Annotated in this window: 35 protein-coding genes and 1 tRNA gene; 22 read left to right on the top strand and 14 right to left on the bottom strand. The window is 67.2% G+C overall.

Annotation, left to right across the window (positions count from 1 at the left end):
* The coding region (locus tag AC6A67_RS07495; RefSeq protein ID WP_498035925.1) for a D-alanine--D-alanine ligase family protein at positions 1–729 on the bottom strand (729 nt) is incomplete at its 3' end.
* Between the two features lie 786 nt (positions 730–1,515).
* Between AC6A67_RS07495 and AC6A67_RS07490 the strand changes: the two genes are divergently transcribed.
* The 5 genes from AC6A67_RS07490 to AC6A67_RS07470 all read left to right on the top strand — a co-directional run bounded on the left by AC6A67_RS07490 (position 1,516) and on the right by AC6A67_RS07470 (position 8,616).
* Entirely contained in the window at positions 1,516–2,556 is a 1,041-nt protein-coding gene (locus AC6A67_RS07490; protein ID WP_498035924.1) for a PAS domain-containing protein, read from the top strand.
* Positions 2,557–3,129: 573 nt separating this feature from the next.
* Positions 3,130–3,984: a hypothetical protein gene (locus tag AC6A67_RS07485; protein ID WP_498035923.1), complete on the top strand. Its 855-nt coding sequence runs from the start codon at positions 3,130–3,132 to the stop codon at positions 3,982–3,984.
* Between the two features lie 11 nt (positions 3,985–3,995).
* Positions 3,996–6,140 (top strand): autotransporter family protein, encoded by a 2,145-nt coding sequence (locus tag AC6A67_RS07480; RefSeq protein WP_498035922.1) that lies wholly within the window; start codon positions 3,996–3,998, stop codon positions 6,138–6,140.
* Positions 6,141–6,274: 134 nt separating this feature from the next.
* Positions 6,275–7,384: an NADH:flavin oxidoreductase gene (locus AC6A67_RS07475; protein WP_498035921.1), complete on the top strand. Its 1,110-nt coding sequence runs from the start codon at positions 6,275–6,277 to the stop codon at positions 7,382–7,384.
* A 122-nt stretch (positions 7,385–7,506) separates the two neighbouring features.
* Positions 7,507–8,616: an NADH:flavin oxidoreductase gene (locus tag AC6A67_RS07470; protein ID WP_498035920.1), complete on the top strand. Its 1,110-nt coding sequence runs from the start codon at positions 7,507–7,509 to the stop codon at positions 8,614–8,616.
* A 141-nt stretch (positions 8,617–8,757) separates the two neighbouring features.
* On the opposite strand, the gene AC6A67_RS07465 is transcribed toward AC6A67_RS07470, so the two are convergent.
* A complete protein-coding gene (locus AC6A67_RS07465; protein WP_498035919.1) occupies positions 8,758–9,471 on the bottom strand; it encodes a winged helix-turn-helix transcriptional regulator in 714 nt (237 codons plus the stop codon).
* A 175-nt stretch (positions 9,472–9,646) separates the two neighbouring features.
* Between AC6A67_RS07465 and AC6A67_RS07460 the strand changes: the two genes are divergently transcribed.
* Both AC6A67_RS07460 and AC6A67_RS07455 read left to right on the top strand, forming a co-directional pair.
* Positions 9,647–10,027 carry a DUF1428 domain-containing protein gene (locus tag AC6A67_RS07460; protein WP_498035918.1) on the top strand — a complete coding sequence of 127 codons (381 nt, stop codon included), beginning with the start codon at positions 9,647–9,649 and terminating at the stop codon, positions 10,025–10,027.
* 10 nt (positions 10,028–10,037) lie between these two features.
* A complete protein-coding gene (locus AC6A67_RS07455) occupies positions 10,038–10,526 on the top strand; it encodes an SRPBCC domain-containing protein (protein ID WP_498035917.1) in 489 nt (162 codons plus the stop codon).
* 189 nt (positions 10,527–10,715) lie between these two features.
* On the opposite strand, the gene AC6A67_RS07450 is transcribed toward AC6A67_RS07455, so the two are convergent.
* Positions 10,716–12,353 (bottom strand): alpha/beta hydrolase, encoded by a 1,638-nt coding sequence (locus AC6A67_RS07450; protein WP_498035916.1) that lies wholly within the window; start codon positions 12,351–12,353, stop codon positions 10,716–10,718.
* Positions 12,354–12,719: 366 nt separating this feature from the next.
* On the opposite strand from AC6A67_RS07450, the gene cobS reads away from it, so the two are divergent.
* The gene (cobS, locus tag AC6A67_RS07445; RefSeq protein WP_498035915.1) at positions 12,720–13,499 is read left to right on the top strand and encodes an adenosylcobinamide-GDP ribazoletransferase; all 780 of its coding nucleotides are present in this window, start codon (positions 12,720–12,722) and stop codon (positions 13,497–13,499) included.
* Positions 13,499–14,104 carry a histidine phosphatase family protein gene (locus AC6A67_RS07440; protein WP_498035914.1) on the top strand — a complete coding sequence of 202 codons (606 nt, stop codon included), beginning with the start codon at positions 13,499–13,501 and terminating at the stop codon, positions 14,102–14,104. The genes cobS and AC6A67_RS07440 overlap by 1 nt, the downstream gene beginning before the upstream one ends.
* Before the next feature lie 150 nt (positions 14,105–14,254).
* Here AC6A67_RS07440 and AC6A67_RS07435 read toward each other — a convergent pair whose 3' ends face one another.
* The 4 genes from AC6A67_RS07435 to mnmA form a co-directional block, all read right to left on the bottom strand.
* Positions 14,255–15,865: a porin gene (locus AC6A67_RS07435; RefSeq protein ID WP_498035913.1), complete on the bottom strand. Its 1,611-nt coding sequence runs from the start codon at positions 15,863–15,865 to the stop codon at positions 14,255–14,257.
* Between the two features lie 1,350 nt (positions 15,866–17,215).
* A tRNA-Met gene (locus AC6A67_RS07430) sits at positions 17,216–17,292 on the bottom strand.
* A gap of 209 nt (positions 17,293–17,501) precedes the next feature.
* Positions 17,502–18,185: a class I SAM-dependent methyltransferase gene (locus tag AC6A67_RS07425; protein WP_498035912.1), complete on the bottom strand. Its 684-nt coding sequence runs from the start codon at positions 18,183–18,185 to the stop codon at positions 17,502–17,504.
* A gap of 22 nt (positions 18,186–18,207) precedes the next feature.
* On the bottom strand, positions 18,208–19,410 hold the full coding sequence (gene mnmA, locus AC6A67_RS07420) for a tRNA 2-thiouridine(34) synthase MnmA (RefSeq protein ID WP_498035911.1): 1,203 nt from the start codon (positions 19,408–19,410) through the stop codon (positions 18,208–18,210).
* A gap of 684 nt (positions 19,411–20,094) precedes the next feature.
* Between mnmA and sciP the strand changes: the two genes are divergently transcribed.
* The gene (gene sciP, locus AC6A67_RS07415) at positions 20,095–20,370 is read left to right on the top strand and encodes a CtrA inhibitor SciP (RefSeq protein WP_498035910.1); all 276 of its coding nucleotides are present in this window, start codon (positions 20,095–20,097) and stop codon (positions 20,368–20,370) included.
* 200 nt (positions 20,371–20,570) lie between these two features.
* Here the strand turns inward: sciP and AC6A67_RS07410 are convergent, their stop codons facing one another.
* The 3 genes from AC6A67_RS07410 to AC6A67_RS07400 form a co-directional block, all read right to left on the bottom strand.
* Positions 20,571–21,581, bottom strand: coding sequence for a class I SAM-dependent methyltransferase (locus tag AC6A67_RS07410; protein ID WP_498035909.1), 1,011 nt, complete (start codon positions 21,579–21,581; stop codon positions 20,571–20,573).
* Positions 21,578–22,555 (bottom strand): lysylphosphatidylglycerol synthase transmembrane domain-containing protein, encoded by a 978-nt coding sequence (locus tag AC6A67_RS07405; RefSeq protein ID WP_498035908.1) that lies wholly within the window; start codon positions 22,553–22,555, stop codon positions 21,578–21,580. The genes AC6A67_RS07410 and AC6A67_RS07405 overlap by 4 nt, the downstream gene beginning before the upstream one ends.
* 381 nt (positions 22,556–22,936) lie before the next feature.
* Positions 22,937–23,317, bottom strand: a complete 381-nt coding sequence (locus AC6A67_RS07400) for a flagellar export protein FliJ (protein WP_498035907.1) — start codon at positions 23,315–23,317, stop codon at positions 22,937–22,939.
* A gap of 554 nt (positions 23,318–23,871) precedes the next feature.
* Between AC6A67_RS07400 and ctrA the strand changes: the two genes are divergently transcribed.
* On the top strand, positions 23,872–24,570 hold the full coding sequence (ctrA, locus tag AC6A67_RS07395) for a response regulator transcription factor CtrA (protein ID WP_498035906.1): 699 nt from the start codon (positions 23,872–23,874) through the stop codon (positions 24,568–24,570).
* 145 nt (positions 24,571–24,715) lie between these two features.
* On the opposite strand, the gene chpT is transcribed toward ctrA, so the two are convergent.
* On the bottom strand, positions 24,716–25,351 hold the full coding sequence (gene chpT / locus AC6A67_RS07390) for a histidine phosphotransferase ChpT (protein ID WP_498035905.1): 636 nt from the start codon (positions 25,349–25,351) through the stop codon (positions 24,716–24,718).
* A 487-nt stretch (positions 25,352–25,838) separates the two neighbouring features.
* On the opposite strand from chpT, the gene AC6A67_RS07385 reads away from it, so the two are divergent.
* The 3 genes from AC6A67_RS07385 to AC6A67_RS07375 all read left to right on the top strand — a co-directional run bounded on the left by AC6A67_RS07385 (position 25,839) and on the right by AC6A67_RS07375 (position 29,265).
* The gene (locus tag AC6A67_RS07385) at positions 25,839–26,723 is read left to right on the top strand and encodes a 3'(2'),5'-bisphosphate nucleotidase CysQ family protein (RefSeq protein ID WP_498035904.1); all 885 of its coding nucleotides are present in this window, start codon (positions 25,839–25,841) and stop codon (positions 26,721–26,723) included.
* 322 nt (positions 26,724–27,045) lie between these two features.
* Positions 27,046–27,618 (top strand): DUF1134 domain-containing protein, encoded by a 573-nt coding sequence (locus AC6A67_RS07380; RefSeq protein ID WP_498035903.1) that lies wholly within the window; start codon positions 27,046–27,048, stop codon positions 27,616–27,618.
* 549 nt (positions 27,619–28,167) lie between these two features.
* The gene (locus tag AC6A67_RS07375) at positions 28,168–29,265 is read left to right on the top strand and encodes a hypothetical protein (RefSeq protein ID WP_498035902.1); all 1,098 of its coding nucleotides are present in this window, start codon (positions 28,168–28,170) and stop codon (positions 29,263–29,265) included.
* Between the two features lie 113 nt (positions 29,266–29,378).
* Here AC6A67_RS07375 and AC6A67_RS07370 read toward each other — a convergent pair whose 3' ends face one another.
* Positions 29,379–31,274 (bottom strand): acyl-CoA synthetase, encoded by a 1,896-nt coding sequence (locus AC6A67_RS07370; protein WP_498035901.1) that lies wholly within the window; start codon positions 31,272–31,274, stop codon positions 29,379–29,381.
* Between the two features lie 26 nt (positions 31,275–31,300).
* Between AC6A67_RS07370 and AC6A67_RS07365 the strand changes: the two genes are divergently transcribed.
* From AC6A67_RS07365 to AC6A67_RS07330, 8 genes are all read left to right on the top strand, one after another.
* Positions 31,301–32,245 (top strand): urease accessory protein UreE, encoded by a 945-nt coding sequence (locus AC6A67_RS07365; RefSeq protein WP_498035900.1) that lies wholly within the window; start codon positions 31,301–31,303, stop codon positions 32,243–32,245.
* Positions 32,246–32,759: 514 nt separating this feature from the next.
* Positions 32,760–36,068 carry a carboxyl transferase domain-containing protein gene (locus AC6A67_RS07360; RefSeq protein WP_498035899.1) on the top strand — a complete coding sequence of 1,103 codons (3,309 nt, stop codon included), beginning with the start codon at positions 32,760–32,762 and terminating at the stop codon, positions 36,066–36,068.
* 271 nt (positions 36,069–36,339) lie between these two features.
* Positions 36,340–36,489 (top strand): hypothetical protein, encoded by a 150-nt coding sequence (locus AC6A67_RS07355; protein WP_498035898.1) that lies wholly within the window; start codon positions 36,340–36,342, stop codon positions 36,487–36,489.
* A gap of 262 nt (positions 36,490–36,751) precedes the next feature.
* Positions 36,752–37,780, top strand: a complete 1,029-nt coding sequence (locus tag AC6A67_RS07350; protein WP_498035897.1) for an NUDIX hydrolase — start codon at positions 36,752–36,754, stop codon at positions 37,778–37,780.
* Positions 37,781–37,838: 58 nt separating this feature from the next.
* Positions 37,839–38,882, top strand: coding sequence for a quinolinate synthase NadA (nadA, locus tag AC6A67_RS07345; RefSeq protein ID WP_498035896.1), 1,044 nt, complete (start codon positions 37,839–37,841; stop codon positions 38,880–38,882).
* A 6-nt stretch (positions 38,883–38,888) separates the two neighbouring features.
* Positions 38,889–40,667 carry an L-aspartate oxidase gene (locus AC6A67_RS07340; protein WP_498035895.1) on the top strand — a complete coding sequence of 593 codons (1,779 nt, stop codon included), beginning with the start codon at positions 38,889–38,891 and terminating at the stop codon, positions 40,665–40,667.
* Positions 40,667–41,569, top strand: coding sequence for a carboxylating nicotinate-nucleotide diphosphorylase (gene nadC, locus AC6A67_RS07335; protein ID WP_498035894.1), 903 nt, complete (start codon positions 40,667–40,669; stop codon positions 41,567–41,569). The genes AC6A67_RS07340 and nadC overlap by 1 nt, the downstream gene beginning before the upstream one ends.
* 191 nt (positions 41,570–41,760) lie before the next feature.
* The gene (locus tag AC6A67_RS07330; RefSeq protein ID WP_498035893.1) at positions 41,761–42,639 is read left to right on the top strand and encodes an alpha/beta hydrolase; all 879 of its coding nucleotides are present in this window, start codon (positions 41,761–41,763) and stop codon (positions 42,637–42,639) included.
* Here the strand turns inward: AC6A67_RS07330 and dcm are convergent.
* Together dcm and AC6A67_RS07320 are read right to left on the bottom strand one after the other, a co-directional pair.
* Positions 42,617–43,855, bottom strand: a complete 1,239-nt coding sequence (gene dcm / locus AC6A67_RS07325; RefSeq protein WP_498035892.1) for a DNA (cytosine-5-)-methyltransferase — start codon at positions 43,853–43,855, stop codon at positions 42,617–42,619. The genes AC6A67_RS07330 and dcm overlap by 23 nt on opposite strands.
* Positions 43,856–43,956: 101 nt before the next feature.
* Positions 43,957–44,124 carry a hypothetical protein gene (locus AC6A67_RS07320; RefSeq protein WP_498035891.1) on the bottom strand — a complete coding sequence of 56 codons (168 nt, stop codon included), beginning with the start codon at positions 44,122–44,124 and terminating at the stop codon, positions 43,957–43,959.
* Positions 44,125–44,743 lie beyond the last annotated feature (619 nt).

Below are 44,743 nucleotides of genomic sequence, written 5' to 3'. Positions count from 1 at the left end.
ATAGGCGTCTTGCGCCCGGAACAGGCCGCAATTGGGATTGATCTCTAGAAAGAATATTTCTCCTTCTGCCGACAATCGAAAATCGCAGCGCGCATAGCCCTCCCCGTTCAGGGCGTGGAAAATGCGCGTCGCTGCGTGTCGTAGCGCCGCGTCCAGATCCACGTCACTGACAGCCACCTGCTCCATCTGGCTGAAAGTCTTCCATTTGAGATCGAACGTCTTGAACGAGGCGCCATCGGGAAAACGCACCTCCAGAGCCGGCAAGGACCAGGCGAGTTCATCATCATGTCGCGGCTCGGTCACCAACACGGTGAATTCGCGCCCCTCAATGAACTCTTCGACCAGCACGGCGCCATAAGCGTCGAGCATGCGCGTAACCTCGCGCTCCAGTTCAGCCGGGTTGGTGACCCTGGAATCCGGCGTCAGGCCAACGCTACTGTAGCCATGGGGATGTTTGACGATCAGGGGGTAGATGAAGGACGCCGCCGCCTGCATCGCGTCGCCCACGTTACTGGCCTCCACATGGGCAGGCACAGCGACCCCGACCGCATGGGCCGCCATTTTCATACCGCGCCGACCTGGGTCATAAAAATCGCTGCCGGCGCCGGTGAAGGGAGCATGGCAGCGCTCCAGCGTCTTCACCACCTCGACGCCAGCGATATCATCGTCCGCTGAGCCGTCGCACAGGTTGATGACCACATCAAATCCCTGACGCGCGATCGCCGCCACCTGCGAAACCGCCGTCGCCTTGTGAATGGCGACACAGGTCACATCGACGCCAGGCAGATGCGGCGCGACGACAGGCGGCGGATCCCAGGCTTTCATCGGCGACGCGGAATGATCATAAGAAGAATACAATACGGCGGCGGTACGTAGCGTCATGTCAGCGACATTCCAATTGACATCGTCCGGATAGAACGGGCCGCGTCGGAACAGAAAATCAGGCGCGGAACCATGTCAGCGCGCCGGCCCCGGCGGCCTGGCGACGGCATATGTCCCCGGTCGCAGCCGGCGGCCGACACACTGCCCTGTCGCCAGATACGGAAGCGCCACATGCGCCTCGCATCATTATTTCGGCGCAACGCATCAGGGCAATGCGTAGTATAGATCGTCCGATTTGCTGGGACGCCCGGGGTCGTCACCCGGTCGCGACGTCGCGCTTCAGCATGGAGCAGCACAGCGGCGCACAGCGGCCGCTCCCGGGGCCATCACGCGCCAGTCGTCATATTGCGCTGGCGCACAACAAGATGCCGGCGCCTATTCGCCATGCCTCCTGCCGGCGCCTTCCGCTTGCGTCCGCTGAGTCACCGCGCAGCCCTGGACGCCATGCACGGCCATGCGCAATTGTTTTAGTAATAGCAGTACATCTGACAATATATAGCACTATAAGCGCGAGCTTGACCATAAAGAGATTCAAGCAAGGTCTGGATACATCTTGAGCCAGCTGCCAAGTTGTCCTAGGATGTCTGGCCGCGTTGGGCGAAATGGGTGAAGGAGTACGGGGTGGGCGCCTTGATGAAGACAGTTGCGCTGTTTCCCGAGCCTGTGCGCGAGTCCAACGCGCCGTTGTCGGATGTGAACAAGGCGATGTTCGACGCCACGCCGGATTGCGTCAAGATCATCACGCCTGAAGGTCGCCTGCTGGCCATGAATCGCGCTGGACGGCTGGCGCTGGGCGTCGGCGTCGCGGCGCCGTTGGGCATGCTGTGGCTAGGACTGCTGCCCGAGTCGGTGCGTGCTGCGGGCGAAGTGGCCCTGGGCGACGCCGCCGCTGGCCAGTCCGCCCGCTTTGCCGGACAAAGCGTCACTGAAGCTGGCGTCACCTACTGGGACAATCTGCTGACGCCGGTCACCAACGACCAGGGCTGCGTCACCTCCATTGTCTGCGTCTCGCGGGATGTCACTGAGAAAGTGCGACTTGAGCGCGACATCGCCGCGGCCATGGCGCGGGAGCAGCTGATCAGTGGCGAGATGCAGCACCGCATCAAGAATCTGTTCGCCATTGTCTCCAGTCTGATCTCGATATCCGAGAAGGACGCGGCGCGGGCCGGCGCGCCAGAGAACGCCGTCAGCCTGTTGCGCGAGCGGCTCGGCGCGCTCATCCGCGCCGCCGACTGCGCTTTCACCGAACCGGAGGCGGCGCCTGCCTCCGACATGAGCCTGCCGCTGCACGCCCTGGTGGCGGCGGTGCTGCGGCCCTATGGCGAGCGATGCATCATTGTTGGCGACGTCTTGCACATCAATCGCCGCGACATGACCACGCTGGCCCTGTTCCTGCACGAACTCGCCACCAATTCGGTCAAGCATGGCGCGCTCGGGGCTGAAGCCGGCCAGGTGCGGGTGCACTGGGCGCAGGCGGGCGACGACCTGCAACTGTTCTGGCGCGAGAGCGGCGGTCCGGTGATTTCTGGACCGCCGACCCGGACGGGCTTCGGCGCCCAGATGATCGACCGGATTATCCAGGCGGCGCGCGGCGCCATAGCGCGCGACTGGCGCAGTGACGGCCTGAACGCCGAGATGCGCCTGCCCTGCCTGGCCCTCCCGGCTGCGGCCTGAACCTGGCGCTCCCCAGCGACCTCCCCGCCCGGCAAGGCGCATGCGCGCCGGTCTCCTGGTCCCTGCTCGCCCCCGTCGACTGACTTGACCAGTGGTGTGCAAGACCCGGCGCAGCCTTTGTGCAAGACCCGGCGCAGCCTCTGTGCAACGCCCGGCGAAGCCATTGTGCAAAACCCGGCGCCTCAGTTTGACCGTGCCGCGCCTCTTCCCCCTCGCCGCCCTGTGTCGCCCTGTGTCGCCCCGGCAGCCTGCGGCGACCCGCCGTCGTGGCGAACCGTGCGCCCTGACTGCGCCGAGCCGACGCACCGCGACGCAACCGCAAGCTTTACTATAAGTAATACGGAACTTACTTAAGACAAAAGTCCAGCAATCGCTATCTTAGCCATATATTTTGTTGTCAAAATACATCATTTCACCTGGAATAATGACTACAGCTTCGCTGTATCATCATTATACATTGGACATCCGGACATTTCGTCGCCGATTTTAGCGCAATGAACACCGCAACACGCGGCGCGCCAGGGCCAGACGCTGCGCCACACGCAACGCATCGTCCCTTCGGGAAACGACCATATGTCCGCTTGCTTTCTGCGCTACGCCACGCTGGCGACCGGCGCCCTGCTTCTCGCGGCCCCGGCATCGGCGGCCTGCATGAACACCGCCAACAACGTCGGCGCCACCGGCGGCTCGACCTGCACCGTCGCAGGCGGCGCCTATGCGCCCACCGTTGGCTGGACCACCTTCATGTCAGCCGGCGGTTACGCAGCAGGCAGCTATGGCGGCACGCTGAATGTGTCGGGCGATGCGACCATCGTTCTGACTCCGCAGTCGACCTACAACCCGTTCGCCACGGCTGGCGTCGGCGCCTCCGAGGTGACGACCAGCGGCCCGGCCACGGGAACCCCAAGCCAGATCAACGCCCAGAATATTACGCTGGATATGCGGGCCGGCCCGGCCAATGTGTCGAAGACCGGCATGGGTGCCTCGAGCGCTGGCATCATTCGCGCCAGGGACTACAGCGTCGACATTCTGGTCAACAACCAGTCGAACTCATTCTTCAATTTCCCATCATTCGGTCTTTATTCCTACACGCTGTATAATTACGGCATTCTCGCCGGGAATACGGTGGATGCTGGCGCGGGCTCTGCGGCGTCGCAGGCACATGCGTTTTCCTATGTCTATCTCGACAACGCCACGATCCGCATGGACACGAGCCCGTCGAGCAGCGTCGGCGCCCAGCTCAACATCAGCGCTGGCATTCGCGCCATCAAGGTTCAGGGCACATCCGGCTATGTCCAGATCGCCAACATGCTGGATATCGAAACCAGGGGCCAATACAGCCCCGGGGTCTATATTTCCGGCGGCGATAGCCAGGTGCACGTCGAGGACGCCGCATCGTCACCGCCGGCACGCTGTCGAATGCGCTGAAGCTCGGCAAGGTGCGCGATCTCGGTACGGGCTCGGCGCGGTTCTACTCAACCGGCGTCATGAACTTTGACACCACGGCCGCGCCGGACACACCCGCCATCCTCATGCTGGGCGACCGCACCATTCTCGACGCCAATGCCGCCGGCAGCTCCGGAGCGGTGGCCTCGGCGGCCATGGCCATCCAGTTCGGCAACCAGGACATCAGCGCCCGCACCCAGTCTGACGGCGCCGTCGCTCAGTTCAACAACACCAGTTTCAGCACGACCTCCACCACAGCTTCGCTGTTCCGCGTTGACGCCGGCCAGACCAACGCCACGCTCAGCCTGCGCGGCGCCGCCAGCGCCGCGATCGCCCCCGTCGATGGCTGGCTGTTCGAGGTGCAGGATGCATCCGCATGGCGAAACTGGGCGGCCTCGGCCACCTTTAATGTCAGCGAAGGCGCCCAGGTCACCGGCCTCACCACCCGTGGCGCCGCCGCCTCAGACCTGTATGTCAATCTCGATACCGGCGCACGCTGGACGCTGGCGCCGCGCGCTGGCTCCGTTGAGACCCGCTTCAACCAGCTGCAGCTAGCCGGCGGCGCCGTGCTCGAAGCGGGCGGCGATGGCAGCGGGCCGGCTGGCTTCATCGCCACCGGCGACGTGCTCAATGCCTCGGGCGTCGTCAATCTCGGCAATGGCCGGGCCGGCGACGTGCTGACCATCAATGGCAATTACACCGGCGGCGCCGGTTCCTTGCTCAATCTTGATGTGGCGCTGGGCGCTGACCCATCCGTCACCGACCTGTTGCATGTCACCGGCGCCACCGCCGGGGCCAGCAATGTGCGGGTGAGCAACGCCGGCGGCGCTGGCGCGCCCACGGTTGAAGGCATCCGCATCATCCAGGTCGATGGCGCCTCCGACGGCGTCTTCAGCCTGCTCAGCGATTACAGCCTGCTCGGCCAGCCCGCGGTGATCGCCGGCGCCTATTCCTATACGCTGCACAAGAATGGCGTCAGCACGCCGGACGACGGCCACTGGTATCTGCGCTCGACGCTGACGCCGACGCCGCCAGAGCCGCCAGAGCCGCCGACCCCGCCAGGTCCCAATCCTCCTGGCCCCAATCCACCTGGCCCCAATCCGGCGCCCATTCCGCCAGCGCCCACACCGATCTACCAGCCGGGCGCGCCGCTGTATGAGACCATGCCGCGTGTGGCGCTGGGGCTGATGGGGCTGCCGACCTTGCAGCAACGCGTCGGCAACCGCTTCTGGCACGATGGCGCGCTGGCGACCTCCGGGGCGGGCCAGCAAGGCGGCGCGGCCGCCGGCGCCACGGAGACGCGCGGCTTCTGGGGCCGCTTCGACGGCCAGATCAGCCGCGCCGCGTCAGGCCATTCCACCAGCGGCGCCCGTGTCGACCAGCGCCAGTGGCGGGCGGAGACCGGCCTCGATTTCCTCGCCTTCAGCGGCCCTGCGGGCACGCTGGTCGGCGGCGTCAATCTGCACTACGGCCAGGTGTTCGCCGACATCGCCTCGCCCTTCGGACGCGGCCAGAACCACACCACCGGCTATGGCCTTGGCGCCACGGCCACATGGTATGGCGCCAATGGCTTCTACGCTGACGCCCAGGGTCGCCTCGCCTGGCTCGACACCGATCTGACCTCGCACACGCTGGGCCGCAAGATGGCGGATGGCGTCAAGGGCTTCGGCCATGCGCTCAGCCTCGAGCTTGGCCAGCGCCTGCGCCTGTCGCAGTACCTGACGCTGGTTCCGCAGGCGCAACTGACCTGGACCGGCGTGCGCTACGACCGCTTCGTCGATCCTTATGGCGCTGGCGTCAGCGCCGGCGACGCCCAGAGCCTGCAGGGCCGCCTTGGCCTCGCGCTGCAGCATGAGCGCCCGTGGCTCGACGCCTCAGGCGCCGCCAGGCGGGCCAGCTTCTATGGCGTGGTCAATCTGCACCACGAGTTCCTCGCTGGCGTGACGGTCAATCTCGCCGGCGCGCGCCTGCGCAATGAAGAGGCGCGCACCTGGGCCAGCGTCGGCCTCGGCGGCTCCTACAATATCAATGGCGACGCCTTCTCGCTCTATGGCGAGATCCTCACCGCGACCAATCTCTCCGGTCACGGCTACAGCTACCGCCTCGGCGGCAAGCTCGGCATGCGCGTGCGCTGGTAAGCCGCCTGACCAGCCCCCGATGGGTCATGCTCATCGGGGGCTGGTATTATGCGTCAGCGCCGATTGCGCCCTCCCCGGCTTTGCGCCAGAACCATCGCAATGATGGGATGGATAAACGCAAGCAAGGATGGGGCATGACAGACGCTGCAGCGATGACGGACGCTCACGCCAGACAATTCACCGACACGGTTACGCTGCCGCGCGGCGCGGCCATGCAGAACCGCTTCATGCTGGCGCCGCTGACCAATATGCAGAGCAACCAGGATGGCTCGCTGGGCGATGACGAGCTGCAATGGCTGACCCGCCGCGCCGCTGGCGGTTTTGGCCTGACCATGACCTGCGCCGCCTTTGTCACCATGGGCGGCAAGGGCGCCCTTGGCCAGCTCGGCGTCCATGACGACGCCATGATCCCAGGGCTTGCACGCCTCGCCGACGGCATCCACGCCGCCGGCAGCCTCTCGTCGCTGCAGATCGGCCATTCAGGGCATCGCTCCGTCGCCAAGCTTGGCGGCGAACCGGTCGGCCCCGTGGCCATCGAGGACAGCGGCGCCCGCGCCCTCAGCACCGACGAGATCAGGCAGCTGCGCGACGACTTCGTCGCCGCCGCCGTGCGCGCCGAGAAGGCTGGCTTCCAGGGCGTCGAGCTGCATTCGGCCCATGGCTATCTGCTGTGCCAGTTCCTCGACAGCGCCAATAACCGCACCGACGGATATGGCGGCTCGCTCGAGGACCGCATGCGCTTCCTCAATGAGATCATCGACGGCATCCGCGCCAGCACCGGCGGCGCCTTCCAGCTCGGCGTGCGGTTGTCGCCCGAACGCTATGGCATCAGCATGGACGACGCCCGCGCCACGGCCAGCGCGCTGATGACCTCGGGCAAGCTCGACTATCTCGACATGTCGCTGTGGAGCGTATTCAAGGAGCCGGAAGACAAGGCTTACGCGGGCAAACGCCTGATCGATCTGTTCACCGATCTGCCGCGTGGAAACACCCCGCTTGGCGTCGCCGGCAAGATCATGGACGCCGCCACCGCGCAGGCCTGCCTCGACGCCGGGGCCGATTTCGTGCTGATCGGACGCGGGGCCATCCTGCACGCCGATTTCCCGCAGCAGGCGATCGCCAGCCCGGACTTCGCCGCCCTTGCCCTGCCGGCGCCGCGCGCCCATCTGGAAGCGGAGGCCGTGGGTCCGCGCTTCATGAATTATCTGGCCAAGGGCTGGCCAGGCTTCGTCGAGGCCGCCTGAGATCGCGGCCAGAGCCCTCCGCTTTTGTGCCGGCGCCAGCGATTGGCGCCGCGCAATGCGCCCAGGATATTGTGGCCCAAATTATGGCGGCCAATGACATCAATCACGGGAAGGATATGCGCATGACAGGCGCCACTGCAGCGACCACTGACAGATCGCTGGCTGACACCCTGCCGCTGCCGCGCGGCGCGGCCATGAAGAACCGCTTCATGCTGGCCCCGCTCACCAATATGCAGAGCAATCCGGACGGCACCCTGCATGAGGATGAATACGCCTGGCTGGTGCGTCGCGCCGAGGGCGATTTCGGCCTGACCATGACCTGCGCCGCCCATATCCAGCGCGGCGGCCAGGGGTTCCCCGGTCAGCTGGGCATTTTCAGCGACGACCTGCTGCCAGGCCTCACCCGCCTCGCTGACGGCATCCGCGCCGCCGGCAGCCTGTCCTCGGTGCAACTGCAGCACTCCGGCCAGCGCGCCCAGCGCGAACTGGGCGGCGAGCCGGTGGCTCCCATCGCCATCGCCGAGACCGGGGCCCGCGCCCTCACCACCGATGAGGTGCGCCAGCTGCGCGACGATTTCGTCGCCGCCGCCGTCCGCGCCGAAAAGGCAGGCTTCGACGGCGTCGAGCTGCATGGCGCCCATGGCTATCTGCTGTGCCATTTCCTCGACGTCGCCAACCAGCGCGACGATGAATATGGCGGTTCGCTGGAGAACCGCGCCCGGCTGCTGCACGAGATCATCGACGGCGTCCGCGCCTCGACCAAAGCCGACTACCAGCTCGGCGTGCGACTGTCGCCGGAACGCTATGGCATCGATCTGGGCGAGGCCCGCACGCTCGCCGCCGCGCTGATGACCTCGGGCAAGATCGACTACCTCGACATGTCGCTGTGGAGCGTCTTCAAGGAGCCGGAGGACAAGACCTATGCCGGCAAGCGGCTGATCGATCTGTTCACCGATCTGCCGCGCGGGAACACGCCGCTCGGCGTCGCCGGCAAGATCATGGACGCCGCCACCGCCCAGGCCTGCCTCGACGCCGGCGCCGATTTCGTGCTGATCGGCCGCGGCGCCATCATTCACCACGACTTCCCGCGTCTGGCGATCAATGATCCGGCCTTTGCCTCGCTGCCGCTGCCGGTGTCGCGCGACCACCTCGCCAAGGAGGCGCTTGGGCCGAAGTTCATCGACTATATGGCCACCGGCTGGAAGGGCTTTGTCGAGGCAAAGGCGGCCTGACGCGCCCAGTCGCCGCACGGGCTTGACCAGAATCCGATGAGTCATGCTCATCGGATTCTGGCATAACGCCGCCCTCACCGCTGCCCAATACGCGCCCCGACGGAGCATCCGCCGGGGCGTCGTCGTCTGTACGCCCTGGCGTCAGGCCTCCGCGGTCGCCCCCTCTGGCAGGGCGCGCGGCGGCAGACTGAACAGGCCAGCGAAGCGAAGCGCCAGCGCCGGGTCGCCCTGCACCGTCAAACCTGCGGCTTCCGCCATCTCCAGCGTCGCGCCGCCATAGACCAGCGCCGCCAGCGCAGCGGGTGGGCCTGAGAAAACGACGTCGCCAGCGAGCGCGGCGCCCTGGGCCACGCGAAAGCCATCAGGACCGATGGTCCCAAGATAGGTGTCGGCGCCGAAGCGGAAACCGATGTTGAGCCGCAGATCGCCGATGCGCGCCGGCTGCAGCATGGCGCCGAATGACAGCAGCACCGAAACGCCGCTGATCGGCAGCGTCGGATCATGGGCTGGCGAGCGCGCCGCCCAGCGCCCCATGGCCTGGATCACCGCCTCGGCCTCATAGCCCCATTGTGTCAGCTCATAGACCTGCACGTCGGCCGGACGCGGCAGCCGCCGGCGCTGTAGCACCCCATGCGCCTCCAGCCCCGCCAGCCGCTGGGTCAGCACATTGGCGCTCAGCCCTGGCAGCGCCCCGCGCAATTCGCTGAAGCGGCGCGGCCCCAGCATCAGTTCGCGCACCACGAACAGCGACCAGCGTTCACCCAGCAGCTCAAGCGCATGCGCCATGCCGCAGGCGTCATCATAACTGCGCCGCACCGGGGTCACGTCCTTGTCAGTTATTTTTTCTAACTTCATAGTTGTTATTTATAACTTTTGCGCAGAAGCTGCAATGCAGCGTCCCCTGGCGCTGTTGGATGACGGCAGCGCCAGGAATGAGGACTGCGGCGCCGCCCGATTGTGTCGCGGTGCGCCATGCCACTGGGCCGGCGCCTAAGCCCGCCAAGTGATCCTATATGGAGGAGAGCCCCTGATGAGCTATATTGATGGCTTCGTGATCGCCGTGCCCACGGCCAATCGCGAGAAATTTCGCGCCCACGCCGCGCTGGCTGACGCAGCGTTTCTGGAGCTTGGCGCCTTGAGGGTGCTGGAATGCTGGGGCGATGATGTCCCGGAAGGCGTACAGACCGATTTCCGCCGCGCCGTGCAGGCGAAGGATGATGAGGCGGTGGTGTTCTCGTGGATCGAATGGCCGGACAAGGCGACGCGTGACGCCGCCATGACCCGGATGATGGATCCGGCCAATGCCGACGAACGCTTCGACCAGACCAAAAACCCGATGCCCTTCGACGGCAAGCGCATGATCTTCGGCGGCTTTGTGCCGGTGGTCAGCCTTGGCGCGGCGCCAAAGTGAGGCGGTGGCGATGAGCGATCAGGCAAAAACCGACGCAGCGCCGCAACGTGAGCTCAGCGTCACCCGCCAGATCAAGGCGCCGCCTGCGCTGGTCTGGCGCATCCTGACGGAGCGCCAGGCCGAATGGTTCTGCCCCAGGCCATGGCGCTTCGAGCTGGTGTCGCGCGACGCCCGCCCCGGCGGGCGCGAAGTCAGCATCATCCACGGGCCCGATGGCGAGGCCATGCATTCCGAGGGCTTGATCCTCGCCTGGGAGCCGGAACGCCGCTATGTGGCGACCGACGCCATCTCCGGCGATTTCTGGCCGCAGGAGCCATTCATGATCGGCTTCTTCACCATTGAGCCCGATGGCGCAGGCGGCGTGCATTACCGGGCCGGCGCCCGGCACTGGAGCGACGAGGCCATGCAGCGCCATCGCGAAATGGGCTTTGACGAAGGCTGGAACATCGTCGCCGACCAGCTCAAGGCGCTGTGCGAGAGCGAGGCCGGGGCGGCCTGACGCCAGAACCCGAAGAGCGTGAACTTATCGGGTTCTGGTCAAGCCCGTGCGGCGCCTGCACCTGTCAGGATACGGATGCGTCAGCATCGTCGCATCCTGCTATCGGCCGGCGCGGGGCCCATGGCGTTGCGGCGTCATGCCGTCGTGGGCGGCTGACGTTTCGTCGCCAACCTATTTGTCGTCGCCAGCCTATTTGTCGTCGCCCTCCTGGCGCTGGCGCAGGCGCTGCTTCAGCCGGTCGATGCGCGCCTTGTCCCAGCCTGGCTCGACGATCGCCTCCCACGCGTCGAGATAATGCTCCGGCGCATAGACATGGCCATAACCCATGGGCGTGGCCACGGCGGTGGCGAGGTCGAGGCCGAGGGCGAAGAAGGTCACCACCGGCGTCCATTGCAGCAGCGGCGACACGTCGGGGCCGCGCGGCGCCTTCATCCAGTCCGGTTCGCGCCAGAACGACGACGGCGCGAAGAAGGTGACGGCGTCGGAGGCATATTGCAGATAGACCGTGCGCATCGGCCCCCAATGGCTGCCCTGCTCCGCCAGCACATTGCGCTGGGCGGTGAAACGCACATGCGAGCCGTCGCGGAAGGTCGGCAACCATTCCGGCGAGCCAGGGTTGCGATTGTCAGTAATGCTGCGCCACACCCGACTGGGGAACGGCGCGCCGGCGAACATCGCCCCCTGATAGGGGTCGCCGATCACCTCAAACAGCTCCGCCGATTTCTCGCTGTTCATGGCGCCGAGGCTCAGGCCATGCAGATACAGTTTGGGCCGGGCGTCTTTTGGCAGCGTCGTCCAGTGGCCATAGACGGCGAGGAACAGCTCGCGCGCCATGTCGGCGGCGTAGCCTGGCTCCACCAGCAAAGACAGCCAGCTGGCCAGATAGCTATATTGCGCCGCCACGCTGGCGATGTCGCCATTCTCCAGGAACTCAACCGATTCAATGCCGCCCGGATCGACCCAGCCGGTGCCCGTCGGGGTGATGATCACCAGGGTCTTGCGCTCAAACGCCTTGATGCGCTTCAGCTCGGCCAGGGCCAGAGCGGCGCGCTGGCGCGGCGTGTCAGCGGCGCGCATGCCGACATAGACCCGCAACGGCTGCTTCACCGGGCCAGGAGCATATTCGGCAAGTTCCTTTTCATCCGGAGCGCCAATGGCGTAGCGCCGCCCCTGGGCGCCCAGCTCGTCCCATTTGATCAGCGATTGCGGCGAGCCTGAAGCCAGCGGATTGGTGGGCGCGGCCTTGTCCGGCGGGATCAGCGCATCCACCGCCCGGTACGACGAATCCATCATCTGCAGGCCGGCGCGCAACAAAACGCCCTCGAACACGCCCCAGAACAGGGCGATGGCGCAGGCCACCCCAATCACCGCGGCGATACGCGGCGGCACAACCCGCTGCAACCGCCGCGCCACTATTTGAAGCACGAGCCGGAACAGCCGCCCGAGCAGCAGCAGCACGGCGAACAGCACCAGCGTCGCCAGGCCCCATTCCAGCATATGGGCGCGCTCCAGCGCCGGCATCTCCATCAGCTGGCGCAGATTGTCCTGCCAGGCCCTTGCGTAATACATGGCGAACAGCGCGAGCGAAGCGGCGGCCAGCATGGCGACAAGGCGCGCGATGCGCAGGCCAGGCCGCGATCCGGCGGGCAGCTCCATGAAGCGCCACAGCCAGGCCAAAAACACGCCGACGCCATAGCCGATCGCCGCCGTGCCGCCCGACAGCGCCGCCTGGGTCTCCCAGGTGCGCGGCACAAGGCCCGGGGTCAGCGAGGCGGCCAGGGCCACGAGGGCGACAATGATCCCGACAGAAGACAGGGATGGCGACAACAGGCGAACGCCTTGCGCGCGTCCCATGGCTGGCGAATGCTCAGGCAAATCATGCTCCCCCTGGGGCCGGCGGCGCGAACGGCGCCGGACGGCCTCCAATGCAGACAAAGGTGGGGCGGCGCCCACCAGCGCGCCCCCCGGCGCATGTGGCAGTATTGCACCAGCCCCGCCCGCTTCGGAAGGGCGCATGACGCGCGCCGCCTCAGCCACAGGGGTTTTGCGAGATGAATAATGGGCAGGGCCGCCGGATGCGCCTGCATCAGCGCGCCTGCGCCAGAATGCGCGCAGGCTCCGGTTCAAGTTGCGCCGATGATGCTCTATGCCGGGCGATACGGCGCGCCGGTTCGGGCCGCCAGGGAGTTGATCATGCCGCCGCTGATCCGGGATATTCTGCACGATCTCATCCTCGCCACCTCGTTCCTGACCCGCGTGCCGGTGATGCAGGTCAGCCATGGCGACGGCAGCCTCGCCCGCTGCCTGCGGGTGATCCCGCTGATCGGCGCGCTGATCGGCGCGCTGGTGGGGGCGCTGTACTGGCTGCTGGCCAGCGCTGGCGTGCCGGCATTCGCCGCCGCCGCCATCGCCTTTTTCGCCAGCGCCATGCTCACCGGGGCGTTGCACGAGGACGGACTGGCGGATGTCGCCGACGGCCTGGGCGGCTATAGCCGCGAGCGCCGGCTGGAGATCATGAAAGACAGCCGTGTCGGCACATTTGGCGCGCTGGCGCTGGTGCTGGGCGCACTGATCAAGGTCAGCTGCCTCGCCGCCCTGCCGCTGTCGCTGGCGGTTCCGGCGCTGGCCGCCTGCGGCGCCCTCGGCCGCGCCCCCATGGCCGCCATCAGCCGCTGGACGCCAAACGCCCGCAGCAACGGCCTCGCCAGCGCCGCCGGTCCGCCAGACTGGCCTGTTGCGGTCACAGCAGGCCTGCTCGGCGCGGTGCTCGCGGCGCTGCTGTTGCCCCACGCCTTCCTGGCGCCGGCGCTCGCCGTCACCGCCGTGGCGGCGCTGGCGGTGCGCTGGCTGGCGCTGCGGCAGATCGGCGGCTACACCGGCGATGTGCTCGGCTGCGCTGAACAGATGGTCGAAATCGCTCTGCTCACGCTGTTCGCCGCCCTCGCCAGCCAGCTGCCATTGGGCGCCGCCTGATGTCCGCCGCCATCCGCCGCATGCATCTCGTTCGCCACGCGCCGGTCGATGGCCCGGCAGGGGTGATCCACGGCCCCCAGGCGCCGGCGGATGTCTCGAATACCGCGCTCATCGCCGCCACCAGCGCCGCCCTCGCAGCTTCCGCAGGGGCGACCATTTGGTGCAGCCCCGCCGCCCGCACCCGCCAGACGGCGGCGGCGCTTGGCTATGCGCCGCAGTTAGAGGCGCGCCTTGCCGAGCAGAATTTTGGCGACTGGACCGGCCGTCGGCACGCCGATCTGGCGACCGAACTGGGCGAGGCCTATGGCGCCTTCTGGGCCAACGCCGCCCGCAACGCCCCACCTCAAGGCGAAAGCTTCGCCGACCAGACGCGGCGCGTTGAGGCGTTTCTGCTTTCGCTGCCGCCGGGCGACCATGTGCTGGTCACCCACTCGGGCGCCATCCGCGCCGCCGTGGCGACGGCCCTGTCCATGGAGCTGGACGCCGCGCTGTCGCTGGTCATCGATCCGCTGTCGATCACCCTGCTGGAGCTGCTGCCTGGCGGCTGGCGCGTGGCCTATGTCAACCGGCTCGCGTTATGGACTCCGACGCCGGCGGCGCCATAAATCATCGCCGCCTGTCGGCGCCGCTGCACCCACCCACCCGAACCTGTCGACGCTCTGGCCTCACGAAAGCGCATGCGGCGCCTGAGCATGTCAGGATGCGGATGCGTCAGCATCCTGGCGCCTGGCTTCCTGGTATCCTGGCCCCTGGCATCAGAAGGTGCGGTCGATGCGCAGGCGGGTCACCCAATTGTCGTCATAGGAGGTGGTGCGACCGGTGGCGACGCCGCCCTTATTGGCGTCAAACACCCGCCCCTTGACGTCGATGCGCTGGTATAGCGCCTCGACGCCGATATCGAGATCCTTGACCGGCGACCACACCAGATTGGTCAGGCCGACGAACTGGTGAAAATTGCGGAAGGCGATGCTGGCGAATCCATTGGGGCCCGCCGCCACATTGCCGACCGGGCCGTTGACGCGCGCGCCCGACGGATAGCGCAGCTGGCCATAGCTGCCGACAAAGCCCGAGCGTAACTGCGGCGTCCAGTAATGCAGGAAGGCCACGGTGGTCGACCAGCTGGTGCTGAGCTGGATGGCGCCATTGACCGGATCGATATAGCCGTCGAGCTTGTAGGCGTTAAAGCGCGAACCGCCGCCAATCCCCGCCTGCAGCGCGCTGCCATGGCCGATCGGCGCCGACATGCCGGTATAGGACATCGCCCCCCGCGCATAAGCCGCCTGCAGCCACAGCGCGTCGCCTTTGGCGAGGAACGGCAGGTTGAACTTGACCCCGCCCTGCAGCGCCACGCCCCATTTGGCGTCCGGTCGCCGCGCCACGCCGCCATTGGGCAGGCCGCCCGTCATATTGCCCACCGATATCTGATGCGCCGCCACCGAGATCTGCGCCGAGCCCCAGGCCTGATCGACGCGCAGATTGGCGACAAAGTCCGGCACATTGAGCCGTTGCGCCACGTCGACATAGGTGAAGCCGCGCACACGGCCATCGGCGCCATAGGTGAACACCGGCGCGCCGAAGGTGCAGCCCACCACCGTGCCGTTGAGGCACAGGCCCGGATTGGCGACGCCGGCTTTGAGCCCGACGAAGGGGGCGACGCCGCCGGTGTCGGTGACCGCGCCAAAGAACAGCGGGTTGCGCCGGAAACTAGGGTCTTCCACCGACAGAGTGGCGCTAAAGCCTGGGCCGAATTTCGCCGTATAGGCGATGAGATTGGTGGAGGCGGCGTTTGAGGTGATCGAGAAATTCGTCAGCTCAATATCGGTCATGTAGAAATCGTAGAATGACGTCGCCCGACCTGCCGTCAATCCCGCGAACTGGATGAACGCCTTGTCGACCTCGACATATTTATAGGCGCGGTTGTAGGTGTCGACGCCGCTGGCGTTGAAGCCGAGCGGGCCATAATTGCGCAAGGTGCCCGAGGCGCCGTGCTGCTGGCCGGTGCGGCTGGCGATGTCGAACCGCACAAAGGTCCGCAATGTCCCCCAGGCCGTCGCCGTCCTCGCGTCAAGCTGAATGCGCCCGGCGGCGATGAAATTGGATTTATCCTGACCCGACAGGCTGCGATATTGGGCGTATTCATAGGCAAAGGACACACGCCCGCCGATGCGAATGCAGGTGTCTGTGCCGGGAATATAGAAGAAGCCCACGCCATGCGTGGCGCAAACCTTGACATATTCCACCGCCGTCGCCTGGGCCGCCGGCAAATCCGCCGCCATGACCAGGGTCGATGACAGGCCGACGCCTGCCCCACCAAGCACGGCCTGCCGCAGCCAGCCGCGCCGTCGCCCTCCAGCAAATTCCGACATATCCGCCCCCATGTCTCCTGCGTTCAGGATTCAAGACGCCTTCCATGCAACTTGCTTGATTCGATCATGCATTATTGAGCACGACGTTAAAGTATAATATAATATAGATATCACAGCCGCAGAAGGCATTTTTCATTTTGAACATTCTACTTTAAAACATTGAAACACTACTGAGCGCACGCATCCTTCCCCTGCGATGCGCCGCTATGCCACCCCTCGTCACCAATACCCCCGCCCACCACAGCGTCACCCATCTCTCAACCAATTCATGACCCCAGCCCCCACGACCCGCCCGTCATGCCCGTGCCCGTCACGGGCATCCACGTCTGCATCGCGACAACCGCACGCCAGGGAGCGCCACCACAATGACGGGCGCCATGCCCCGGGCAGCGACGCGACGCGTCGGGCGGGGATGCCCGTGACAGGCACGAGCATGACGGCGCCGGGCCCGCATCCTGACCAGGCGCCGCAGAGCCTCCACCTCTCGTCGCCCATCGCCGCCATTACCCCGCCCGCACACCACAGCGTCACCCAGCCCTCAACCATTTGACGACCGCAGCCCCCACGACCCGCCCGTCATGCCCGTGCTCGTCACGGGCATCCACGTCTGCATCGCGAGGACCGCACGCCAGCGAGCGCCACCACAATGACGGGCGCCATGCCCCGGGCAGCGACGCGACGCGTCGGGCGGGGATGCCCGTGACAGGCACGAGCATGACGGCGCCGGGCCCGCTTCCTGACCAGGCGCCGCAGAGCCTTCCCGCCCCTCGTCACCCATCGCCGCCATTACCCCCCGCCCACCACAGCGTCACCCAGTCCTCAACCATTTGACGACCGCAGCCCCCCCACGACCCGCCCGTCATGCCCGTGCTCGTCACGGGCATCCACGTCTTCATCGCGACAACCGCACGCCAGGGAGCGCCACCACAATGACGGGCGCCATGCCCCGGGCAGCGCCGCGACGCGTCGGGCGTGGATGCCCGTGACGAGCACGGGCATGACGGGCGCGACGAGAACGTGCGCGCCCGATGGGGGACGAGCGAGCGGGAACGGAGGCGCGAGGGAGCGGTGGCGTCTTTCGGCGCGCCGGGCGCGTGTGGCTGGCATGCTGACGCAGGCGTTTGCAATGCGTGCGATAAACGCGAAGGCGATCCAGACGCAAATGCGGCCAGGGAAGCCACGCTGACCATCAGGATGACCAGACACAGCGACAGCGCCTGCGACCACATCAGCCAGCGAAAGCCGTGCGCGCCAGCACGCCACGCGCATTAGGGCCGTCAGAACAGGCCTGACCGCCGCCGAACGCTACCGAGATCATAGGAGAGGAAAGCGCGTCTTGCGGGAGATGAATGGTAGCGAGGGAGGGACTCGAACCCCCGACACGCGGATTATGATTCCGCTGCTCTAACCAACTGAGCTACCCCGCCACATCGAACCAGCGTCGCCGCCGCCCGAAGACTGGGGCGGATATACGGGCCTCCTCGCCACCCTGTCAAGGCGCGGCGGCCCAGTTATCCTCACCCCGCGCCAATGGCTGCATCACGGCGTGCGGAGGAGGTCGAAACCCAGGACAACGTGGCGTCAGCGGCGCCCGCTCACCACGCCCGGCCGCCCTGTCCGCGCCTCAACCGCAGCCTCAGCCCGCCTTGCGCAGGCGCACCAGGGTGAAGAACCCCAGCGGCTTGAGCGGCCGCACCTCGGCGATGCTGAAATCACCGCGACGCTGCGCCCAGGCGGCGAGGCGCGACACCTTGAAGGCCGAGCTCCAGCCGACCTTGCTGACCAGCGGCGCCACCGCTTCCTCAACGCGCGCCTGCACCCCGCCATCGGCGCCAAAATGGTTCACCAGAATGATCTCGCCGCCGGGGCGCAGCACGCGGGCGAATTCGTCGAGGGCGCCCTCCGGATCGGGCACCAGGGTGATCATCATCTGGGCGCTGACCGCGTCAAAGGCGCCGTCGGGGAAACCGAGCCGGCAGCCATCCATCACCAGCACGCCCTTGACGTGCTCCAGCCCCTGCTCGCGCACCTTGCGCGCCGCCAGCCGCAGCATGTCCTCCGACAGATCGGTGGCGATGACGCTGCACTGGCGCGGATAATCTTCCAGCGACATGCCAGTGCCAGCGCCGACTTCCAGAATGGTGTCGCCGCAGGCGAGCCCTGCCTCAACCGCCGCCTTGCGTCCCGGCGCCGTCAGACGCCGGTAGGTCAGGTCATAAACCGGCGCCCAGCGGGCGTAGGCCTTTTTCATCGAGGACAGGTCTGGCTGGTCGAAGCCATGCTCCGACGCGCCGCCGCTCTTGCCTGAAGTCAGCGCCATTCACTCCCCCTCGTCCCAGTCGTCATTGCGCCGCCGGCAGCGCCGGCACGGCGGCCTGCCCACCCAGGCCGGCGAGCGCCTGGCGCGGCGCGCGGTCAATGACGCCGCCGCCAAGCACGCGTGCATCGCCGCCCGCCCCATCATAGATCACGCAGGCCTGGCCAGGGGCCACGCCTTCCTCGCCCACCGCCAGCTCAACTTCGGCGACGCCGTCGATGCAGCGCAGAACAGCCGGGGCCGGGGCGCGGGTCGAGCGCACCCGCACCGCCACCTCGAGGCCGTCTTCTGGCAGCGCCGTGAGCGGCTGGCCGCCAATCCACGACATGTCGCGCAATTTGATGCGCCGGGTCAGCAGCGCCTCGCGCGGCCCGACGATGACCTGGGCCTTCGCCGCATCCAGCGCCACCACATACAGCGGCTCGCCGCCTGACAGGCCGAGCCCGCGCCGCTGTCCCACGGTGAAACGGATAATGCCGTCATGGCGGCCCAGCACGCGGCCATCCACATGCACGATATCGCCAGCCACCGACGCCTCGGGCCGCAGCTTGCGGATCAGCTCGGCGTAGCCGCCATTGGGCACAAAGCAGATGTCCTGGCTGTCGCTCTTGTCGGCGACGGCGAGGCCATAGTGGCGCGCCAGCTCGCGCGTCTGCGCCTTGTTCATGCCGCCCAGCGGAAACCGCAGCATGTCGAGCTGCGGCTGGGTGGTGGCGTAAAGGAAATAGGTCTGGTCCTTGTCCGGATCCGCCGCCCGGAACAGGCCGCGATGGCCATCGGGCATCAGGCGGCTCGCCACATAATGGCCAGTGGCCAGCACATGCGCGCCAATCTCCACCGCCGTGCGCAGCAGATCAGCGAATTTGACCGTGCGGTTGCATTCGACACAGGGGATCGGCGTCTCGCCGGCCAGGTAGCTGTCGGCGAAGCGATCGATCACCGCCTCGCGAAAGCGGTCCTCATAGTCGAGCACATAATGCGGAATGCCGAGCCGGTCGGCGACGCGGCGAGCGTCGTGAATGTCCTGGCCGGCGCAGCAGGCGCCCTTGCGCTGCACGGCGGCGCCATGATCGTAGAGCTGCAAGGTGATGCCGGTGACGTCATAGCCCTGGTCCTTGAGCAGGGCCGCCACCACCGAGGAATCGACGCCCCCGGACATGGCGACGACGACGCGCGTATCGGCAGGCGCCAGCGGCAGATCGAGGCTGTTCAGCGGTGTGGCGGACATGGTTCCTGACTCTGCGCGATCCGGGCGACTGACCGTCGGGACGACGCCCGAACGGGCGCACGCCCGGTTGGTCTACTCTTCAAGACGGGCCGGGGCCAGCGACCCTGGCGACGGGACGACGCGACAGCCGCAACGCACAGCCAAAGGTCGCCTCAAGGCGCCCGCCAGGCCTCCTGCCAGGCCACCCGCCAAGCCACCCGCCAGACCGCGATCCATGGTCATGCCCATGCGAGGCCGGGATCGCCCGGCTGACGGCCGCGCCGGCTTGCCCGATGAAAATGGCGGCCGCGTGACGCTGCACGCCACGAAAGGTCAGGCGCGCCCGCCCTGCCGCAGCGTCGGCAATTGATAGCGGCTCCGGCCTTAAAACGCCACAGCCATCGCCGCCAGCGCCGGCGCGCCAGGGCATATGGCGTCACCGCAGCGCGCCGTGCGGCCCGCCAACTCTTACCGGGACGTTGCGTGCGCTTGCGCGCAACTGGCCGGCTTTGCCTCAGCTGTGTCGCTACGGCACGGACATGGGGCGTGGCGTGGGCGGCGCCAGCGCCCGCGACGCATCACGGTAAAGACGCCGTTTACTACGTTCAGAAGCGGGAAAAGCCGTTGATTTGCTTTAGGCAATTCTTAAAGCCACGCATGCCATTGTGCCTCATCGGCATGGATCATTGAGTGTATGAGCGTACCATGAGCGAAACCCACCGCCCGAGGGTCAAATACGTGATCGGGCCAGACGGCAGTCCGCTAACCATCGCAGACTTGCCGCCTCCGGACACCAGACGCTGGGTCATCCGCCGCAAGGCGGAAGTCGTGGCCGCCGTGCGCGGCGGCCTCCTGAGCCTTGAAGAGGCCTGCAACCGATATACGCTGACGGTCGAGGAATTCCTCAGCTGGCAGATGTCGATCGATCAGCATGGTCTGGCGGGACTGCGCACCACGCGCATCCAGCTCTACAGGCAATGAGCAGCCACAGCATCAGACCGGACCTCGCGTCCCGTCTGGTGCTGTCGCACATTTCAGGGCATGGCTGATCCCCAGACCTGCCCCGCAAGCGCGCCGCCCCGGCGCCGTGTCCGCCTCCAGGCCGCCGCAGGGCGGCTTTTTCTTTGGCGCCCGCCCCATGGCTGGCGGTCATCGCCCCCAGCCTCCTGCGACAATGCTGATCAGCCGGCAGGCGCCGCGCGCTTGCACAGCCACAGGCTGGTCTCCAGCGCCCCATCAGCGAGCGGCAGAAAACCTGTCGCCGCCGTCACCTCATCGGCGAGGCGAAGGTTGGCCCACTGGCTGGCGAACACCAGTTCATAGCCGCCGCCCTGCAACAGCGCGCCGACCACGCCCTGCTCATTATAGCCGCGCCAGGTCCAGCTGGCCGGATACGGCTCCGGCAGGAAAATATCGTGAATGTGGACGTAGACCCCCGCGGGCAGGCGCGGCAGCACGTCGAGAAACAGCACGTCGACATCGCTGCCAGGCATGGCGATGTGGCTGGAATCGATGAACAGGATGTCGCCAGCCTGCAAGTCCGCGAAAAGGGAACGATCGACGGTCTCGGCCAGCGCCGCCACATGGGTCACGCCGGTCTCGGCCAGCGTGGCGCGCGGCGAAGGATCAATGGCCAGCAGCCGTGACGGCGGCGCCTGCATGTCGGCGAGCGCCCGCGCCATGAAGCGCGTCGAATGGCCGGAGCCGATCTCGACGATGCGCTGCGGCCCGAGCCGCCGCACCATGGCGTATGCGACGGCGGCGTCGAGCCGCGGAAACCAGCTCTGGCCCCAGCGCAGCGAGGGCCCGGACGGCGGGATGGCGCGCAAGTCCTGTCGCAGGCGGACAATGTCGCCCAGCACCTCGCGCATGCGCGGAGCCGCCGCCGAGAAGATCGGCTCCAGCGCTGCATAGGCCGGGCGGGCGTCGGGACGGGCGTGGCGGTAAGGGATGAACCAGCCGCCCCCCGGCTTGCCGGCGAGCGCGCGCAGGCCGAGCTTCAGCCGGCGCCAGCGCTTGTCGAGATCCTGCCCGAACAGGGCGCGCAGCGGTCGCAACAATTGCCGCCCCGCCTGGGCGCGCCAGGCGGCGATCGCCGCGACGCTGGCGTCAGCGCCGCGCGCCACGTCGATACTGTCGGTCTCATGCGAAGCCGGCGGCGCGCCTTCGCCAGGTCGGTCCGGCCTGTTCAACCGGTCTTCCCGTCCGTGTCGCGACCGGCGGAGGCCAGCCGCTCCTGCATCACCTTCGACAGGCGCGAGCGCTCAAACAGCACCACCACGATCAGCGAGAAGGCCAGCGGGATCAGCAGATACAGCAGGCGGAACACCAGCAGCGCGGCGATGACGTCGGCTTTGGGCACGCCAGGCATGGCCATCAGGAACACCGCCTCGAGCACGCCAATGCCGCCGGGGGCGTTGGAGATCAGCGCGGCGCAGAATGAGGCGACGAACACCCCGAGCACGATGAAGAAGCCGGGGTTATGGGCGTCTGGCAGGGCGAAATAGATGATGCCGGCGGCGCCAATCAGCTCCAGCGGCGCGGCGAACAGCTGGCGGATGACGATCGGCATGCGCGGATAGACGATCGAGAAACTGCCGATCTGCAGCGGCCGGAATTCCTTCCACGAGCCATAAACGTAAAGCGCCACCAGCAGCAGCAGGAACACGCCGGCCCCAAAGGCCCAGCTCTGCGGCACGTCGAACAGGCGCTGGATGATATCTGGCTCGCCCACCAGCACGAGGCCGCCCAGCACCACCGCGCCAAAGCCAAAGGTGAAGGAGCACAAGGCGACAAGCACGCCGACCTCGGCGAGGCTCAGCCCCATGGCGCCATAAGCGCGCAGCCGCACCATGGCGCCGGAGAACACCGAGGCGCCAATATTGTGCGACAGGGCGTAAGTAGTGAACGACACCAGCGAGATCGCCGGCCACGGCAGATGCTTGCCAAGATGTAGCAGCGCGATGCGGTCGTACCAGGCCAGCGCGCCATAGGCGAGAATGGTGGCGGCGATCGCCCCCAGCCAGTTCTTCAGCGGAATGGCCCCGAGCGCGCCGGACACGTCGGCCAGCGACAGCCCGGACAGCTCGCGATACAGCAGCCAGCCAGAAAACACGACGGCGCAAAGGCCGATAACGGGCCAGATATAATCAGCGTATTTTTTCATCACCAAGCGGCCCGTGCGCGCGGATTGCCAGGGTGCTGCCTGTCGCAGGCGGTGCGCGTCGCCCTGGGTGTGCCCTGGCCGCGCCCGCGCCGCAAGTTGGCGATTAACCGCGCTGCCCCTGAAATAGGCGAGTTTCAGTGTGTCGCAAGGCAAAAATCGTGCGGAGGCGGACGCGGCGGCCACATCCGCTGTGACGGCGCCTGCGCAGCACGCGGGTCTGGACGCCCAGATGCGGCGAGCCCCGCGCTTGGAGCGCGGAGTTGTGGAGCGCGGGGCTATTACGACAGAATCGCATCGTGGCCGTTGCAAGGGACCACGGCGGCGAACCGCCCCGGCCTACCTGACCGCAGCCGGCTCAGCGCGCCAGAATGGTCAGCCTGATCAGGCGCCGATGCGGCTGGCGCGGGCCGGGCCGGGACGCCAGTCGTCGGCGCGTTCCCGGTCGTCCATGGCTTCGACGCCCTTCAGCTCCTCCAGCGCCTCGTCAAGCTCGGCGCGGGCGTCGTGCAGCTGGCCTTTCAGCTCGCCCGCCGAACGCAGCAAATTGTCCCGGCGTGAGCGGGAGGCTGCGGCATAGGTCGAATAGGCGAAGTGCTCCGGGTCGGTGATGCCGGTGCGGGCCTCTTCCTGTTCGATTTCCCGCTCAAGTTCGGTCGCCATGCGCTCGAACTCAGCAGCCATCATCTCAATCTGCATCACCCGACGGCGTTTGCCATCGGCCTGAAAGCGCTTGAGCCGCAGCAATGTATCCCGCGATTTCATGAGCGTTCGTGGCTCCCCGTCCAAGGCCGGCGACAACACGCCAGAACGCTCTGGCGACAGCCGTGCTGGCCTGCGCCAATATTCGTCTGGCCCGCAGGCCGGCATCCGGTCGCCTGGGGGTTGCGCCACCGGCGCCAAACCTGTGGCCACATTGCCTCGGGAAGGTTGAGCCTTCCTTACCGTTGTACACCCCTGTCCACACGGCGCCCGCAATTGGCGCCTGTTGGCAATGATTTGTTTACCATTGACCACCAGATTTGCAGATGTCGGCGACACACCGCCCTCAATGCAGAGGGGGAGTCGCCAGAATCACTTGCAACGATTCGTTAAACCAGTCCGTTAACGGCGGCGGCGGCGGGATAATCCAGCCTTCTCAACAGGATGGACACAATTCCGTCACCAATTGGGCGGCGGCTTGCCAGCCTGAATCAGATTTTGTTAACCGTTAACCGTTAGCGTTTCGAATCGGATCGACAGGGCAGTCAGCGCCGCTCATGGCGCGGTCTGCTATCGGGCGCTTATGCCTGTAACCGAGACGACGTTGGGGAGCCGAGATGCGCGTTCTGCTCATTGAAGACGACAGCGCGACTGCGCAGAGCATTGAGCTGATGCTCAAGTCCGAGAGCTTCAATGTCTATGTCACCGATCTCGGTGAGGAAGGCGTCGACCTCGGCAAGCTGTATGACTACGACATCATCCTGCTGGACCTGAACCTGCCGGACATGTCGGGCTATGAGGTGCTGCGCTCGCTGCGTGTCGCCAAGGTCAAAACGCCGATCCTGATCCTGTCCGGCCTTGCCGGCACGGAGGACAAGGTGCGCGGTCTCGGCTTCGGCGCCGACGACTATCTGACCAAGCCGTTCCACAAGGACGAGCTGATCGCCCGCATCCACGCCATCGTGCGGCGCTCGAAGGGCCACGCCCAGTCGGTGATCATCACCGGCGATCTGGTGGTCAATCTCGACGCCAAGACCGTTGAGGTCGGCGGCCAGCGCGTGCATCTGACCGGCAAGGAATATCAGATGCTCGAGCTGCTCAGCCTGCGCAAGGGCACCACGCTGACCAAGGAGATGTTCCTGAACCATCTCTACGGCGGCATGGATGAGCCGGAGCTGAAGATTATCGACGTGTTCATCTGCAAGCTGCGCAAGAAGCTGGCGAACGCCTCTTTCGGCAAAAACTACATCGAAACGGTGTGGGGTCGCGGCTATGTGCTGCGTGAGCCGGCTGGCGAGGAACGCATTTCCGCCTGAGCGAAGACACAGACGACGCGCCGCCGTGGCGGCGCTGGCATGGACGGCGCGGGAGACCGGAAGCGGCACGCTTCAGGCTCGCCGCGTTTTTCGTTTGGGGCGCAGCAGATGGCAGGGCGCGCCGCAGCGCGCCCTCACCAGATCGTCACACCGGCTGCACCGACATGGTCACCACATCGCCATCGATGGCGAAGTTGACGCCCATCTGGGCGGCGCGGGCGATCAGGCCAGTGTAATAGGGCTGGATGGCGTGGGCGTCGACGCTGCCGCTGGCTGGCGCGCCGGCGATCAGCTCCTCGGCATGGGGCGGGATGCGGGCGTTGCGGCCCTGGGCCCGCACCGTGAAGGAAGCGCCGCCATCGCCCACCTCCATGGTCAGCTGGCCGCCACGCGGAATGGCCGTGGCGGCGATCAGCAACACATTCAACATCAATTTTACGCGATTTTTCGGCAGCAGCAGCCGCGGCCCGGTCCACTCCAGCCGCGTCTTGTCGTCGGAAAAGAAATTGCGCGCCACCTGCTCGGCGTCGCCAGTGTCGATCTCCGCCCCGGCCGAGCCGGCGGCGCCAAAAGCGATGCGGCACAATTGCAGCCGGGCCGAGGCCTGGCGGGCGCTTTTGGCGATCAGCTCATGGGCGAACTCGCGCATGGAGGCGTCTTTCTCATCCTCCAGCACTTCCAGGCCGTTGACGATGGCGCCGACGGGGCTGATCACGTCATGGCACACACGGCTGCACAGCAAGGCGGCGAGATCGAGCGCATCAAGACTAACAGCGGTCATATCTATCTCCAGGCGACTGGCGGCGCCGGCGCTGAGGGGCGGAAAGGCAAAGCAGGCCACGCCCGCAAGAACCAGGCTTGTGGCGGCGGCACGGCCCGCCTGCTTACGGGCGATGCGGCGCCGGCGCAACTTCCCGCCGCCAAGGGCCCCACGGGAAAACAATAGCGCGGCGGTCACACGGAAAGCGCCTTATGATTGATGATCACAGCACATTAATGTGCGGGGCGGACGGCAGAAAGCGTCCCCAGACATCATCGAAGCGCCGGGTGGGATGCTGTGGCGCGGCGCCTGGACATTTTCCAGCTATGGCGCGCGCCGCCAGCAGGGCATTCCGCCAGCGCGCCAGCTCCCGTCGGGATCTCCTCATTTGGACCATGCGACTGACGCTCAGCGTCATGCTCTGGACGCTGGCCGAATTCGCGCACGTCCGTTGCGGGATGTGCTACAGGGCGGCGCCAGACTGGCGATCTGCACCAGGGACACTTCCATGACGTCAACAGGCAAACCGGCGGACGGCTTTATCGCGGCCAGCGCCAGAAGCGCGCAACCCGGGCCCGCCTCCGCCATGGATGCGGACGCCCGCGATGCGCTGGCGTTGAGCCTCGCAGCGATCGCCATCGACGCCGGCAGACTGGTGCGCGAGATCACCGCGCGGGGCGTCGTCGCCAGCCACAAGGCCGATGGCAGCGCCTGCACCGACGCCGATGTGGCGGCGGAGCAGCTGATCTTTTCGGCGCTCGCAGCCGCCTGGCCTGAGATTGCCCGTGTCGGCGAGGAAACCGCGCCCGCCCTGCACGGCCCGCTGCCGCGCCTGTTCTTTCTGGTCGATCCGATTGACGGCACCAGCGAATTTGTCGCCGGCGGCGATGGCTTCACGGTGAACATCGCCCTGATCGCCGACGGTGCGCCCATCGCCGGGGTGATCGTCGCCCCCGCCCAGGACCGCGTGTGGCTCGGCGGGGCCCGCGCCGTCATGGCTGAGGCCGTGTTCGCCACGCCATTTGACGCCCTCGCCTTTCGGCCATTGCAGACGCGGCGCGCGCCAGAGCATGGCCTGACGGCGCTGGCCAGCGCCCGCCATGGCGACGCCGAAACCGAACGCTGGCTGGCGACCCGCCCGGTCAGCGCCCGGCTGAACGCCTCCTCGTCCCTGAAGTTCTGCCGCATCGCCGCCGGCGAAGCCGATGTTTATCCGCGCTTTGGCCGCACCATGGAGTGGGACACCGCCGCCGGCCAGGCGGTGCTGGAGGCCGCCGGCGGCGTGGTGCTGACGCCGCAGGGGGCGCCCTTCCGCTATGGCAATAGCAATGGCGATTTCAGCAATAGCCCATTCATCGCCTGGGGAGATCCTGAAGCCGCGGCGCGCGGCTGACGCGCGGCCGACGCGCGGAGGCGCCCGGAGTTACCCCTGTCCAGAACCTCGCCATCGACGGACATATGCCTGCGTCTGCGCCAGCGCGCCTGATAGTTCAGGACGAAATATTCTCGCGCGGCAACCTTTTCTACGTAATTTGACCTGCACACTGGGCCTCGACGGACATGATTCGGCCAGGGAGCGTTGGCAGCATGCTGCATGGACGCCAGCGCCCTGCCCCGAACCGGTCCCACGGACGCGAGCGTCGCCAGGCTCTGCGTGGTCGCCCGTTTCGGGCGGCCCCGGGCGCGCGGCGCTGTCAAACCCGAGGCTAGAGTCTATGAAAGCATTTCTGAGAGTCCTGCTGGTCGCCATGACGGCGCTGCTCGCGGCGCCTGCCTTTGCCCAGGGCCCCCGGATCCAGCAGCATGAGACCTTCCGCCCGGAAGAACTGGTCGACGCCGGTCACAGCTTCTTCGGCTCGGTGTCCAAGGGCATCGCGCTGACCGTGCAGGAGGCTTTCCGTCGCTGGGGCGCCCCCAATGGCTATATTCTCGGCCAGGAAGGCTCGGGCGCCTTCATCGGCGGCCTGCGCTATGGCGAGGGCGTGCTCTACACCCGCAACGCGGGGCAGATGAAGGTGTTCTGGCAGGGGCCGACGGTGGGATTCGACATTGGCGGCGAAGGCGCCCGCACCATGATGCTGGTGTATAATCTGCCATCGACCCACGGCATTTTCACCCGCTTCCTTGGCCTCGACGGTTCGGCCTATTTCATCGGCGGCTTTGGCCTGACGGCGGCGGTGGCCGACAATATGGTGGTGGTGCCGATCCGCGCTGGCGTCGGCGCCCGGCTCGGCGTCAATATCGGCTATCTCAAATTCACCCCCACCGCGACCTGGAACCCCTTCTGAGCAATGCGAAGCGGCCTGGCGCTCCACGTCCTCCCTTCGGGCGCGGCGCCCCTCGTTGCCGATGTTTGCTTGCAAACCAGGCGGCATGCGGCCTGATGGCCCGGCGTCACCCGTCACGCCCGCCGCTGCGGCGCCTGCGACGGCGCCGCTAAACATGGCCTCGATATCGCTCTCGCTCGCGCCTCTTGGTAGCGCCATTTGATAGCGCCTGTCGCCGATCCCTTGGGAGCCCCATGCCAGGCCCTGGTCGCCGCCGCGACCATTGGCTGATGTACAGCGCCGACAGGGCGCTCTATGACGCCCGCAGAACAGGTCTGACCGCCGGGGGGCATGCTTCATGCGCCAGGGTCAACAGGCCAGTGCTTCTTGCCCAAGGCGCCTGCTGGCGTTGTCCGGTCGCTTTCAAACGGTTCGTCGCTCATGGATGAGGCCTTGATGGCAAACGACTGACGGCGCCCTCACGCTGCCGCGCATTGATCGCGCGCCCGCAATGTTGCGTTATGATCGTCACGGCTAACGGCAGGCGAGAATGCTCAGGGGGAGAGGCTGGTGGTTGAGCAGGCCATGTTCTTTGCGCTTGGATTTCTGGTGGCGGGCTTCATCGCGGTTTTGCTCACGCCAGCGCTGAACCAGCGCGCCGAGCGCCTCGCCAACCGCCGCATGCGGGCGCTGTTTCCAGTGTCGCTGGAAGAAATGGGCGCCGAGCGCGACCATTTGCGCGCCGAACACGCGGTGCGCGCCCGCAAGCTTGAGCGCAAGCAGGAGAAGCTGCAGGAAGAGAAAGCCGCCGCCCTGAGCGACGCAGGCAAGCAGCTGTCGTTCGCCAATGGCCTGAAGCGCCAGCTGGACGAGGCGAAGGAACGGCTCGCCTCAATCGAGGCCGCCCATGCCGATCTCAAGTCCGATTACGACCTGAGTTGCGCAGAACTGGCGTCGGTACAGAAGCAGCGCGACGCCGCCCGCCAGGAGGCCTCAGGGCTCAACGCTCGGCGTGAGCGGCTGGAGCGCGAACAGGCGGAGGCGACGCGGCGTATCGACCAACAGCGTGAGGCCATCGCCGAACTTGAAAACCGGCTCTCCGACGCCGAGGCGCTCAGAAAGGCCAACGAACGGCTGACGCACCAGCTTGGCGTCGAACGCGGCACCATCAGCACGTTGCAGGACGCCATCGCCGGCCACCGCGCCAATGCAGCTCGCGCCAGCGAACGCATCGCAATGCTGGAAAAGCGGCGCGATGAGGCGCGGGATATTGGCCGCGCCTCCGATCAGCTTGGATCGGAAATCCGCACATTGCGCGAGCGCCTTAATCGCTCGCAGGAGGAGAATGACGCGCTCAGGCTGCGGCTGGCGGCGGCGCTTGCCAAAGCCGGCGGGGCGCCGCAGCCGGCGCGCGACGCCAGGCAGGCCGCTGACCGCGACAGCTTCATCACCGACGCGCTTGCATTGCTGCAACAGGATCTGTTGCGCTGGGACGAGGCCGACGCCAGCGGTGAGGCGGCGCGCGCGTTGCGCGGACGCATCGTTGACCTCGCCGCCAATATCATGCGGCGATCAACAGCAGCCGAGGCCGGCCCGGCCATGGCGATGACAACGCATGTAACGTCAGCAAAAGGCGACCCGGCCACCGCAGCACGCGGCGCGGGCTGAGCCAGCGCCTCATGCCTGGCTGTGCAGATGCTGACGCATCCGCGACCCGCAAAGCTCAAGCGCCGCGCGAGCGTGAACAGACCCCGATGAGCCATGCTCATCGGGGTCTGGCATCAGTCCGCCACGATCTCATAACGCAATTGCAGCTTGTCGAGCTGGCCCGACAGTTCGGCGACGCGCGCCGGGTCGGCGCCAGCGAGACGCAGCGTCGCCAGCACGCCATGGCGCGGGTGCGGCGCAACCTCCACTGCGATGGCCGCATCGGCGCCCAACACCGCCTCGGCCATGCGACGCAGGGTGGTTTCGGCGGCGAGCAGACGCAATTGCGGCTTGAATATCTTGCCGACGGCAGTGATCGGCATTTGCGGCAGGATAAAAATCTCCGAGGGCACGGCGGCCCGCTCCGGGATCAGCCCGCGCACGAATTCGCGAATCTCCTCCGGATCAGCGTCGGCGCCAGCCTTGAGCTGCACGAAGCCCACGGGCATCTCGCCGGCGTAAGCGTCGGGCCGGCCGACAGCGGCGCCCGATTCCACCGCCGGGTGAGCATGCAGCGCCTCCTCGATCACCACCGGATCAATATTGTGGCCGCTGCGGATGATGATGTCCTTGGCGCGGCCGGTCAGCCAGACATAGCCATCCTCATCCATGCGCCCAAGGTCGCCGGTGTCGAGCCAGCGGCCGCCCTCGCTCCACGCCGGGCGCTGCTCGTTCCCGGCGGGCTGCACCCAGGCTTTGGCGTCCTGCTCCGGGTCAGTGTAGCCGCCAAACACCTGCGGGCCGCGCACCAGCACCACGCCAATCTCATTGGGGGCGCACACCCGCGCCACCTTGCCGTCAGCGATCTCGGCGACGATGACCTCCGAGAACGGCAGGCGGATGCCGATCGAACCTAGCCGGCACTCGCCAGCCCCCGGATTCATGGTGGCGAAGCCGTGGGTCTCGGTCATGCCCCAGCCTTCCATCATCGGCACGCCGAGCTTGCCGGTGACGGCGCGGGCCACTTCTGGCGCAATGCCGGAGCCGCCGCTCTGGGCGATGCGCAGGCTGCTGATGTCATGATCGCCCACCGGCACATTGAGCGCCGCGCCCCAGCTGGTCGGCACCATGCCAATGCCCGTCACCTCAAAGCGGGCGACATGGGCCCACAGATTCTGCACCACCAGCGGGTTGCGATAGCCGGCGGCGGTCATGATCACCACCGTCGCGCCCTGGGTCAGCGGCATCAGCCCGGCGCAGGTGGCGCCGCCGACATGGAATGGCGGCAGGCCATTGAGCAGCACCTGGCCCGGCGCCTGCTCCGGCATCACGCCGATGGCGTTGCTCCAGCTCTGGGCCAGCAGACCGCGCTGGGTGTGGCGCGCCAGCTTGGGGGCGCTGGTGGTGCCGCCGGTATGGAACAGTGACGCAGTGTCGTCGGGGCCGACCTGGCGCTCAAAATCGAGACCATCGCCATTGTGGCGCGCCATTTCGCTGTCGAAATGCAGCGCATCGACCCCGGCGCGGCTGGCCGGCCCGCCGATGCGCATCACCGCGGCGAGGCCAGGGATCTCGTGGCGCACCTGCTCCACCCGCTCCCACACCCCGGGCATCACCTCGGGGTCAGGGCCGATCAGCACCTTGCAGCGGGCGCTGCGCAGCAGGGCGACCAGATGCTCTTTCTCCAGCATGAAATTGATGGGATTGGCGATGCCCGCGACCTGGGCGGCGAAGATCGCCGTAAAGGTCTCGGGCCACACAGGCATCAGCAATGACACGGAATCGGTCGGGCCGACGCCAAGGGCGCGGAACATGTTGGCGGCCTGGTTCAGCTGGCGGCCAAATTCCGCATAGGTGATGTCGCGGGTCTCCTCATCGGGCCGACCTTCGCGCAACAGACGGAACGCCAGGCGTTCAGCGTTGCGGGCGCAGGCGTTTTGCAGCCGTTCGTAGACGCTGCGCTCCGGCACATGCGTCGTGAGCGGCGTGCGCTCGAGCTCTTCCACCTCGGCGAGATTGCGAAGCACCATGGGCGTCTCCCGGCATCATATTTGTTATGCGTTATTCGTTGACCGCCACAACAACAGGAGATGGGCCCGGAATCAAGCAGGCGCCACAAGCCACTGGCGCGTGGGCGCGGCGCGGCCTACTCTGCGCCGCGCTCGCGCGGCCGCGACAGACGTCGCCGGGACGTCAGCGTCAGCGCCGTCAAAAGCTCATCGTCAGGGGTTCAGGATCCGACATGCCACGCGCAACAGCAGTGACCCGTCGCGCCGCCGTCAAGGCAGAGCGCATCACCGACACCATCACCCTTGACCATCGCGCCCGGGCGCTCGGCGCCGGGACCATCGTCGCCGACAGCGGCGCCGCCATCGAGCTGGCGCTGGCCGCGCCGGCGCAGGTCAATGACGGCGACGCCCTGAAGCTGGAAGATGGCGCCCTGGTGCAGGTGCGCGCCGCCGCAGAAGCCGTGCTGGAGATCCGGGCGGAAAACCCGGCCCGCCTGCTGCGCGCCGCGCTGCTGGCGGGCGGCGCCCATGCCGAGGCGCAGGCCGAGGCCGACGTGCTGTATATCCAGGCTGATGAGGCGGTGGCGGAAGCCATCCGCGGCCTCGGCTGCTCGGTGACCGCGACGCAGCGCCCGTTCAGCCCCGAACGCCTCGCCGTGCACGATTGCTGCGGCCATGATCACGGCCACCATCACCACGCGCATGGACATGGACATGGACATGGGCATGGTCACGCACACGACCACGCGCATGATCATGCGGGGGAATGCGGCTGTGGCCATGCCCACAGTCATGGTCACAGCCATGACCATGCGCACGATCACGGGCATCATGGCCATGAGCACGCCCATGGTCACGCGGGCGAGCACGACCACGGCGCCGGCTGCGGCTGCGGCCATGATCATCACGCCCACCATGATCATGCGGACCACAAGCAGACGCATGGCCACGATCACGGCCACAAGCACGGCCATCACGGCCACGATCACTGAGGACCCTCCGGGGCGAACCGCCAGACCAGCTGCGCCGGGACCTTCGGGCTTCCCGGCGTCGTCGTGTCGGACCTCGTCACATGCGCTCGTGATGAGCCCTGCGCCTGTTGCGCAGCATTTGCACTTGATGAGCCCTGCGTCACAGGCATGATAGGCGGGCACGATCGCCGACCGCCCTGCGGCGCGGCGACGCCAAAACAATGAAGGCCGCGCGTCCGTTTGCGACAGCAGCAGGCCAATCTGGGAGCAACGACCGTGAGCCATACAAGGGCAGATCACGCCCCGCCGACAGGGCGCGCACAAAATCCGTCATTCATCGACCGGGCCCTGGCCGCCAGGCGGGCCAGGTCGGCCGTCTGCCCCTGCGGCGCCGCGTCCCGTGCGCCCGCCGTTCGCCTGACCCTCTGAGCGTCGCGACCGCTTACGCCCCTCCGCGCCCTCGCCGCGTGGCGCCCCCTGTTGTGACTGGCCTCCCCGTCGCCTGCGACGGCGCGCCAGCTGATCCGGAAAATCCATGATCTCCCGTTTGCTCATCGCCAATCGCGGCGAAATCGCCATTCGTATCGCCCGCGCCGCCAGCGAGCTTGGCGTGCACGCTGTCGCCATCTATTCCACCGATGAAGAGAACGCGCTGCATGTGCGCAAGGCCGATGAGGCGGTGGCGCTCGAAGGGCGCGGCGCCCGGGCCTATCTCGACATTGCGGCGGTGATCGCTGCAGCGAAGGCGGCCAATTGCGACGGCCTGCATCCCGGCTATGGATTTCTGTCGGAGAATGTCGGCCTCGCCCAGGCCTGCGCCGACAATAACATCACCTTCGTCGGCCCCTCGGTCAGCGGCCTCGGCCTGTTCGGCGACAAGACCGCCGCGCGCGAGCTGGCGCAAAAGGTCGGCGTGCCGGTGATCCCGGGCACCTCTGGCCCGACGACGCTGGAGGAGGTGACGGCGTTTTTCGACAGCCTCGGCGACGGCGCCGCCGTAATGATCAAGGCGGTGGCTGGCGGCGGCGGGCGCGGCATGCGCCCGGTGACGGCGCGCGAGGACCTGGCCGAGGCTTACGCCCGCTGCCAGTCGGAGGCCAAGGCGGCGTTCGGCGATGGCGCGGTCTATGTCGAGCGGCTGATGCGCAACGCCCGTCACATTGAGGTGCAGATCATCGGCGACCGCGCCGGCAATATCTCGCACCTGTATGAGCGTGAATGCACCATCCAGCGTCGCAACCAGAAGGTGATCGAGATTGCGCCGAGCCCGGCGCTGACCCCGGCCCTGCGCGAGCGCATCACCCTCGCCGCCCGTGAACTGGCGGCGGCGGCCAAATACGACAATCTCGGCACCTTTGAATTCCTGCTCGACGCCACGCCAGGGCAGGCCGAACCGTTCTTCGCCTTCATCGAGGCCAATCCGCGCCTGCAAGTCGAGCACACGGTGACCGAGGAGGTGGTGGGCGTCGACCTGGTGCAGGCGCAATTGCGCGTCGCCGGCGGCGCCAGCCTCGCCGACCTCGGGCTGCTGCAGTCGCAAATCCCGGCGCCGCGCGGCTACGCCATCCAGTTGCGCGTCAATATGGAGGCCATCGACGCCAGGGGGAATGTCAAACCCCAGGGCGGCACGCTCAGCGTGTTTGAGCCGCCCTCCGGCCCGGGCGTGCGCGTCGACACCTTTGGCTACGCCGGTTATCGCACCAGCTCGGCGTTTGACTCGCTGCTGGCCAAGCAGATCACCCACAGCAACAGCCCCGACTACACGGCGGCGGTCGCCAAGGCCTATCGCGCCGCCTGCGAGTTCCGCATCGAGGGCGTCGGCACCAACCTGCCCTTCCTCAAGGCGCTGCTGCAGAATGACGCCGTGCGCCGCAATGAGGTGACGACGAAATTCCTCGAGGACAATGTGGCGGAGCTGGCCGCCGGCGCCGCCGCCGACCGCCACCGCGAGCTGTTTTTCGCGGCGAAACAGGAGGCTGCCGCCGAGGCCGGCAAGGCCGAGGTCAAGGCGCCCGAGGGCACCCAGCCGACGAACGTGCCCATGCAGGGCACCATCGTCACCATTGATGTGGCGGTGGGCGATCTGGTGCGCGCCGGCCAGCAGGTGGCGGTGCTCGAAGCCATGAAGATGGAGCATCTGATCACCGCCGCCACTGGCGGCGTGGTGCGAGCCATCGCCGCCGCCCCAGGCGCGACCCTGATGGCCGGCGAGCCTGTGCTGCACATTGAGCCGCAGGATGTGGGCGGCGCCGACGCAGCGGCGGAGGAGGAGATCGATCTCGACTTCATCCGTCCCGACCTTGCCCATGTGCTGGAGCGCCAGGGCAATCTGCTCGACGAGAACCGCCCGCAATCAGTCGAGCGCCGCCGCAAGACCAACCAGCGCACCGCCCGTGAGAACATCGCCCAGCTGGTCGATGAGGGCACCTTCATGGAATATGGCGGCCTCGCCATCGCCGCGCAGCTGCGCCGCCGCTCGCTTGATGATCTGATCATCAACACCCCGGCGGACGGGCTGATCGTCGGCACCGCCTCGATCAATGGCAAGCATTTCGGCGAGAGCGTCGCCCGCTCCATGGTGGTGTCCTACGATTACACCGTGCTGGCCGGCACCCAGGGCAAGCGCAACCACAAGAAGCTGGATCGCGCCCTGCATCTGGCGCAGCAATGGTCGCTGCCGCTGGTGCTCTATGCCGAGGGCGGCGGCGGGCGCCCAGGCGACACCGACAGCGGCGGCCTCACCGGGCTCGACACCACCAGCTTCGTCGAATTCGCCCGCCTGTCCGGCCAGGTGCCGGTGGTCGGCGTGGTTTCCGGCTATTGCTTCGCCGGCAACGCTGCGCTGCTCGGCTGCTGCGACGTGATCATCGCCACGAAGAATTCCTCGATCGGCATGGGCGGCCCGGCGATGATCGAGGGCGGCGGTCTGGGCGTCTATCACCCGGCGGAAGTCGGCCCGGTCTCGGTCCAGGTTCCCAATGGCGTCATCGACGTGCTGGTGGAGGACGAGGTCGAGGCCACTGAAGTGGCGAAGAAATACCTGTCGTACTTCCAGGGCGAGATCAGCGAATGGGACGCCGAGGACCAGCGCCTGCTGCGCCGCGCTATCCCGGAGAACCGCCTGCGCGCCTATGAGGTGCGCGACGTCATCCAGCTGATGGCCGACAAGGGCTCGGTGCTGGAGTTGCGGCCGGAGTTCGGCGTCGGCATCGTCACCGCCTTCGTGCGGATTGAGGGCAAGCCGTTCGGGCTGATCGCCAACAATCCCAAGCACCTCGGCGGCGCCATCGACGCGCCGGCTGGCGACAAGGCGGCGCGGTTCATCCAGCTGTGCGACGCCTTCGACCTGCCGATCATCTCGCTGTGCGACACCCCTGGCTTCATGGTCGGCCCCGAGGCGGAGAAGACCGGCGTGGTGCGCCACGTCTCGCGCATGTTCCTGGCCGGGGCCAACGCCAGCGTGCCGGTGTTCACCGTGGTGCTGCGCAAGGGCTATGGCCTCGGCGCCCAGGGCATGGCGGCCGGCGGCTTTCAGGCGCCGTTCTTCACGGTGGCCTGGCCGACCGGCGAGTTCGGCGGCATGGGGCTGGAAGGTTATGTGCGGCTGGGCTTCCGCAAGGAAATGGAAGCCATCGAAGACCCGGTCGAGCGCGAGGCCTATTACCAGCGCATGGTGGCGAAGAAATATGAGGAGGGCAAAGCCACCTCAATCGCCTCGGTGCTGGAGATCGACAACGTCATCGACCCGGCGGAGACGCGCAAGTGGATCCTGCGCGGCCTCGCCTCGGCCCCGCCGCGCCAGACCCCGGCGGGCGGCAAGCGCGCCTATATCGACGCGTTCTGAGGCGTGGCCTGCGCTGCGCGCCGGCCCGGCGGCGGCAAAGCGCTGACAGGCGCCAGCGGTCGCTGCGCCGCGAAGCGTCAGCTTGTGTATAATATCGGACAGGCTCCTGGTTTCGGGAGCCTGTTTGCGTTTTGACGACATGTCGCCGCCATTCGACCTACGACTTATTGTTACGTGACCCTTCTTTTGAAGCTGGATGTACCTGGGTTCACCTTTGGTTAGGCTGATGCGGCGACAATCAGTGACCAGAGGGTGAACAAGGAGTTCTGACATGACCGGCATGCGAATCCGCGACATCATGCTGGCGGCCGGGGTCATGGCCATGGTCGTCGCGACAATCACGCTGCAACTGTCCATGGCCTCGCAGATGATCAAGCTCGACGGCGATGTGGCCGCCGCCGTGGTCGCCGCCAGCGAGTGAGCCTGCACACGACAACTGGCTGCGACGCCGCTTGGGCCGCCGCCAGCCACGACGACCGCCTCCCGCCATGCGCGCCGTTCCCCGCGCCCGCCTTCCGGCCCCCTGCCCCAGTCCCCCTGCCCCACACACCCGCCTGACCGCCTGCGCCAGATCGCATTTGCCCGACAGCGCATCCCCGCCTGACTTTGCCTCCTGACTTTGTCCGCAGACAATGCGAGAAGAACGCAGCCTCACAGTTGCGCAACCAGGGAGCATCTGGCGCATGACATCCCGCAAGGTCCGGAGCACAATTGACGTCGATGCTGCGGCGAGGCCCGGCGCGGCGCCGGACCCGAACGCGCCCATCGGCTCAACCGCCCAGACCAGCGCGCCGCCCGATCGCAATGTGCTGGTCGATCTGGTCGCCGTGGTGGTGGCGGTGAGCGCCGACGAACCGCGGGTGCTGACGCTGGAGGGCGGCGCCAGCCTGCCCGCCGGGCCCTTCGGCGGCCCGCGCTCGCTGCAGGCCGGCCTGCGCCAGTGGGTGGAGCGCCAGACCCACCACCCGCTCGGCTATGTCGAGCAGCTCTACACCTTCGCCGATCGCGACCGCCAGGGAGCTGATGGCCAGCGGGTGATGTCGATCAGCTATCTGGCGCTGACGCGGGAGCAGGCCAGCGCCAGCCCGGCGGCGGGGCTGTGGCTGAGCTGGTACGCCTGCTTCCCCTGGGAGGACTGGCGCAAGGGCCAGCCCCTGGTGCTGCGCGACATCATCGGACCTGCGCTGTTCGCCTGGGCCGACGCCGCCCCGACCGACGCCATGCGCGCCCAGCGCCGGCGCAGGGCCGCCACCACCTTTGGTCTCGATGGCGCCGCCTGGCACGACGACATGGTGCTGCAGCGCTATGAGCTGTTGCATGAGGCGCAGCTGACGCCGGAATCACGCCGCCACCTCGCCGAAAACGCCCATCCGGCGACGCCGCCCGTGCCCGGCCACGCCATGCAGGGCGATCACCGCCGCATCCTGGCAACCGGCGTCGCCCGGCTGCGCGGCAAGATTCGCTACCGGCCCGTGGTGTTCGAGCTGATGCCGGAAAAGTTTACCCTGCTCGACCTGCAAAAAGCCGTCGAGGCGCTGGCCGGGCGCACCACCCACAAGCAGAACTTTCGCCGGCTTATCGAACAGCAGGAACTCGTTGAAGAAACGAATGAAATGTCGACGGACCGCCCTGGGCGGCCGGCGCGGCTGTTCCGCTTCCGGGAGGAGGTTTTGCTCGAACGCGCCATCGCAGGGACCAAACCGGCGGGTTGACAAGTCTTATACTCAGTTTAAGCATATGTCCGAATTATACTCATTCGGAGCATATGAAATGCCTGCCGCCAGCCTCATCGCGACGCCCCCAGCGGCTGTGCCCGCCCCCGCGCCGACCGCGCCAGGCGCCGCCGCCGCGCCGTTCGATTCCGCCGCGATCTACCAGCGCGTGCGCCGGGTGATTCCGCCGGTGGAATGGGCCGGCTACGCCGATGACGTCGCCGCCATCCACGCGCTGAAGCGCGAGAAAAACGCGGTGATCCTCGCCCACAACTACCAGACGCCAGAGATCTTTCATGGCGTGGCTGACATCGTCGGCGATTCGCTGGCGCTGGCCCGCGAGGCCGCGCGCGTCGACGCCGACGTCATCGTGTTGGCGGGCGTGCACTTCATGGCCGAGACCGCCAAAATGCTGAACCCGGACAAGACGGTGCTGATCCCTGACCTTGAGGCCGGCTGCTCGCTCGCCGACAGCATCACCCCTGAGGACGTCCGGCTGATCCGCCAGAAGCATCCGGGTCTGCCGATCATCACTTACGTCAACACCTCGGCGGCGGTGAAAGCTGAATCCGACATCTGCTGCACCTCGGGCAACGCCCGCAAAATCGTCGAATCCTTCGGCCTGCCCGAAGTGATCATGATCCCGGACGAATATCTCGCCCGCAACATTGCCGCCGAAACCCATGTGAAAATCATCGCCTGGAAAGGCCATTGCGAGGTGCATGAGCGCTTCACCCCCGCCGACGTGCAGGAGATGCGGCGCAGCTGGCCGGGCGTGGTGGTGCTGGCCCATCCCGAGTGCCCGCCGGAAGTGGTGGCGGAGGCGGATTTTTCTGGCTCCACCGCCCACATGTCCGACTGGGTCGGCGCCCACAAGCCGCCGCGCGTCGTGCTGCTCACCGAGTGTTCGATGAGCGACAATGTCGCCGTCAATCATCCCGACGTCGAGTTCGTGCGGCCATGCAACCTCTGCCCGCACATGAAGCGCATCACCCTGCCGGCCATCCGCCGCTGCCTTGAGACCGGCGGCCATGAGGTGACCATTCCCGCCGATATCCTCGAACGCGCCCGCCTGCCGGTCGAGCGCATGCTGCTGGTCTGAGCCGCGATGCCCGCCTCGCTCACGCATTTGGCCGGCCTGCCCGTGATCGTCGGGGCGGGCGCGGCAGGGCTGATGACAGCGCTCAAGCTGGCGCCGCGCCCCTGCGTGCTGATCAGCGCCGCCCCGCTGGGGGCCGCCAGCTCCAGCGTGCTAGCCCAGGGCGGCCTCGCCGCCGCTGTCGGGCCTGACGACGACGTCAGCCTGCACCTCGCCGACACGCTGGCGGCGGGCGATGGCCATTGCGATCCCGACGTCGCCGCCAGCGTCATCGCCGCGGCGCCCGATGCGGTGCGCACGCTGCTGCGCCTTGGCGCCTGCTTCGACCAGCGCCCGCTCTGCGACGACGCGACAGCGGGCGTGATCACCGGGATTGCGGCGCAGTTCGCCACGCTGGCGCTCGGCCTTGAGGCGGCCCACAGCCGCCGCCGCATCCTGCATGCCCACGGCGACGCCAGCGGCGCCGAAGTGGTGCGCGTGCTGGTCAACGCCGTGCGCCGCGCCGCCCATATCACGGTGCTGGAAGGCGTGGCCGCCACGCAAATCCTCACCCGTCATGGCGAAGTCGCCGGCCTTGCGCTCGCTGCCGCCGACGGCCCCGCCGTGCTGGCCAGCCGCCAGATCGTGCTGGCCACCGGCGGCGTCGGTGGCCTTTACCAGGTGACGACCAATCCGCTGACCAGCACCGGGGTCGGCGTGGCGCTGGCGGCGCGCGCCGGCGCCGGCGTCGCTGACATGGAGTTCGTGCAGTTCCACCCCACCGCGCTGGCTGGCGAGGCCGCGGGTGCGCAGGGGCAGGCGACGCTGATCAGCGAGGCGGTGCGCGGCGAAGGCGCGTGGCTGGTCAATGACCTGGGCCAGCGCTTTATGGCGGACATCCCAGGCGCCGAGCTTGCCCCGCGCGATGTGGTGGCCCGCGCCATCTGGCGGCAGCGGGCGGCGGGGCGCGCCACCTTCCTCGACGCCCGCACCCACCCTGGCGCTGGCTTCGCCAGGCGCTTCCCGGCGATCGCCGCGCTCTGCGCCCAGGCCGGGCTCGATCCAGCCCACGACCTGCTGCCGGTGGCGCCCGCCGCGCATTACCACATGGGCGGCGTCATGGTGGATGGTCACGGTCGCAGCAGCCTGCCGGGCCTGTGGGCGTGCGGCGAGGTCGCCTGCACCGGCCTGCACGGCGCCAACCGGCTGGCCAGCAATTCGCTGATCGAGGCGCTGGTATGCGGCGGCCTTGTCGCCGATGACCTGCGCGACGCCGCGCCGCCCCCCGTCCCTCCTTACGCGGCGCCAGACCAGCCGCTGCGCGCCAGTGTGGCGACCATGCCAGCCCGCAAGCACCACTTGGCCGAGGTGCGCCAGATCATGTCCAGCAAGGTCGGGCTGGAGCGCGACGCGGCGGGCCTCGACGCCGCCATCGCCGCTCTCGCGCCCCAGGCCATGGATGCGCGCAACCCCGCCGCCGATGCGGCCCTCGTGGGCCTGCTGATCGCCACAGCGGCGCGCGCCCGTAACGAGAGCCGTGGCGCGCATTTCCGCGCCGACGCCCCGGGCAAGACGGCGCAAACGCAAAGGCGCCCGCTGCGGCTGGACGAACTGGCGCTTCAGGATGAGGCGCCAGCGCGCCGCATGATTGGCCCCGTCGCCACGCCATCGCGCGCAACGCCCGCCGCCGCCACGCGACATGCCTCGCCTGCGCCGGCGCCCGTGCTTGCACCTGCGCCCGTGCTCGTGCCTGCGCCCGCTTTGGCCCCTGCTACCCTCGCCTCCCCTGATCACCGGAAGATCGCCTGATGACCGCCTTGCCCATACCCGCGCCTGTCGTCCCGGCCCCCGCCGGTCTGCCCCAGCTCACCCCGCTGCCACGCGTCATGCTGGAGCCGCTGGTGCGCAGCGCCCTGCTGGAAGACCTCGGCCGCGCCGGCGACATCACCAGCGACGCCATTGTCCCGGCCCATGCCGAGGCGACGCTGGCGCTCAACGCCCGCGACCATGGCGTGCTGGCTGGCGTTGATCTGGCCGTGCTGGCCTTCGCCCTGGTCAACCCGGCCATCCGCGTGCACACGCATCTGCAGGATGGGGCGCGGCTGGCGCCGGGCGACGTCATCGCCACCATCTCGGGGCCGGCGCGCGGCATGCTGACCGCCGAACGCACGGCGCTGAATTTTCTCGGCCATCTCAGCGGCATCGCCAGCGTCACGCATGGCGTCGTCCAGGCCATCGCCGGGCATCACGCCCGGATTGTCTGCACCCGCAAGACCACCCCAGGCCTGCGCGCCGTGGAGAAATATGCGGTGCGGGCCGGCGGCGGCGGCAATCACCGCTTCGGCCTCGATGACGCGGTGCTGATCAAGGACAATCACATCGCCATCGCCGGCGGCGCCGCCGAAGCCATCCGGCGGGTGCGGGCCAGCGTCGGCCACATGGTCAAGGTAGAGGTGGAGGTCGATACGCTGGCGCAATTGCACGAGGTGCTGGCGCTGGGCGTCGACGCCGTGCTGCTCGACAATATGACCCCGGAGCAATTGCGCGAGGCGGTAGCGCTGGTCGACGGGCGGGCGATCACCGAGGCCTCCGGCCGCATCACCGCCAGCACGGCGCCAGCTGTCGCCGCCAGCGGCGTCGATCTGATCTCCATCGGCTGGCTGACCCACAGCGCGCCCGTGCTCGACATCGGCCTCGACTGGCGCGCCTGACGCTACGGCGGTCTGCTTGGCTGGCTGTCGGGCGCATTCAATGCTGCGCAAGGCCTGACCAGCCGCCAGCCGAACGCCCAGGTTTACGGCGGCGGCAGCCTTGCCACCCCCGCGCCCATCGTCTCTTATGATGCAGATGCACGGCTGGGACGCACACCCTCCGGCGAAATTGACACCGGAGGAAAGTCTGCATGGCCAGTGACAAGCTCGCGGCGCTCGTCGCCCAGTTCCGCAAGCGCCCGATGAAGCTGGCTGACGGCGAGAGCGCCAATCGGGTGAAATACGATCGCTTCGCCGATCTGTTCCACCCGGCGGCTGGCGTCGACATCACGCCCTGCGAACTGGGGGGCGTGCCGGGCGAACGCCATGTCGCCGGCCATGGTCCGCTGGTGCTTTATTTGCATGGCGGCGGCTATACGCTGGGTTCGCCGCGCTCGCACCGCCATGTGGCGTCCCGCCTCGCCGCCGATCTGGCCGGCGTCGTCTACGCCATCGACTACCGGCTCGCGCCCGAGGCGCCGTTTCCAGCGGCGGTGGAGGATGCGGTGGCCGCCTGGGAGGCGGTGCAGGATCTGCACCCGGACCGACGCATCGCAGTGATGGGCGATTCCGCCGGCGGTGGCCTCACCTTCGCCACGGCGCTCGCCGCGCGCGACGGTGAGCTGGCGACCCCGTGCTGCCTCGTCGCCGCCAGCCCCTGGGTCGACATGACCGCCTCCAGCTCCAGCTATGAGTTTCTGGCTGGCGTCGATCCCGTTGTGCAGCGACCCGATATCGTCTGGCATTCCTCGCGCTATCTCGATGGCGCCGATCTGCTCAACGGCCTCGCCTCACCGCTGTTCGCTGAACTGAAGAACCTGCCGCCGGTGCTGATCCAGGTGGGGGACCGCGAGGTGCTGTTCGGCGATTCCGTGCGCATGCACCAGCGCCTGATCGCCGCCGGCGTCGATACGGAGCTGGCGGTGTGGAAGGGCATGTTCCACGTCTGGCACTTCTATTGGCCGCAGCTGGAGGAAGGCGCCGCCGCCATCGCCCAGGCCGCCCGCTTCATCGAGCAGCACGCTGGCTGACGCCAGCTTCCGATGCGCCAGTCGCCGGCGCCGCCGGGGCGGTCGCCAGCGCCTGCTCCAGCCACGGCTGCATGGCGCGCGCCAGAAATTCCACCACCGGCGCCACCACCGCATTGCCAAACTGCCGGTAGGCCTGGGTGTCGGAGACTGGAATGCGCCATTGGCGCTCGCCACGCTCAAAGCCCATCAGCCGCGCGCATTCCTGCGGCGTCAGCCGCCGTGGCCGCTTGCCGGGCTGGGCGATGAGAATCTCCGACCCATCCTTGTAATAGCGCGCCGACAAGGTGCGGGCGACGTCGGTCGGACCGAACAGGCTGTAGCCAAAGCCATTGCCGCGCGCCGCATGCTTGTCGCGGTAATTCTGCAAATAGTCCCACAGGCGCGGCGTCAGCGTATATTTGTCATCGACCTGATCATGCGGCAGCAGAATGTCGCCCAGCGTGGGCTGGGTCTGCGGCAGTTCCAGCGCGTTGAGGTCGAAGCCTGTCGGCTCGCGGAAGCCGACGATAAAAATCCGCTCGCGCTTCTGCGGCACCCAATGTTCGGCGCTGATGATGCGGGTCTGCACGTGATAGCCAAGCTCATTGGCCAGCACATTCATGATGGTGGCGAAGGTGCGGCCCTTGTCATGGCTTTTCAGATTCTTGACGTTCTCCAGCACAAAGGCCACCGGACGGTGGTGGGCGATGATCTTCGCCGTATCGAAGAACAGCGTGCCCTGGGTGTCGTCAAGAAAACCATGGGGTCGGCCGAGCGCATTCTTCTTTGACACGCCGGCAATAGAGAATGGCTGGCAGGGAAAGCCGCCAAGCAGCACGTCGAAGTCAGGCACAAGCTCGGGCTCGGCCGAAAATTCCCGGACGTCGCCCGACAGCTCGTGATTGTCGCGGAAATTGATGGCGTAGGTCTTGCGCGCGTTGACATCCCATTCCGAGGTGAACACGCAATGGCCGCCAATGGCCTGAAACCCGATGCGCAGGCCCCCAATTCCAGCGAACAGATCTATAAAGCGAAAACGCGATGGCTGAGGCTCCACGTCGCGACCCGCCTCGTGCAACACCCGCAACGCCAGAGCCGAGGGCTGGGCCTCGCCGGCGACATAGCGCGCGATTGTCCGCTCCGACAGCGCAAGCAACCGCGCCGCCTCGGGCGGGGTGAGGCCAGCGCGCTCACACAATCTGTTGAATTCATTACGCGGCGGCGGTTGGCGCGACATGGGTCATCCCGACGTGTCAGATTTTGACAGACTGTCGTGATTTGACCCAGCGAACAAGCGCAACGCGGGCAAAGCCGCCGATTAATTGTGCGCGACGCGCCTTACTGGATTCGTGGCTGGCCGCCACCCCAGATTTCAAGACCGATCCAGACGATGGCCAGCAACACCAGGCTTGCGATCAGCACATAGAGCACCTGCTTGCCCCAGGAACCTGCCCGGGCCTGCTCGCCGCTCATGGTGACGCGCCCCTTGCGCTTCCAGAACACCATTTCTGTCTCCTTCGCTGCTTCAACCTCAGGCTGTCAGGACAACGCGCCGGGCCACCGGAGCGTTCCCCCCCGGACAGTGCGGCGCCCTGCTGCCCCATTGTCCCGCGCGGCGAAGGGCGACGCGTCAAGATCACGGCCCTCGCCGCCGTCCAGGACGGCTGACGCCAGAGGCACGACGCCATCAGCAGCACCCTGCGAGGAAACGGGGACTGGCTTCACCCAAAATGGGCGGGTGGGCCAAGTTATTGCCGCAACATCGATAATGTGACCCAAACTGTCGCATGTTTGACGATGTCGCCAGCGGAAGCGCCCTAGCCTCAACGCTGCCTGCGCGACTTCGCTGGCTTGCAGCTGGTCGTCGCGTGGGCGGAACCGTCGGGCGCCATCGAGGAGCGGACGTCAGATTCCGCAGTGATCCCGGCGTGATGACACGATGGGAGACGCCAAAATGAAGTGGGTATTATCCGCAGCGGCGACACTACTGGCCATCGCCAGCACCGCTCCCGCACATGCCGAAAAGAAATATGGGCCAGGGGTGACCGACAGCGACATCCGCATCGGCCAGACCTTCGCCTACAGCGGGCCGGCCTCGGCCTATAGCGTCATACCCAAGGCGCAG

The sequence above is a fragment of the Camelimonas sp. FR25 genome, from assembly GCF_059740505.1.
This window is presented reverse-complemented; position numbering and strand designations above follow the sequence as displayed.

Bases quoted from the DNA above. Each gene is read 5' to 3' on its own strand.
- nadC (WP_498035894.1), top strand. From the start codon at position 40,667: ATGACCGCCTTGCCCATACCCGCGCCTGTCGTCCCGGCCCCCGCCGGT.
- AC6A67_RS07350 (WP_498035897.1), top strand. From the start codon at position 36,752: ATGACATCCCGCAAGGTCCGGAGCACAATTGACGTCGATGCTGCGGCG.
- ctrA (WP_498035906.1), top strand. From the start codon at position 23,872: ATGCGCGTTCTGCTCATTGAAGACGACAGCGCGACTGCGCAGAGCATT.
- nadA (WP_498035896.1), top strand. From the start codon at position 37,839: ATGCCTGCCGCCAGCCTCATCGCGACGCCCCCAGCGGCTGTGCCCGCC.
- AC6A67_RS07385 (WP_498035904.1), top strand. From the start codon at position 25,839: ATGACGTCAACAGGCAAACCGGCGGACGGCTTTATCGCGGCCAGCGCC.
- AC6A67_RS07455 (WP_498035917.1), top strand. From the start codon at position 10,038: ATGAGCGATCAGGCAAAAACCGACGCAGCGCCGCAACGTGAGCTCAGC.
- chpT (WP_498035905.1), bottom strand. From the start codon at position 25,351: ATGACCGCTGTTAGTCTTGATGCGCTCGATCTCGCCGCCTTGCTGTGC.
- sciP (WP_498035910.1), top strand. From the start codon at position 20,095: ATGAGCGAAACCCACCGCCCGAGGGTCAAATACGTGATCGGGCCAGAC.
- AC6A67_RS07475 (WP_498035921.1), top strand. From the start codon at position 6,275: ATGACAGACGCTGCAGCGATGACGGACGCTCACGCCAGACAATTCACC.
- AC6A67_RS07340 (WP_498035895.1), top strand. From the start codon at position 38,889: ATGCCCGCCTCGCTCACGCATTTGGCCGGCCTGCCCGTGATCGTCGGG.
- AC6A67_RS07370 (WP_498035901.1), bottom strand. From the start codon at position 31,274: ATGGTGCTTCGCAATCTCGCCGAGGTGGAAGAGCTCGAGCGCACGCCG.
- AC6A67_RS07490 (WP_498035924.1), top strand. From the start codon at position 1,516: ATGAAGACAGTTGCGCTGTTTCCCGAGCCTGTGCGCGAGTCCAACGCG.
- AC6A67_RS07320 (WP_498035891.1), bottom strand. From the start codon at position 44,124: ATGGTGTTCTGGAAGCGCAAGGGGCGCGTCACCATGAGCGGCGAGCAG.
- AC6A67_RS07380 (WP_498035903.1), top strand. From the start codon at position 27,046: ATGAAAGCATTTCTGAGAGTCCTGCTGGTCGCCATGACGGCGCTGCTC.
- AC6A67_RS07405 (WP_498035908.1), bottom strand. From the start codon at position 22,555: ATGAAAAAATACGCTGATTATATCTGGCCCGTTATCGGCCTTTGCGCC.
- AC6A67_RS07465 (WP_498035919.1), bottom strand. From the start codon at position 9,471: ATGAAGTTAGAAAAAATAACTGACAAGGACGTGACCCCGGTGCGGCGC.
- AC6A67_RS07460 (WP_498035918.1), top strand. From the start codon at position 9,647: ATGAGCTATATTGATGGCTTCGTGATCGCCGTGCCCACGGCCAATCGC.
- AC6A67_RS07425 (WP_498035912.1), bottom strand. From the start codon at position 18,185: ATGGCGCTGACTTCAGGCAAGAGCGGCGGCGCGTCGGAGCATGGCTTC.
- AC6A67_RS07435 (WP_498035913.1), bottom strand. From the start codon at position 15,865: ATGTCGGAATTTGCTGGAGGGCGACGGCGCGGCTGGCTGCGGCAGGCC.
- AC6A67_RS07360 (WP_498035899.1), top strand. From the start codon at position 32,760: ATGATCTCCCGTTTGCTCATCGCCAATCGCGGCGAAATCGCCATTCGT.
- mnmA (WP_498035911.1), bottom strand. From the start codon at position 19,410: ATGTCCGCCACACCGCTGAACAGCCTCGATCTGCCGCTGGCGCCTGCC.
- AC6A67_RS07440 (WP_498035914.1), top strand. From the start codon at position 13,499: ATGTCCGCCGCCATCCGCCGCATGCATCTCGTTCGCCACGCGCCGGTC.
- AC6A67_RS07400 (WP_498035907.1), bottom strand. From the start codon at position 23,317: ATGAAATCGCGGGATACATTGCTGCGGCTCAAGCGCTTTCAGGCCGAT.
- AC6A67_RS07365 (WP_498035900.1), top strand. From the start codon at position 31,301: ATGCGTTATTCGTTGACCGCCACAACAACAGGAGATGGGCCCGGAATC.
- AC6A67_RS07355 (WP_498035898.1), top strand. From the start codon at position 36,340: ATGACCGGCATGCGAATCCGCGACATCATGCTGGCGGCCGGGGTCATG.
- AC6A67_RS07485 (WP_498035923.1), top strand. From the start codon at position 3,130: ATGTCCGCTTGCTTTCTGCGCTACGCCACGCTGGCGACCGGCGCCCTG.
- dcm (WP_498035892.1), bottom strand. From the start codon at position 43,855: ATGTCGCGCCAACCGCCGCCGCGTAATGAATTCAACAGATTGTGTGAG.
- AC6A67_RS07330 (WP_498035893.1), top strand. From the start codon at position 41,761: ATGGCCAGTGACAAGCTCGCGGCGCTCGTCGCCCAGTTCCGCAAGCGC.
- AC6A67_RS07470 (WP_498035920.1), top strand. From the start codon at position 7,507: ATGACAGGCGCCACTGCAGCGACCACTGACAGATCGCTGGCTGACACC.
- cobS (WP_498035915.1), top strand. From the start codon at position 12,720: ATGCCGCCGCTGATCCGGGATATTCTGCACGATCTCATCCTCGCCACC.